General features: G+C 40.0%; 59 protein-coding genes (2 of these 59 running past the window's edge). 16 read left to right on the top strand and 43 right to left on the bottom strand.

What is annotated here, in order from left to right:
• The 3 genes from V7Q04_RS04170 to V7Q04_RS04160 form a co-directional block, all read right to left on the bottom strand.
• A protein-coding gene (locus V7Q04_RS04170; protein ID WP_333803648.1) for a TRAP transporter permease crosses the window boundary here: on the bottom strand, positions 1-386 show its 5' portion. 1,681 nt of this gene lie to the left of the window's left edge; the window shows 386 of its 2,067 coding nt (coding positions 1-386); the start codon lies at positions 384-386; its stop codon lies beyond the left edge, outside the window.
• A 52-nt stretch (positions 387-438) separates the two neighbouring features.
• The gene (locus V7Q04_RS04165) at positions 439-1,380 is read right to left on the bottom strand and encodes a TAXI family TRAP transporter solute-binding subunit (RefSeq protein WP_333803647.1); all 942 of its coding nucleotides are present in this window, start codon (positions 1,378-1,380) and stop codon (positions 439-441) included.
• 185 nt (positions 1,381-1,565) lie between these two features.
• Positions 1,566-2,162 (bottom strand): lactate utilization protein, encoded by a 597-nt coding sequence (locus V7Q04_RS04160; RefSeq protein ID WP_333803646.1) that lies wholly within the window; start codon positions 2,160-2,162, stop codon positions 1,566-1,568.
• Between the two features lie 120 nt (positions 2,163-2,282).
• Between V7Q04_RS04160 and V7Q04_RS04155 the strand changes: the two genes are divergently transcribed.
• The gene (locus tag V7Q04_RS04155; protein WP_333803645.1) at positions 2,283-2,993 is read left to right on the top strand and encodes a YebC/PmpR family DNA-binding transcriptional regulator; all 711 of its coding nucleotides are present in this window, start codon (positions 2,283-2,285) and stop codon (positions 2,991-2,993) included.
• A gap of 43 nt (positions 2,994-3,036) precedes the next feature.
• Here the strand turns inward: V7Q04_RS04155 and V7Q04_RS04150 are convergent, their stop codons facing one another.
• On the bottom strand, positions 3,037-3,282 hold the full coding sequence (locus V7Q04_RS04150; protein WP_333803644.1) for a helix-turn-helix domain-containing protein: 246 nt from the start codon (positions 3,280-3,282) through the stop codon (positions 3,037-3,039).
• Positions 3,283-3,430: 148 nt separating this feature from the next.
• Between V7Q04_RS04150 and V7Q04_RS04145 the strand changes: the two genes are divergently transcribed.
• From V7Q04_RS04145 to V7Q04_RS04115, 7 genes are all read left to right on the top strand, one after another.
• Positions 3,431-5,032 carry a methyl-accepting chemotaxis protein gene (locus V7Q04_RS04145; protein WP_333803643.1) on the top strand — a complete coding sequence of 534 codons (1,602 nt, stop codon included), beginning with the start codon at positions 3,431-3,433 and terminating at the stop codon, positions 5,030-5,032.
• A 116-nt stretch (positions 5,033-5,148) separates the two neighbouring features.
• Positions 5,149-5,574 carry a MarR family winged helix-turn-helix transcriptional regulator gene (locus V7Q04_RS04140; RefSeq protein ID WP_333803642.1) on the top strand — a complete coding sequence of 142 codons (426 nt, stop codon included), beginning with the start codon at positions 5,149-5,151 and terminating at the stop codon, positions 5,572-5,574.
• Positions 5,575-5,658: 84 nt separating this feature from the next.
• Positions 5,659-6,243, top strand: a complete 585-nt coding sequence (locus tag V7Q04_RS04135; protein WP_333803641.1) for an NAD(P)H-dependent oxidoreductase — start codon at positions 5,659-5,661, stop codon at positions 6,241-6,243.
• Positions 6,244-6,380: 137 nt separating this feature from the next.
• Positions 6,381-8,585: a response regulator gene (locus V7Q04_RS04130; RefSeq protein ID WP_333803640.1), complete on the top strand. Its 2,205-nt coding sequence runs from the start codon at positions 6,381-6,383 to the stop codon at positions 8,583-8,585.
• A gap of 41 nt (positions 8,586-8,626) precedes the next feature.
• A complete protein-coding gene (locus tag V7Q04_RS04125; protein ID WP_333803639.1) occupies positions 8,627-9,199 on the top strand; it encodes a hypothetical protein in 573 nt (190 codons plus the stop codon).
• 38 nt (positions 9,200-9,237) lie between these two features.
• Entirely contained in the window at positions 9,238-9,816 is a 579-nt protein-coding gene (locus V7Q04_RS04120) for a DUF1007 family protein (protein WP_333803638.1), read from the top strand.
• Positions 9,813-10,619: a nickel/cobalt transporter gene (locus V7Q04_RS04115; RefSeq protein WP_333803637.1), complete on the top strand. Its 807-nt coding sequence runs from the start codon at positions 9,813-9,815 to the stop codon at positions 10,617-10,619. Before V7Q04_RS04120 ends, V7Q04_RS04115 begins: the two co-directional genes overlap by 4 nt.
• A gap of 100 nt (positions 10,620-10,719) precedes the next feature.
• Here the strand turns inward: V7Q04_RS04115 and V7Q04_RS04110 are convergent, their stop codons facing one another.
• The 3 genes from V7Q04_RS04110 to V7Q04_RS04100 all read right to left on the bottom strand — a co-directional run bounded on the left by V7Q04_RS04110 (position 10,720) and on the right by V7Q04_RS04100 (position 15,626).
• Positions 10,720-12,036 carry a 2-isopropylmalate synthase gene (locus tag V7Q04_RS04110; RefSeq protein WP_333803636.1) on the bottom strand — a complete coding sequence of 439 codons (1,317 nt, stop codon included), beginning with the start codon at positions 12,034-12,036 and terminating at the stop codon, positions 10,720-10,722.
• 445 nt (positions 12,037-12,481) lie between these two features.
• Complete coding sequence (locus V7Q04_RS04105; protein WP_333803635.1) at positions 12,482-14,584, bottom strand: TonB-dependent copper receptor; 2,103 nt, start codon at positions 14,582-14,584, stop codon at positions 12,482-12,484.
• 190 nt (positions 14,585-14,774) lie between these two features.
• On the bottom strand, positions 14,775-15,626 hold the full coding sequence (locus V7Q04_RS04100; protein WP_333803634.1) for an NAD(P)-dependent oxidoreductase: 852 nt from the start codon (positions 15,624-15,626) through the stop codon (positions 14,775-14,777).
• 89 nt (positions 15,627-15,715) lie between these two features.
• Between V7Q04_RS04100 and V7Q04_RS04095 the strand changes: the two genes are divergently transcribed.
• Positions 15,716-16,327 carry a helix-turn-helix transcriptional regulator gene (locus V7Q04_RS04095; protein ID WP_333803633.1) on the top strand — a complete coding sequence of 204 codons (612 nt, stop codon included), beginning with the start codon at positions 15,716-15,718 and terminating at the stop codon, positions 16,325-16,327.
• A gap of 14 nt (positions 16,328-16,341) precedes the next feature.
• Here V7Q04_RS04095 and V7Q04_RS04090 read toward each other — a convergent pair whose 3' ends face one another.
• From V7Q04_RS04090 to V7Q04_RS04080, 3 genes are read right to left on the bottom strand one after another with little or no spacing between them, the layout of a single operon-like run.
• Positions 16,342-17,124 (bottom strand): hypothetical protein, encoded by a 783-nt coding sequence (locus V7Q04_RS04090; RefSeq protein WP_333803632.1) that lies wholly within the window; start codon positions 17,122-17,124, stop codon positions 16,342-16,344.
• Positions 17,109-18,479, bottom strand: coding sequence for an ATP-dependent RNA helicase DbpA (gene dbpA, locus V7Q04_RS04085; protein WP_333803631.1), 1,371 nt, complete (start codon positions 18,477-18,479; stop codon positions 17,109-17,111). The genes V7Q04_RS04090 and dbpA overlap by 16 nt, the downstream gene beginning before the upstream one ends.
• Before the next feature lie 11 nt (positions 18,480-18,490).
• Complete coding sequence (locus V7Q04_RS04080) at positions 18,491-20,353, bottom strand: diguanylate cyclase (protein WP_333803630.1); 1,863 nt, start codon at positions 20,351-20,353, stop codon at positions 18,491-18,493.
• A 184-nt stretch (positions 20,354-20,537) separates the two neighbouring features.
• Between V7Q04_RS04080 and V7Q04_RS04075 the strand changes: the two genes are divergently transcribed.
• Both V7Q04_RS04075 and V7Q04_RS04070 read left to right on the top strand, forming a co-directional pair.
• Positions 20,538-21,428, top strand: a complete 891-nt coding sequence (locus tag V7Q04_RS04075) for a phosphatidylserine decarboxylase (protein WP_333803629.1) — start codon at positions 20,538-20,540, stop codon at positions 21,426-21,428.
• Positions 21,364-23,352 (top strand): EAL domain-containing protein, encoded by a 1,989-nt coding sequence (locus V7Q04_RS04070; RefSeq protein ID WP_333803628.1) that lies wholly within the window; start codon positions 21,364-21,366, stop codon positions 23,350-23,352. The genes V7Q04_RS04075 and V7Q04_RS04070 overlap by 65 nt, the downstream gene beginning before the upstream one ends.
• A gap of 34 nt (positions 23,353-23,386) precedes the next feature.
• Here the strand turns inward: V7Q04_RS04070 and V7Q04_RS04065 are convergent, their stop codons facing one another.
• The 12 genes from V7Q04_RS04065 to V7Q04_RS04010 all read right to left on the bottom strand — a co-directional run bounded on the left by V7Q04_RS04065 (position 23,387) and on the right by V7Q04_RS04010 (position 35,961).
• Positions 23,387-24,586 carry an OprD family outer membrane porin gene (locus V7Q04_RS04065; RefSeq protein WP_333803627.1) on the bottom strand — a complete coding sequence of 400 codons (1,200 nt, stop codon included), beginning with the start codon at positions 24,584-24,586 and terminating at the stop codon, positions 23,387-23,389.
• A 296-nt stretch (positions 24,587-24,882) separates the two neighbouring features.
• The gene (locus V7Q04_RS04060) at positions 24,883-25,737 is read right to left on the bottom strand and encodes a c-type cytochrome (RefSeq protein WP_333803626.1); all 855 of its coding nucleotides are present in this window, start codon (positions 25,735-25,737) and stop codon (positions 24,883-24,885) included.
• On the bottom strand, positions 25,734-26,984 hold the full coding sequence (locus V7Q04_RS04055) for a cytochrome b (protein ID WP_333803625.1): 1,251 nt from the start codon (positions 26,982-26,984) through the stop codon (positions 25,734-25,736). Before V7Q04_RS04055 ends, V7Q04_RS04060 begins: the two co-directional genes overlap by 4 nt.
• Positions 26,985-26,993: 9 nt before the next feature.
• The gene (gene petA, locus V7Q04_RS04050; protein WP_333803624.1) at positions 26,994-27,500 is read right to left on the bottom strand and encodes a ubiquinol-cytochrome c reductase iron-sulfur subunit; all 507 of its coding nucleotides are present in this window, start codon (positions 27,498-27,500) and stop codon (positions 26,994-26,996) included.
• A gap of 8 nt (positions 27,501-27,508) precedes the next feature.
• Positions 27,509-27,799, bottom strand: a complete 291-nt coding sequence (locus V7Q04_RS04045) for a c-type cytochrome (protein WP_333803623.1) — start codon at positions 27,797-27,799, stop codon at positions 27,509-27,511.
• Positions 27,800-27,893: 94 nt separating this feature from the next.
• Positions 27,894-29,558: a sensor histidine kinase gene (locus V7Q04_RS04040; RefSeq protein WP_333803622.1), complete on the bottom strand. Its 1,665-nt coding sequence runs from the start codon at positions 29,556-29,558 to the stop codon at positions 27,894-27,896.
• Positions 29,551-31,221, bottom strand: a complete 1,671-nt coding sequence (locus V7Q04_RS04035; protein ID WP_333803621.1) for an ABC transporter substrate-binding protein — start codon at positions 31,219-31,221, stop codon at positions 29,551-29,553. The genes V7Q04_RS04040 and V7Q04_RS04035 overlap by 8 nt, the downstream gene beginning before the upstream one ends.
• Positions 31,208-31,900 (bottom strand): response regulator transcription factor, encoded by a 693-nt coding sequence (locus V7Q04_RS04030; protein WP_333803620.1) that lies wholly within the window; start codon positions 31,898-31,900, stop codon positions 31,208-31,210. Before V7Q04_RS04030 ends, V7Q04_RS04035 begins: the two co-directional genes overlap by 14 nt.
• Before the next feature lie 209 nt (positions 31,901-32,109).
• The gene (locus V7Q04_RS04025; protein ID WP_333803619.1) at positions 32,110-32,472 is read right to left on the bottom strand and encodes a hypothetical protein; all 363 of its coding nucleotides are present in this window, start codon (positions 32,470-32,472) and stop codon (positions 32,110-32,112) included.
• Positions 32,473-32,476: 4 nt separating this feature from the next.
• Positions 32,477-33,115 (bottom strand): 4Fe-4S dicluster domain-containing protein, encoded by a 639-nt coding sequence (locus V7Q04_RS04020; protein ID WP_333803618.1) that lies wholly within the window; start codon positions 33,113-33,115, stop codon positions 32,477-32,479.
• A gap of 12 nt (positions 33,116-33,127) precedes the next feature.
• The gene (locus tag V7Q04_RS04015; RefSeq protein ID WP_333803617.1) at positions 33,128-35,404 is read right to left on the bottom strand and encodes a molybdopterin-dependent oxidoreductase; all 2,277 of its coding nucleotides are present in this window, start codon (positions 35,402-35,404) and stop codon (positions 33,128-33,130) included.
• Complete coding sequence (locus tag V7Q04_RS04010; RefSeq protein WP_333803616.1) at positions 35,401-35,961, bottom strand: TorD/DmsD family molecular chaperone; 561 nt, start codon at positions 35,959-35,961, stop codon at positions 35,401-35,403. Before V7Q04_RS04010 ends, V7Q04_RS04015 begins: the two co-directional genes overlap by 4 nt.
• A 202-nt stretch (positions 35,962-36,163) precedes the next feature.
• On the opposite strand from V7Q04_RS04010, the gene V7Q04_RS04005 reads away from it, so the two are divergent.
• Positions 36,164-36,907: a ferredoxin-thioredoxin reductase catalytic domain-containing protein gene (locus V7Q04_RS04005; protein ID WP_333803615.1), complete on the top strand. Its 744-nt coding sequence runs from the start codon at positions 36,164-36,166 to the stop codon at positions 36,905-36,907.
• A gap of 64 nt (positions 36,908-36,971) precedes the next feature.
• On the opposite strand, the gene V7Q04_RS04000 is transcribed toward V7Q04_RS04005, so the two are convergent.
• The 7 genes from V7Q04_RS04000 to V7Q04_RS03970 form a co-directional block, all read right to left on the bottom strand.
• A complete protein-coding gene (locus V7Q04_RS04000) occupies positions 36,972-37,544 on the bottom strand; it encodes a toxin-antitoxin system YwqK family antitoxin (RefSeq protein ID WP_333803614.1) in 573 nt (190 codons plus the stop codon).
• An 80-nt stretch (positions 37,545-37,624) separates the two neighbouring features.
• The gene (gene ychF / locus V7Q04_RS03995; protein WP_333803613.1) at positions 37,625-38,725 is read right to left on the bottom strand and encodes a redox-regulated ATPase YchF; all 1,101 of its coding nucleotides are present in this window, start codon (positions 38,723-38,725) and stop codon (positions 37,625-37,627) included.
• 118 nt (positions 38,726-38,843) lie between these two features.
• Positions 38,844-38,969 (bottom strand): hypothetical protein, encoded by a 126-nt coding sequence (locus tag V7Q04_RS03990; protein WP_333803612.1) that lies wholly within the window; start codon positions 38,967-38,969, stop codon positions 38,844-38,846.
• A gap of 8 nt (positions 38,970-38,977) precedes the next feature.
• Entirely contained in the window at positions 38,978-40,105 is a 1,128-nt protein-coding gene (locus V7Q04_RS03985) for a cytochrome d ubiquinol oxidase subunit II (protein WP_333803611.1), read from the bottom strand.
• A gap of 1 nt (position 40,106) precedes the next feature.
• Positions 40,107-41,633: a cytochrome ubiquinol oxidase subunit I gene (locus V7Q04_RS03980; RefSeq protein WP_333803610.1), complete on the bottom strand. Its 1,527-nt coding sequence runs from the start codon at positions 41,631-41,633 to the stop codon at positions 40,107-40,109.
• An 11-nt stretch (positions 41,634-41,644) separates the two neighbouring features.
• The gene (locus V7Q04_RS03975; RefSeq protein WP_333803609.1) at positions 41,645-41,854 is read right to left on the bottom strand and encodes a DUF4492 domain-containing protein; all 210 of its coding nucleotides are present in this window, start codon (positions 41,852-41,854) and stop codon (positions 41,645-41,647) included.
• Between the two features lie 103 nt (positions 41,855-41,957).
• The gene (locus tag V7Q04_RS03970) at positions 41,958-42,323 is read right to left on the bottom strand and encodes a NifB/NifX family molybdenum-iron cluster-binding protein (protein WP_333803608.1); all 366 of its coding nucleotides are present in this window, start codon (positions 42,321-42,323) and stop codon (positions 41,958-41,960) included.
• Between the two features lie 115 nt (positions 42,324-42,438).
• Between V7Q04_RS03970 and V7Q04_RS03965 the strand changes: the two genes are divergently transcribed.
• Entirely contained in the window at positions 42,439-43,029 is a 591-nt protein-coding gene (locus V7Q04_RS03965) for a DUF134 domain-containing protein (protein ID WP_333803607.1), read from the top strand.
• 1 nt (position 43,030) lies between these two features.
• On the opposite strand, the gene V7Q04_RS03960 is transcribed toward V7Q04_RS03965, so the two are convergent.
• From V7Q04_RS03960 to V7Q04_RS03895, 14 genes are all read right to left on the bottom strand, one after another.
• Entirely contained in the window at positions 43,031-43,417 is a 387-nt protein-coding gene (locus tag V7Q04_RS03960; protein WP_333803606.1) for a DUF6858 family protein, read from the bottom strand.
• A gap of 24 nt (positions 43,418-43,441) precedes the next feature.
• On the bottom strand, positions 43,442-44,410 hold the full coding sequence (locus tag V7Q04_RS03955; protein ID WP_333803605.1) for an SLAC1 anion channel family protein: 969 nt from the start codon (positions 44,408-44,410) through the stop codon (positions 43,442-43,444).
• Positions 44,411-44,576: 166 nt separating this feature from the next.
• Positions 44,577-44,963, bottom strand: coding sequence for a DUF6858 family protein (locus tag V7Q04_RS03950; RefSeq protein ID WP_333803604.1), 387 nt, complete (start codon positions 44,961-44,963; stop codon positions 44,577-44,579).
• Between the two features lie 330 nt (positions 44,964-45,293).
• A complete protein-coding gene (locus V7Q04_RS03945) occupies positions 45,294-45,830 on the bottom strand; it encodes a PAS domain-containing protein (RefSeq protein WP_333803603.1) in 537 nt (178 codons plus the stop codon).
• A 9-nt stretch (positions 45,831-45,839) separates the two neighbouring features.
• Positions 45,840-46,193 (bottom strand): chaperone NapD, encoded by a 354-nt coding sequence (locus V7Q04_RS03940; RefSeq protein WP_333803602.1) that lies wholly within the window; start codon positions 46,191-46,193, stop codon positions 45,840-45,842.
• Positions 46,190-47,137, bottom strand: coding sequence for a WD40 repeat domain-containing protein (locus tag V7Q04_RS03935; protein ID WP_333803601.1), 948 nt, complete (start codon positions 47,135-47,137; stop codon positions 46,190-46,192). The genes V7Q04_RS03940 and V7Q04_RS03935 overlap by 4 nt, the downstream gene beginning before the upstream one ends.
• Positions 47,134-47,646: a ferredoxin-type protein NapF gene (locus V7Q04_RS03930; protein ID WP_333803600.1), complete on the bottom strand. Its 513-nt coding sequence runs from the start codon at positions 47,644-47,646 to the stop codon at positions 47,134-47,136. The genes V7Q04_RS03935 and V7Q04_RS03930 overlap by 4 nt, the downstream gene beginning before the upstream one ends.
• Positions 47,647-47,648: 2 nt before the next feature.
• Positions 47,649-48,173: a nitrate reductase cytochrome c-type subunit gene (locus tag V7Q04_RS03925; RefSeq protein ID WP_333803599.1), complete on the bottom strand. Its 525-nt coding sequence runs from the start codon at positions 48,171-48,173 to the stop codon at positions 47,649-47,651.
• On the bottom strand, positions 48,170-49,003 hold the full coding sequence (gene napH, locus V7Q04_RS03920; protein ID WP_333803598.1) for a quinol dehydrogenase ferredoxin subunit NapH: 834 nt from the start codon (positions 49,001-49,003) through the stop codon (positions 48,170-48,172). Before napH ends, V7Q04_RS03925 begins: the two co-directional genes overlap by 4 nt.
• The gene (gene napG, locus V7Q04_RS03915) at positions 49,000-49,815 is read right to left on the bottom strand and encodes a ferredoxin-type protein NapG (RefSeq protein WP_333803597.1); all 816 of its coding nucleotides are present in this window, start codon (positions 49,813-49,815) and stop codon (positions 49,000-49,002) included. The genes napH and napG overlap by 4 nt, the downstream gene beginning before the upstream one ends.
• A gap of 8 nt (positions 49,816-49,823) precedes the next feature.
• On the bottom strand, positions 49,824-52,610 hold the full coding sequence (gene napA, locus V7Q04_RS03910; RefSeq protein WP_333803596.1) for a nitrate reductase catalytic subunit NapA: 2,787 nt from the start codon (positions 52,608-52,610) through the stop codon (positions 49,824-49,826).
• A 187-nt stretch (positions 52,611-52,797) separates the two neighbouring features.
• Complete coding sequence (locus V7Q04_RS03905) at positions 52,798-53,856, bottom strand: hypothetical protein (protein ID WP_333803595.1); 1,059 nt, start codon at positions 53,854-53,856, stop codon at positions 52,798-52,800.
• 204 nt (positions 53,857-54,060) lie between these two features.
• A complete protein-coding gene (locus V7Q04_RS03900; RefSeq protein WP_333803594.1) occupies positions 54,061-54,396 on the bottom strand; it encodes a hypothetical protein in 336 nt (111 codons plus the stop codon).
• A 48-nt stretch (positions 54,397-54,444) separates the two neighbouring features.
• A complete protein-coding gene (locus V7Q04_RS03895; protein WP_333803593.1) occupies positions 54,445-54,621 on the bottom strand; it encodes a hypothetical protein in 177 nt (58 codons plus the stop codon).
• Between the two features lie 122 nt (positions 54,622-54,743).
• Here V7Q04_RS03895 and V7Q04_RS03890 point away from each other — a divergent pair, with 122 nt between their 5' ends.
• From V7Q04_RS03890 to V7Q04_RS03880, 3 genes are all read left to right on the top strand, one after another.
• On the top strand, positions 54,744-54,956 hold the full coding sequence (locus V7Q04_RS03890; RefSeq protein WP_333803592.1) for a 4Fe-4S dicluster domain-containing protein: 213 nt from the start codon (positions 54,744-54,746) through the stop codon (positions 54,954-54,956).
• Between the two features lie 629 nt (positions 54,957-55,585).
• Positions 55,586-55,777, top strand: a complete 192-nt coding sequence (locus tag V7Q04_RS03885) for a twin-arginine translocation signal domain-containing protein (protein ID WP_333803591.1) — start codon at positions 55,586-55,588, stop codon at positions 55,775-55,777.
• 21 nt (positions 55,778-55,798) lie between these two features.
• Positions 55,799-57,671 carry the 5' portion of a formate dehydrogenase subunit alpha gene (locus tag V7Q04_RS03880; protein ID WP_333803590.1) on the top strand. It continues 989 nt past the right edge of the window, so 1,873 of the gene's 2,862 nt are visible here — the first part of the coding sequence; it begins with the start codon at positions 55,799-55,801; its stop codon lies off the right edge, out of view.

The following is a 57,671-nucleotide window of genomic DNA, read 5'->3' as shown; positions in this document are numbered from 1 at the left end:
GCAGCAGTTGCCACAAAAAGATCCATTGTTGTCGGATCACCCGAACGCTCAATAAGATCGGCTTCAAACACAAGATGGTAAAACCCAAGAGCAAAACCAAAAAATGAGAGTAAAAAATCGTACCAAGGGATACTTTGTTGTGAACGCCCTTTTGATGTTGCGGGGTAAAGCATGAAAATCAAAAAGACTAAAAAGCTTACATGTAAAGCGCGTATAATCAAACTTGAAAATGGATGAAACGCCGCAACTGTGATTTGATAGGCAGAAAATGAAAGTGCTCCAAACATCACAAGCCGTGCCGCCCAGCCAATAAGTTGACGCTGGTGCCCGTGTTCTTCAAAATCGGAAGTATCTTCGTGAACTTCCTCGGTTACTAAGGCTGACATAACATTCCTTCAACATTTTTTGTTCTAAAAAGCCCTAAAATAGGGCTTTGTCTCATTTTAGAATTCCCATCTCTTTATAATATCTCTCAGCCCCTGGATGCAGTGGTGCTGGAGGATTTTTCGCTGCATTTGCAAGGTTAATGCCTTTAGCCGCAGCATGTGCAGCAACCATCTGATCTAAGTTCTCAAACATCGTTTTGGTCATGGTATAGACCGTTTGTTCAGATACGCCAGAGTGTGTGACAAGGAAGTTTTGAACCGAAACCGTTTTAACATCAGCGGTTTGACCTTCATAAGTATTGGCAGGAATGATGCCCACTTGGTACGCAGGATCGTCAATTTTTTTAACAATATCTTCTGAAATGCTCAAGAAAACCACTTTTTGAGAAGTTGCAAGATCACGAAGGGCTGCAACGCCTGCACCAGAGGAGAGCAGTGTTACATCAAGTTGTCTGTTTTTCATAAGCTCAACAGACTCAGCATAAGAGAGGTACTCAACTTTAGAAAAGTCTTTGTAGCTAAGTCCTGCGGCGGCAAGAATTGCTCTTGAATTGAGTTCTGTTCCAGATTTTGGTGCACCCACAGAGATGCGTTTGCCTTTAATGTCAGCAAATGACTTAATGCCAGAATCCGCAGCAGCAACAAAGTGAATGTAATTTGGATAGAGTGCACTAATGGTACGAAGTTTTGAAAGAGGTGCTTTAAAGCCTGCCTCTGTATTGCCTTTGTATGCATCAGAGAGCGAATCGCCCAAAGAAATCGCAGCTTCACCGCGTCCTGCTTGAAGAAGGTTAAGATTTTCAACACTGGCTTTGGTTGCTTGAACCGCCGTTTTAGAATCAGGAATAGCTTTAGCATACATCTGCGAAAGTGCGACACCCAAAGGATAGTAAATGCCGCTTGTTCCCCCTGTGAGAACATTGATAAACTCTGTCGCATAGACGGATGCCCCAAGACACACGACCATAGCGCCCGCTAAAAGTGATTTTCTCATCGATTTCTCCTATTAAGTAAATGATTTGCATTTGTGTAAAAACTCTTGTTGAGAGAGTGTTTTATTCTAACGTTCCCTCAACAATAAACTTCTTATGATCTCACTTTAATGCAAAATTCCTTGGAAAATCTAAAAATGTCACACATTTAAACGTTTAGCGCTAAAATGCTTCTTATAGAAACATCTTAATAGCCCAGTTCATCGTCAACTAAAATAATCGTCGTGCGCCCCTCATCATCGCCATTTATGTAAGAAAATTTTCTACCAATATTATTCATATTATGGCGTGGCTCTTTGCCCAGACTGATCGCGAGGTTATTCATACGCTCAATGTTCTTTGGACTTGCCACATCACGAATACGGTTAAAGCCCTCTTCCACATTTTCAACCAACTTGTTAATGCCAGCGATGATGAGCACTTTTTTAGGCCCAAAAATCTGTGCAGCCACTCTATTCCCGCTACCATCGGCATTCACAAGTTCCCCGTTTTTTGTCAGTGCATTGGTGCTTGTAATGTAAAGATCCGCAAGGATGCCTTTGTGTCTGCGATCGCTGTTTTCTTCCATACTAATGCCTGCTTCATATTGATTGTAAAGAGTAATATCTTTACGAGATGTAACATAATCATAAAGCCCTATTTGCTTGACCGTTGTTGAACCGCCAAAACCTATGCTCATGTTTGGTTTAATGAAACTCATCGCAACACTGAGTGCTTCTTCTTGTGTGGGAACACAAATAAGCTCAAAGCCATGTTTTTTATAGATTTTTTTGAGATTTTCCATACATTCTCCATTTTTAAGTGAACTATTGGTCTCATTATAGAAAAAACTCTTATTTTAAACAAGGTATAAACAAGCTATAATAATGCACTATTAAGAATACATACGAAGGAATTAACCCCTATGGGAAGAGCGTTTGAATACCGAAAAGCATCAAAAATGAAACGATGGGGAAATATGTCTCGCGTATTTCCAAGACTGGGCCGTACGATCATGATGGCGGCTAAAGAAGGCGGTGGAGACCCTGAGAGTAATGCAAAACTCCGAACAGCGATCCTCAACGCAAAAGCTGAGAATATGCCTAAAGACAATATTGATGCGGCGATTAAAAGAGCGCTTGGCAAAGATGCACAAACCCTGAGTGAAGTTACTTTTGAAGGCAAAGGACCACACGGTTCACTCTTTTTTGTTGAATGCGCAACAGACAATAACACAAGAACCGTAGCGAACATCAAAAGTGCATTCAAAAAAGCTGGTGGTGAGATGGTTAACAATGGCTCACTCGAATTTATGTTCTCACGCAAAGCAGTTTTTGAGTTTGCAAAGACAGCAGACATGGACATCGAAGAGTTAGAGCTTGAGCTTATTGACGCAGGATTGGAAGAGATCGAGGAAGAAGAAGGCGTCGTGCTTGTGTATGCAGACTACACCAACTTTGGTACCCTCAATGCAGCGTTTGATCGTCTAGGCATTGCCCTAACCAAAGCAAACTTAGAACGCATCGCCAATAACCCTGTCACGTTTAGTGAAGAGCAAATGGTCGAGGTGGATAAAATCATCGAAAAAATTGAAGACGACGACGACGTTCAAGCCGTTTATACCAACATCGGTTAATACTAACAGAGGAGCTTTACCTATAAAGTTCCTCTTCCTCTGTTCAATCCAAAACTAAATCTTTAAAAAACTCCCCAATATCTACTTCTAACACTTCAGCAATTTTGCATAAATGCTCAATATTAAACTTTTTTTTCTGTATACCCACTTCCGCTTTCGCATAAAAAGCAGAAGAAGAATGCCCGATGGCTAATGCCATTTCAAGTTGACTTTTATGTTTTTTTTCTCGTAAATATTTTACGTTATTTCTTATCTTTGCATGTAATTTTTCAACATTACAACTATACATGATCTTCCAAAACGCTACCTATTTAACTTTAATTTTCATGAGTTTACTCATCTAACCATTTAACTTCAACGTCCTATAGGACATTGCAATATGATACATGAAATTATATACTATGAGCTTTATGAGATTTTAGTCAAAAGGTATTACTATGTTAAGAACAATTCGGGCAAAAATGGTATTTTTATTGTTTATTTTTCTTCTCACCACAGGGAGTTTAACCTATCTACTTGTTTCAAATACAAGCGGTGCACAAAAAGTTGCAAATAAGATTGATTCTATAGGTGAAGCTCGCTCTTTAAGTGCCATGCTTGGAACGTATGCAAGGGGTTATCAGCTTTCATTTGATAGCAAGAATTTTGAAGGTTATTTCAAAACAGATAAAGGCCTTATGGAACACCTTAGCGAAATTCAAAAAACAACGACAGATGCTACACAATTAGCATTATTAGAAAACATTAAAAAAGAGGCTATTAATTATAAAACAGCAAATGAAACACGTTTTAAAATCATCAAAGAACACACCCACACAACACATGCCCCAGAGTTTTTAACGACAAAAGATGGACAAATTCTTAAAAAGCTGAGTGATGAGGGTGCAGAGCACTACTTCAAACTTCAAGAGATGATTGATCTTCTTACAACAAACGTGCAAGAATCTGAATTTGCAATTTTAGAGAAAGCAAAAACAACAGGTATCCTTACATCTTCTATCTTAGCAATCATTGTCACATTACTTTTTTTATTTATTATCAGCAAAATTCGTCTCTCTATTCAAAAAGCCTCCGATGGCTGCTTTTACATTGCTCAGAACAAAGATTTGCATTATAAAATAGAAACGAATGACAATGATGAAATCGCACAGATGATGACTATTTTTAACGATCTATTAGCACAGCTTGCCAAAGCCATTGATGAAGCAAAACAGAGTGCACATGAAAATGCGGCTGTAGCCGAAGAGCTTTCAAGCACATCCCTACACATTGGCAAGAGCACAGAAAATTCTGCGAAAGAAATCGAAGAGACCACACAAGCCACCGAAGCTGTTGTCTCTATCTTAGAACAAAGTGCTCACAGTTCTAACCAATCAGGAAATGTCATTGCTAATGTTTCAGATGAGCTTAAAAACGCTTCAGAAGAAGTGCTCTCCGTTTCAGATGAGTTGAAAAATGTTGTTATCCATCAAACAGACCTTTCGGGAAGACTTGAACACCTTGACCAAGATGTTGAACAAGTTAAACAAGTACTTTCTGTTATCTCAGATATCGCGGAACAAACCAACCTTTTAGCGCTCAATGCCGCTATTGAAGCCGCACGTGCAGGTGAACATGGTCGTGGATTTGCTGTTGTTGCAGATGAAGTACGAAAACTTGCGGAACGTACTCAAAAAAGTCTTGTTGAAAGTAATGCAACGGTTGCTGTTATCGTTCAATCTGTCAGTACGGCTTCTGAAATGATGCGTAAAAGTGCTACAGAAATACAACAACTCGGCGATAGAGCAGACACCACACAAACGCTGATGCGTACTACCGTAAAAAATATGAGTAATGCAAAAGAAGTAGCCATCAAAACAGCAACAGAAGCCAACGCAGGTCGTGAAAAAGCCATTAATGTTATTGATCGTATTCGAAATATCAGCACTATTTCGAATTCAAATGCAAGAAGTGTGGAAGAGATAGCTTCTGCCGCTGAGCATTTGGCGAAGCTTTCCGAAGGACTCAGTCTGACACTCTCTCAATTCAAAACTGCCTAAACATCCGCTCAAACTACACTTACAAACTTACATTATGGCTTTACATATAAAGCCATAATGCCTCTTTTATTTATTTCCTCTTGACTTTAGTTAGATATCTAACTATAATGCTCCTCATGAAAACAAGAATTACCATTGCACGTATCAGCAGAATTTCAGACAAAGCCCATCGCTTCATTATTCAAGAACTTGAAAAACGAGGCATCTATGGCATCGTTCCTTCACATGGGGGTATATTGTCCTTTCTTTACATCTATGAGAACATTACCATGAAAGAATTGGCTGAGAAAATTCATCGTAGTAAACCAACCGTTACGGTACTGGTCGATAAACTGGTTGCATTAGGCTATGTGCTTAAAGAGAAAAGTGATGCCGATAGTCGCGTAACCTACATACGTTTGACCGAACAAGGCAAAACATTTCAGAAGGACTTTCAAGAAATTTCGCAGAGTTTGAATGAGAGAGTTTTTCAGGGTATTTCAGAGACAGAGATAAATATGGTTGATCCAATTTTGGAAAAAATCATGCACAATTTGTCGTAGTTTTAATAAGAGTGCGATACGCCCGTGCACTTTGAATGCTTTTTCAATCATAAATAGTTAGACATCAAACTAAAAGGAGTTATTATGAATCATCTTATCGTTTATGCTCATCCCTTTGAGGATAGCTTCAATCATGCCATTTTAGAAAGTGCTGTTGCAGCACTGGAGAGCAAAGGTCACAGCGTTGTCGTAAGAGACCTCTATGCCATTGGGTTCAACCCCGTTCTTAGCCCAAAGGATTTTAAAGAATTACGCAGTGGTCATACGCCAGAAGATATTGCTACTGAGCAAGAGTACATCAAAAAAGCCGATGCCATCACCTTTATCTACCCACTTTGGTGGACAGGATTGCCTGCTATTTTACAAGGTTACATCGACCGCGTTTTTGCGTATGGTTTTGCTTACCAGTACAATAAAGAAGGCATGGTTGAAGGCTTATTGGCAAGTAAAAAAGGTGTTATGATTACCACACATGGAACGCCTAATATGTACTACGATGCTTCGGGAATGACACAAAGCTTAAAACAGACAACCGATGAAGGCATTTTTGGCTTTTGTGGTGTTGAAACACTAGAGCATCTCTTCTTGGGAGGAATTTCTTCAAGTGATGATGTAACGCGCAAAGCAATGCTTCAAACAGTGGAAACAAAAATCAAAGAGCTTTTCTAAGATCATGTGAGAGCTTTACCCCAAAAGCTCTCTTTTCTTAATGCATTATGACTTCTTCTGTTATTGACAGACATCATCAAAAAATAATTTTTAATCATGTATAATCTAACCAATTATCTATTTTATGAGGATTATTCATGGTACAAGGTCTTCAAGTTCCCAAATTAGAACTGGAAAAAGGTTCTATTTTAATTATTGAAGATTCCATGATGTTTTCGAAAGCACTTAAAAAAGGGCTTTCTGCTTTAGGCTATCACATAACCCTTGCCCACACACTTCACGATGCTATTCATACACTTATAGACCATTCTTTTGACCTCATCATCCTTGACCTTAACCTTCCCGATGGTGAGGGTGAAGAGATCTTCAAAAATCTTGATATTTTTAAAAAGTTAAAAATCATTGTCTACACCTCAGACACAGATAAAGACAGAAGAAATGAGTGGTTTCGCTATGGGGTTTTAAGGTATCTTTCCAAATCTGATCCTATGACTTTTGTATTCAAAGAAATTGACACTGTTATGAAATCACTTGTAGAAAACATTTCTTACTCCATTTTATTGGTGGATGACTCACGGTTTATTTGCCGTCAAATTAGTGAATTGCTTCAACCTCGCAACTACACTGTTTCCATTGCCAATGACGGAAAAACTGCCCGAGAACTTTTTAATGAAAAAATTTTCGATCTTATTATCTTGGATTTAGAACTCCCCGATACAACGGGTGAAGCACTCCTCATAGAACTTCGTAAACATCAGCAGAGTGCTAAGACACCCATTTTTATTTTGACAGGACAATATGATGCGAGTGGCGTAGGAAGACTGATCAAACAAGGCGCCAATGAATTTTTTCTTAAACCCTTTATTGCAGAAGAGTTGCTTTTAAAAATTGATTTTTGGATTGATTATGAGCGTACCAGTAAACAGAACCTTTATCAGCACACTATTTTGCAAGAATACAAAGATGCCGTTGATAGAAGTACGATTGTATCAAGAACCAATCAAAAAGGCTTCATTACGTATGTCAATGATAAATTTTGTCAAATTTCAGGCTATACAAAAGAAGAACTTCTTGGACAACCACATAATCTTGTGCGTCATCCTGACATGCCCAAAGCTGTTTTTCAAAATCTCTGGGAAACGATACAAGCGGGTAAATCATGGGAAGGCATTGTTAAAAACCGACGAAAAGATGGTTCACACTATTGGGTTAGTGCTGTCATAAATCCTATTATTGATCAAGATGGAACTATCGTTGAATTTATGAGTATTCGAACCGACATTACCAGCATACATAACATTCATGACTCGCTCAAAACACAACTCAAAATTTCAGAAGAGAGCTTTGAAGATGCCTACCATATGTTTAAACAATATGAAAATGCTATCAATGTCAGTACCATTCTAACGCGTACAGACTTGGATGGTAACATTACCTTTGCCAATACCAATTTTTACACGACAACAGGTTATACTGAGGCAGAAGTACTGGGTAAAAACCACAGTATTATTCGGCATAAAGATACACCAAATGATGTTTTTACTGACTTATGGGCAACACTTAAAGCAGGAAAAGTCTGGAAAGGCGTCTTTAAAAATCAAAAAAAAGATGGCACTGCTTATTGGGTTAACTCTACTATTTTGCCTATTTTAGACAAAGTGGGAAATCCACTTGAATACATGGCGATACGTAGAGAGATCACTGAGATTATAAAATTGCATGAAGAGATAGAATCTACCCAACAAGAAGTCATTTACCGTATGGGCGAAATCGCGGAGAGCAGAAGTAAAGAGACAGGAAACCACGTCAGACGTGTAGCCGAGTACTCTCGCCTCCTCGCCCTTAAATTAGGGTTTGATAAACAAGAAGCTGATCTCATAGCTACGGCTTCGCCAATGCATGATATTGGTAAAGTCGGCATTCCTGATGCTATCTTGCTGAAACCGGGTAAACTGGATGATGCAGAGTGGGAAATCATGCGTACACATGCAATGCTAGGCTACACCATTCTTCAAAACTCTTCACGCCCCCTCTTGCAAGCAGCGGCAATTATCGCAAAAGAGCACCATGAAAAATACAATGGTACAGGCTATCCTCTAAACATCTCTGGAGCAAATATTCATATTTATGCCCGTATTGTCGCTATCGCAGATGTTTTTGATGCGCTCAGCCATGACCGCTGTTATAAAAAAGCATGGGAAGATGAGGCTGTTTTTGACTTTTTTAGAAAAGAGCGAGAAGAACACTTCGACCCCAAATTAGTCGATCTCTTTTTGGATACTAAAGATGAGTTTCTTGCCATTCGAGACAGCCTAAAAGACACCATATATTTTAGTGCCTAGCCATACATACTCTAGACTCTGCAAATAAGGGTTATTGATCCATGTTCAAAATTTTATGTACGCTATTTATTTTTTTTAATTTTGCCCATGCTTGTGCATTATGCAACAATAACAAAGTCTCTTTTGTACAAGCCTCTATTAAAGCTTATGTGGCAGAAGAACAACTGCAAAAAATAGAAGTGACATGGCAATTTAGCGCTAGTACCTCTGCGGAGATTGTAAAGCTTTATCATATTGAAAAGCAGATGCAACCCTCAGATCAACTCAAAATCTATGATTCTTTAGAGCAATACCAAAAGCCCTCTTTTATGACTTCTATTCAAATCAATGGGAAAAGCACTCATGTTGAAGCCAAAAATTTTGATATATTTCTTGAAAATAAACTGGTAACGATTAGATTTGAAATTCCATTAAACTATGCACTTCAAGATAAGAACACCGTCGAAATAGTCTTTATTGATTCAGCCAGAACAATGGTTTTTTTAGAAAATATTGACCATACAAGCATCATCAACACGACCCAGTTTAAAACGCGAAAAGACAATGGCATTAAAGTCATTCCAGAAATTATGGCGACAACAAATTACATCAAACTGGATATTTCAAAATTTTAAATTTCGACTAAGACACCTCTAAAAATAAAAGGCTTAAAATGTTAAAAAGTGTATTTTGTCTCTCTTTTCTGGTTTCAGTGGCAAGTGCGTGTGCTCTGTGTGGTGGCAGTTTGGCATCGCTTATCAATGTTTCAACACATACCCTCTTTACAAACAATGCTATTCAAAAAATAGAGGTTGTTTGGAAATTTGATGAAACGCTTTCAGCACAACTGATAAGCCTTTATGACACGAACAAAAATGCACGTTTTGAAGAGGAAGAAACACATGCGATGTTTGACATTTTAGAAAAAGCAGAAAAACCGCATTTTATGAGCATCATTACACTCAATGATATACCCATGCAAGCTTTTACCGTTAAGAATTTTACCGCAGAAATAAACAACAAAATGGTGCAGTATGCTTTCGATATTGAATTAAATGCACCTATCAAGGATGCATCAAAACTTGTCTATTATTTTTTTGATTCCACCCGCTCGTTGGCTTTTTTTCACACCCCAGAGAACATCACTTTTGATAACAAAACAGATTTCACCATCAGCAAAAGTTTTGGATTTAAAATTCTTCAAAACACTATGTCTGTTGTTAACACCATATCGTATGAGATCAAAAAATGAACCTTTTATCTGGAACAAATGAACAGCAAACCAATGTTATCATTGCATACTTATCCCACCTGTTGCAGAGTCTGTCTGTTCAACTGGGTGAACTTCTTATGCAGATTAAAAATGGAGACAGTTTTTTACCTATTTTAATCCTCTTAGCAATCTCTTTTGCATATGGCTTTGTTCATGCCTCTGGACCAGGGCATGGTAAGACACTTGTAGCATCCTACTTTTTAGCCAATGACAAAAGCTATAAGAATGCTCTCTTGGTGGCTTTGCTCATTGCGGCAGTTCATACTTTTTCAGCATTTCTTGTCACGATGATTGGGTATTTTATTTTCAAAACGCTTTTTTCAGTTGCTATCATCAACATAGCAACCTTTGCGACGAAAATATCGGGGCTTATGATTCTTGGGCTGGGTTTGTACTTTTTCATCCAAAAAATGAAACATTATAAAAACCTCAAAAAACAGCCACAATGGGGCACACATCCACCGCTTTCTTCTTGTTCGTGCGCAAGCTGTAAAAATCATAACAGTAGTGAATTTGCGCTTATTCTATCCGCAGGCATTGTCCCCTGCCCTGGAACCATTACCATTTTTTTATTTTCGATCTCGTTAGAGCTTTATTTTATTGGCTTTTTAAGTGCTGTTTTTATGAGCCTTGGCATGGGATTTGTCATAGCCTTAACTGCAGTCGTAAGCACCAAAGCAAGAAATAGCTCAAAAACAAAGTTTTCAAAAGTCTTTAAATGGCTCGATTTTGGAGCTGTTGGAATTATCATCGTTTTAGGATTAGTATTGCTTCTTCTCTAACATAAAGCCCTATAGAAGGGCAGTAATACTCTGCCCTTTTAAATTTGATGCATCATCCTGTGCTTGCCATTTTTGATGCATCGTTTTTTCTTTTTAGATCTTAAAGTTTACACATCTGCCTAAAGACTTTAAAAATCTCCTCGGCATTGACCTCAATGCCTTTTTCATCACACAATTTTTGAACTTCCAACGCAATTTCGATTTGCATATTTTTGGTCGTTTCAATGCCATAAAACTCTTTTAAAACATACGCCACGCCACTTTTACCCGACTGCGAATTGATGCGCACTACATCACGATAATCCCGCTTGATATCCTTTGGGTCAATTATAAGGTACGGTACGTGCCAATAGCCATCTAACGCCGCCACCTGATACTCCATGCCCTTCTTTATTGCATCCTGATGCGTGCCCGAAAAAGCCGTGTAAATCATCGAACCTATATAAGGGTGACGGGGAGGAATGGTACTGTGTGTCAATGTGATGATCTCCTGCAAAATCGTATCGATGTTGTAAATGTCTAACATCGGGTCAATCCCTTGTGAATAAAGATTGAACGCCAACGTAATCAAATCAACATTGCCCGCTCTCTCGCCATTGCCCATCAATGTCCCCTCAACTCTTTGCGCTCCCGCTAAAATCGCCATCTCAGCACTGGCTACGGCTGTACCTCTGTCATTGTGCGGGTGAACACTCAATATTACGGCATCGCGCTCCAACATCTGTTTGCTCATCCACTCGATTCTATCGGCATAGATGTTCGGTGTACATGCCTCTAAGGTGTTCGGCAAGTTGATAACCATCGGTGCATTTCTGGTTGGCATCCACTCACTGATAACTGCATTTACCACATCGCGCGCAAACTCTAATTCCGTTTGTGAAAAGCTTTCAGGTGAATACTGAAACATCACATCACCTTTGAATTTTGCCGCCTCTTCTTTGATGATACGTGTACCTTCTAATGCTAAGGTAATGATCTCCTCTTTACTTTTATTAAAAACCACTTTACGTTGATTGTCCGCTGTGGGATTATAAAGGTGCATTGTTACTTTTCTAGCCCCTCTCATCGCTTCAAAAGTACGTTTGATGTGTTTCTCGATGGAAGGCATCAATACCGCAACACGAACATCCTCAGGAATCAAGTTTTGCTCGATCAATGTACGACAAAAGTCAAAATCCATTTGCGATGCACTAGGATACGCGATCTCAATCTCTTTGAAACCCATCTCCACCAATTTTTGAAAATATGCCAATTTTTTGGTCGCATTCATCGGCTCAATCAACGCTTGATTGCCATCGCGTAAGTCTGTACTAACCCAAATAGGGGCTCCAGTAATAATATTACTCGCCCACTCGCGGTGCGTTAAATGAACTAATGGGTATGGTTTGTATTTTTTAAAAGTTTGTGCCGTTTGCATAAAAATATCCTTATATGATTATTATAATGAGCCAAAATGCTCATATTTGCCTTGAATTAGGCATAAAATCTGGTACTTTGCCAGAAAAACAACAATGCAAAATGATGAAAATTGTGCTAATTAGGTAGAGGTATCCTCAGGGCTAAAAAGCCAATTTAAAAATCAACAATGAAAAATAAAAGGGTGAGTGTGAAGTATTAACGGAGCTTCAGGAGGAGGACGACGAGGACAGATGCGTTAGAAAATTGCGCTATTGTCTGAGGTTGGTATATGGTTTGATGGGATATAAAAGTTGCCATCGGGTCTCCTTTAAGAAAATTTGACAAAAGTATAGCACAAAATTCAAAAAGCGTATATGCAATTTGAATAATGAATAAGAATGGTTGATTTGCTATGAGAAAATTAAATTTCTCATAGCGTGTCTTGATTGGAGATACTCCCTATTTTAGAGCTTTATTTTCACTTCAAGCCAAAAATTTCTACCAGGTTCTTTAATTTTTTCTTCTCCTGTGTAGCCAACAAGTGAACTAATTGGATCCGTTCTACTTAAATGCTCCGCATAGGCTTTATCAAAAATATTATCGATACCAGCAGAGAAAATAACGTTTTTACTGTATTTATAGCTACCATTTACAGAAAAAACTGCAAAACCCGGAGTTTCACCCGTATCCATGCCCATCATTACGATATTTCCATTACCCACATCGTATCTATCTTGTTTGGTAGCAAACCTAGCAAGAACACCTGCAGCGTAGATATTGTCCTCATACATCGCCGATAGTTTTAACTCTAATGGTGGTTGTTGCGCCAATGGTTTATTTTCTGTATCATTTTGACCATGCACATACGATAAAGCACTAAGTACTTTATAATTTGGTGTGATTTTGTAGCCAAGCTCCATCTCTCCACCATAGAGTGTAGCATCAACATTGGTAACTTTTGAGTACGACGTAGTTCCCATGCCATAAGGAACAGTTAAAGGCTTACCATTGGTACCAAGCCATCTGGTTTGAATATAATCATCGACTTTGCTATAAAATGCCGACAACGATCCAAATACATTTCCACTGCTCCAATGCGTTCCTATATCAAGCTGATTTGTTTTTTCAGGTTGTGGAATAAATGCCCTTGCTGCATTTGATTCTAAATTGTAAACCGTTCTTTCCCAATAATCTGGAAATCGTTCACTATACCCAACACCCACATAGTAGGTCATATCGTTTATTTTATTTTCATAACGTGCAAAACCACTGGTAAGCGTCGCTTCATCTTTATGCAAATAGTTAGGATTGGCAATGGTTAACATACCAAAAGTGGCTCGTTTATCCGTTACTTCGTGTTTATCGACTCTTAACCCAGTAATAATTTTTTGATGATCATCTAGCTTAAAGGTACTCTCATCAAAGATACCCATTTGTTTAAAATCAAAATCCGTAACACGAGGAGATGCAAACATAGCATCATCAGCAGCACTTGCTGAAGCTCTCATCATAGCAGAACGCCCTGTATGTTCGTCTTTTTTAAAGTCGATCCCTGTAATATTTGTGGCATTGAGATTAGGAATGGTCGTTGTAAGTTTTATTTTTCCACCCTCAGTTGTTCTATCTGGATTCATTGCAGAGTATTTTTGACTTCCCATGACTACAGGCGCACTTCTTAACGTATAGTTATCCATAATATGATCGACATAGTTATGGTACGCTTGAAATTCCAATTGCTCGACATTGTCTGCCAAGTCATATTCAATCACTTTCAAACTTAAATTTTCTCTCTCCAGTTTAGATGCATCCATCGTTCTATCGGCATATTTTGCTTCGCCATCACCCTTTGATGCTGAGAGTTCTATAACAGTGTTATCATTTGGTGTAAAACCTACGGTTAAACCTGTATTCCATCGGGTATATTCGGAATTAACCGTGTCGCCATTGCCATCTTTATAATTATTGGAATGAGAACGTGTAGCGATCATTTGAGCGTAACCTTCGCTAACACCACCACTTACATCAACAAATTGATCGCTTCTACCAAAACTGCCTTGTTTGAAGGATGAATACAGATTGTAGTCTGGATCAGTATAGTGTTTTACTTTTTTCTCAAATTGAACCGTTCCTGCTGAAAAGCCTGAACCATTGAGTACCGTTTGAGGTCCTTTGATGACGGTTACTTGATCATAAGCTTCGGGGAAAATATACGCTGTTGGTGGATCCATTCTGCCGCCACAGCCACCATAAATTTCTTGCCCATCTATCAAAATACCAACGCGTGATCCTGACATACCCCTTAAAACTGGGTCACCATCGGTGCCACCTTTTCGGATGACAGAAAATCCTGGTATATTTTTTAAATAATCCGCACCATCACTCGCAGGAATGGGTTGTATTGGATTTTTTGGATCCGTGATCACTTTTAAAGGCTCTTGCGATTCAGCAATGCCCACAACGCTAATTTGTTCTAATTCGATTACTGTTTGATTGTGCCCAACAACCTCATCAGCATACAGCAAATTTGAACAAAGTACTATTGATAAAAATACTTTGTTTTTATTCATTAACTACCCCCTTTAAGAATATATTTAATATATAAAGCAACTGTTAATTTTGTATTAAATGAAGTAAACGAAGTGCTCTAGTCTGACGAAAAAAGCAATGATTTTTACAAAGAGAAACGTGGATAGGATAAGACTTTACGAGAGAGTATGGGGAGAGTAGGCGTTTTTACATGTAAAACGCCCGTATATGTCACACTTTAAAAAGTTGGTAAATGGAACTAAAGTCCTCATCGCCTTTTCCCATCATTTTCATTTTGGAAAAGAGCTCTTTGGTGACACTTGCGGTGTAAAGTGGGCGGTTGAGGCTGTACGCCAAGTCTTGCAGACAATGCAAATCTTTGGTGATCGCCGCCGTGCTAAAATGTGGACTAAAGTCTTCATCAATGAGCTTTTGTGTTTTAGCAGCCAGCACCAGTGACTTTCCGCCACCTGCTCCTAAAATCTCTAAAAGCTCTTTTTTATCGATGCCACATGCTTCACCTAGTGCCGTACACTCCGCAATGGTCGCCATAAATGAACCCAAACAAAGGTTGTTAATCAGCTTCATTTTTGCCGCAAATCCAGCCTCTTTGAGATGGAAAATCGTTGAAGCAAATTTCTCAAGAAGTGGTTTACATGTAAGAAAGACACTCTCACGGCCTGCACAAACGGCGGTCAATTCACCTTTGCTCGCAGGTACGACACTGCCTAAAACAGGTGACTCGAGGTAATTGCCACCCTGTTTTTCAACCATAGCGTGAAACTCAATCACATCGTTGAAGTGGTTGGTCGTAAGGTCGATGATGGTTTTGCCTTTGAGGTTTGCACTTAAAAGTCCATTTTCCATCGTTAAAACATTTCGTACACCATCAGAGTCAAACAGACACATAAGCACAGTATCACACTTCTCCATCAAAACTTTGGGTGAGCTTTCACACACAAACCCTTTGGCTTCTGCTTTGGTACGTGTTCGATTCCAAACGATGACCTCTTCACCCATACTCGTTAAGCGTTTTGCAATGGCTGAGCCTAAATTTCCTAGTCCGATAAAACCTATTGCCATGTTCATTCCTTGTGGTAATTTTTAGAATTATAGTCTAATTTAGACACTTTATCAATATAATTTTTCAAAAGTTGTGTTATGATTTCCACATGAAAAAAGAACTTAAACCTTATGTCGCCTTGTGCGATGCCATCGGCAAACTGTTTTACCCCAATGTTGAAGTCGTCATGCACGACTTGGAAGCTAAAAAACTCGTTCACATTGTCAATGCTTTCTCCAAACGTCGCGTGGGTGATGCGATGATTAGCGAACTCAAAGACCTAAACAGCATCAAAGAGAACTGGGTCGGACCATATGATAAAACCAGCAGTGAAGGCAAACGCCTAAAAGCTGTGAGCATCATCGTGCGAGACGTGGAAGAAAAACCCATCGGGATGATTTGCATTAATTACAATACGGAACCGATAGAAACGCTCTTTGAGTCGCTCAAAGGCTTTTTACATGTCAACGACTCTGCGCCTAAACCATCGGTACTTTTTTCCCAAAGCTGGAGAGAACATACGGATGAAACGATAGAAAAATACTTAAGCAGTAAAAACATTGCCCTCTCAGGTCTTTCAAATGACGATAAAAAAGAGTTGGTCATCTTCTTGGAAAGTGAAGGCATTTTCGCCATTCGCAATGTTGTTGGGTATATTTGCTCGGTTTTAAATGTTTCGAAGGCTACGATTTATAATTGGTTGAAGACGGTGAGAGGGTAAGCTCTCTTCCGCTTTTATTTTGTTATATTAAGGTCTACAATTATTTTTCCATCTGTTGGAAATGTAATAATTTGACTTCCTTTATCATTAAAAAATGCGATTTTATCGTTATCATAAGCTATCAGAACACCTTTTGCTACTTCTTGACTATCTTTGTCCAAAATTTGTATACAAATATTTGCTTGACTATTTTTTGGTATATAGCAACCGTGTTCATGATATTCATTTATTGTTTTGGCAGCAATTTTTTCACCTACTGACTGTGGTCCCATATACAAATACAATACAAACATTAAGAACAGTGTTAAGACATATATAAACAACGTAAAAAGGTAGACTCCAGCAAATGTTGTCGTCAGTAGTTGTGTAAAGAATTTCACTTTAGTAGATGAAAATATTTTGTCTAAAAATGGAAAATTGACCAATATAGATTTTTCATTTTTAGGACGTAATGCAAAGAAAACCATTATTCCTATGACGAGTGCTGCACTTATAACAATAGACAACATATTGCGTTGTACAATCTCATTTAGCCCTGAAAATCCATGTAAAGCAGCGATATAGGAATAAAAATAAATGTCTTGAATTGATAGAGGAAAGAAATTGCTATTCAACCCAAAGTATCTCATATAAGAATCATAATAAGCTTTTCCAATAATATATGCAATGATTGTTAAGCCAAGCCCAACAATCGTTAAAATTGTTTGTAAAGAAGGCTTATTTTGATTTGATCTGAAATTTAGGATTTTTTCGTTTTTTACTTCTTTCTCTTCCATGCTTTTTACCCCAACTTCCATATCTTAAACCGTCTGTTTTTAATCGTCGTGGCATTGAGTCCATCAAACGCTTTATCGGCATATTCGCGCGCTATAGCGACGTAAGAAAACTTCTCTAAGATGTCGATTTTACCGATGAATTTCGCTTCGAGGCCTAAGTCTTTGGTCAGCGTTCCGAGGATGTCACCTGCACGCATTTTATGCTTTTTGCCTGCGTCAATGCAGAGCGTGATGTAAAGGGCTTTTTTAGGCTTGAAAAGTTTTGTGTCTAAGTCGCCTATGGATTTACATGTAAAGGCAAAATTTGCCTCTGTGAGCTCTTCAAAGAAGCCCTCTTCTCGTGGTGTGACAAAGCTGACTGCCATGCCTTCTTTTTCCATGCGTCCTGTTCGACCAATTCTGTGGGTGTAGATTTCCATCGTTTGAGGCAGTTCGTAGTTGATGACCATCTCCACATCTTTGACATCCAGCCCACGAGAGGCAAGATCGGTCGCTACGAGGATTTGGGCACTGCCGTTGGCAAAGAGAAGCAGGTGTTCATCACGATCGATCTGCTCAAGATCACCATGTAATGAGAGCGCATCAAAACCCTCATCTAAAAGATAGCCTTGAAGTTCGGCAACCCCGATTTTCGTTTTGCAAAAGATGATGACCGACTTGGCATCGCTTTCCAGTAAAACGCCTTTGAGTGCCACTTCTTTTTCGCGTGGCTCTACGGTATAACATACTTGCGTAATGTTCGGTGAAGTGTGTGCTTCTTCTTCGATGCTGATGCGAATGGCATCGGTTTGCACTTCGTTGCACATACGCTCGATCTCTTTGGGGAAAGTTGCCGAAAACAGCAAAGTTTGACGTTTACTTGGCATTTTAGAGATGATCTTCTCAATGTCCTCGTAAAAGCCCATGTCGAGCATGCGGTCGGCTTCATCGAGAACGAGCGTTTTGATATGTTCAAAGTTGATGGTTTTTTCTTGTAAATGTTGCAATATACGCCCCGGTGTTCCAACCACAATGTGCGCACCATGCTCTAGGTTGATGCACTGTGGCACAAAACGAGCACCGCCACATAGGGTGACGATTTTGATGTTATGAGCAAATCTAGCCAAACGTCTTAGCTCTGCACTCACTTGTTCGGCAAGCTCACGCGTGGGGCAAAGTACGACTGATTGGATGCGCATAGAGTTAACATTCAATGCCATCAAAAGCGGCAATCCAAACGCAGCAGTCTTTCCACTACCCGTTTTAGCTTTGGCAACAAGGTCACGACCCGCAAGGGCTAAAGGAATACACTCTTTTTGAATCGGTGTCATAGAAACATAGCCCAAATCATTGAGGTTTTGGAGCATTTTAGGCTCGGTGATAAACTCGTTAAACATAAATACCTTTTTTAAAAATTTGCTTTTTGATCCCAAAGCTCTTTTGTGAAACGTAAACAACGGTTACGTCCACTCTCTTTGGCTTTATAGAGCGCTACATCAGCGAATTTAATCGCCTGCCAGAAGCCATCTGTATCGTGAGGGAAGTCGCTAATGCCCATACTGATGGTCTTTTTAAGAATACCATCGGTTGTTTTGAAGTTAAACTCTTCCACCGCTAGGCGAATCTTCTCAGCGACTTTTACACCGTAATCAACCTCGGTGTCGATGAGCAAAATTAAGAACTCTTCACCGCCAAAACGAATCACAATGTCTGACTCTCTCACACACTTTTTCAAGATGTGCGATGTCTCTTTTAAAACGCTGTCACCAACGTCATGACCATATTTATCATTAACTTGCTTAAAGTAGTCCATGTCACACATTAAAAGACTGATCTGTTTTTTACGTCTGAGCGTGCTTGCGATGATTTGATTGCTGTGATCTTGCAAGAAGCGACGGTTGTAAAGTCCTGTGAGACCATCGACCAGTGAAGATTCACGAAGCGTGTTCATCAACCGCTTTGTCTCAATAACGGAAAGTGAATGTTTGATGTAACTCTCCGCTTTAAATATCTTTTCATTGACGCGGTCAACTTCTTCTTTATCGAACACAAACTGCACAACAGCGCCCGCATGACCTGAGACAATGAGTGGAACACACACATGTTTTTTGCCACCTTCATGTATAAACTCTCTACACACACCCTCATATTCAAAAGAGGAGACTTTATGCCCCGTTTTTTGAGCACGACATAGGGTGCAGTTGTGTTGTATCTCTTCATTACAGACTAAAAACTCTTTTTCATCACTCATATGCGGATACACAACACTCATTGTACCTTTGGCAGCATTGACATCAAAAATGCGGTAATTTCGTATGCCTGCCTCTTTTTCAAAAACTTCACCCAGCCTTGTGTAAACTACTTCAAGTGAGCTGTCCTCTTCAATGACTTTTTTGAAAACGGTAACGCCATAGACGGTATCGACCAGTTTGTTGAACTCTTTGGAGAGTGTGCCTATCTCATCTTTGGATCTGATTTTGAGTTTTTTACTCAAATCTACCTCGCCCGTACCGATGGAGTGTATTTGATGGATCATCGACTCGATGGGGCGGGAAAATGCCTCTCTAAGCCATCTTGTAAAAAGCATCAATAAAATAATAGCAAATACAATCACCACAGCCATGGTATTGATAGAAAATCGGATGGTGTTGCTCACTTGCTGGCTGTACCCTTGATAAAGCCCATTGATGCGGTTGGAAAGCTCTTGTGTTATCTCTTGAGTTGTCTCTACATGTAAAGCCAAAAATTCTTTCATTTTTTCAATATCAGAGGCAACCACCGTACCTCGTTTTTTTTGTACAGAGAGTACCATCTCATCCATGGCATTGATCTCATTCGAAATGGCTTGAAGGGCACGCACACTTTCCGTGTCATCTTTGGATAAAGATTGGATAATCATCTCAAAAACATTGCCCGTAATGTTACTTTTTTGACCATTCATCAACGACTCGGAAAGCCTATTTTTCATTTGAGTAATGGGCCCTTTTACAATCAAAAAATTGTTATCGACCTCTTTGCCATTGATCATACGCTCCAAAGAAGAAAGCTCTGGTTGAATAGTAAAAACGACTTTCATATAAGGAAGTGTGGTTTGCGTAATTTGAGAGTAACGATAGTGTATAAAACTAAGCGATGCGACAGCAACACAGCCAATAATCATAAACCAAAAAAATGTTCCTAGTTCAAAAAGAAGAAATTTCTTACGAATCGGAAGATTCACAAAGGTAATAAACTGTACAAAACGCTGCCAAAAACCTGTCACTTTTTCCATCGCTCATTTGTCCTTTTTTTAAAAAAATCTAAATAATAAAAGATAAAATCCTAGCATAATTTTAACCTGTATGCTCTTTGAACAACAAAAAACTTATTTCATTTGGTATAATCTATTCTTTATAAAATCCCATGACTTTTTTCATCCTCTTTAAAGCACGAAAAAAGTTAAACAAAAGAGTCCTATGCAACGCTACCCTAACTTTAAAAGTTCTATTGCGTCTCGTCTTTTTGGTGCTTTTGCATCTAAAGAGTTTCCAAGCACAATACAACGCACCATCAATCAAACCTACACATCAATGATGAAAGTTGATTTGATGGAATTTGAAGAAGCGAGTTCTTACAAAAGCCTTAACGCGCTTTTTACCAGACGTTTTAAGAGTCGCCGCCTTTTTAACATTAATGAAAAAACCGTTATTTCTCCGTGTGATAGCCTCATCAGTGCTTATGGAAAAATTGAGAATAGTCTTGCACTGCAAATTAAAGGATTTTCGTACGATGTCAGAAGCCTTTTGGGTGATTACATTTCCAAAGCAGAAAAAGATCGTTTGGATGAAGGTGATTTTGTAAATTTTTACCTCTCTCCTCGTGACTACCATCGTTACCATACGCCTATTGATATGCGGGTCACTAAAGCCGTCCATATTCCCGGTAAGCTCTATCCTGTTAACGTGAAATGGTTAAAAAAGGTTCAAGGTCTTTTTGTTGAAAATGAACGTGTTGTGTTAGAATGCTATACAAAAGACAATAAACTTTTTTATATGATTTTCGTAGGTGCACTTAACGTCGGAAAAATGGCATTTACGTTTGATAAAACCATCCAAACCAATGCCAAAGCAAGCCTCCAACAATGTTATTTTTACAACAACCTTCACCTCTCAAAAGGAGAGGAACTTGGACATTTTGAAATGGGATCTACCATCGTTATGCTTTTTGAAAAAGAGTCCATTAATCTTGAAGTTGATGGAATTTCACATGTAAAATTTGGACAACCTATAGGGGGACTACGCAATGTCGAGCACGCAGATAGCATCACTCAAACAAATGAGCAAGGGGATGACGCTTCTTTACATTGAAGATGATCCGCTCGCAAGAGATGCTGCCAATAGCCTTTTTTCAGAATTTTTTAATGATGTCATCGTAGGCTTTGATGGTGAAGATGGCGCACGTTTGTATGCGTCACACCATCAAAAAATCGATCTTGTCATTACAGACATTACGATGCCACGCGTAAACGGCATTGAGATGATTGAAAAAATACGTGCCATCAACCCAGAAGTCGCCATCATTGTGATCTCAGCGCATAACGAATCACAGTACCTCACGCAAACCATTGAAGCAGGAGTCGATGGATACTTGCTTAAACCTTTGGGTGTTGAACAGTTGGTTAAAACACTGGGAAAAGTTCTTGAAAAACTGCACCTTCGTTACGAAAATGCAAAAAATGCGCTCTTGCTCAAACAGTATGAGAACATTACCAATACCAGCTCCATTATCTCCAAAACGGATCCTAAAGGTGTCATAACATTTGTCAATGAGAAGTTTTGCCAAATTTCGGGCTTTAAAAAAGAGGAACTCATTGGCAAATCACACAATATTATTCGTCATCCAGATATGCCCAAATCTGCTTTTCGTGATCTTTGGAAGACTATCAAAGAAGATAAAACGACATGGCAAGGCATTGTAAAAAACCGCGCCAAAAATGGTGATACATACTATGTGAAAACCACCGTTCAGCCCATTTTAAATCCTTTGGGAAATGTTGAAGAATATATCTCTTTGCGACATGACATTACTGCCATTATGAGCGATAAAAAGCAACTTTTTGATTTTTTAGAAGCAAACCGTCTTTCAGTACTTATCTTAGTTCAGATCGAAGACTACACCATCTTGGAAAAGTTTTACGATAAAGCGAGTGTTGAAAAAATCGAAGATGCTTTTGGAAAGAACATGCTTTATTTGATGCCCAATCGATGGGGTTTTCAAAGAGTGTATCATCTTGAAAATGGTCTTTATGCTTTTGCGATTGATCGGCGAAATTGTCGCGCAAGCAAAGAGGAAATTCACGCCGTACTGGAGCAGTTTTTAGCTAATGTCAAAGAGTATATTGTCAAAATTGACGCCATTGAGTATGACATCTCTGCGATTTGTAGCTTTACCTATGGCATTTATAAAATTTTTGAAGATGCAAAAATCGGTATTGAAAATGCTATACAAAACAAACAATCTATCGTCTATGCCGATGGGCTTTCTGGCATTGAGTATGACAATGCTCTCAAAAATATCGAGACGATTCATATGATCAAAACAGCGATTGACAATCGCAAAATTATCTCGTATTTTCAGCCAATCGTAAACAATATAACCCAAAAAATCGAAAAATATGAATCCTTAGTGCGTCTTGTAACTGAGGATGGGCACCTTTTAACACCATTCTATTTTTTAGAAACGGCAAAAAAAGGGCGTTATTATTCCAAAATCACCAAAATTGTTTTGGAAAACTCATTTGCTACACTTGCTAAAATTCCTGAAGCTTCCATCTCTATTAACCTCTCTGTTCACGATATTGAGCGTGATGAGATTACAGATTACATTGACAGCTTGTTGACCCAGCATGAAGATGAAGCGCATCGCATCATTTTTGAACTGTTAGAGAGTGAAGACATCAAAGATTTTTTAATGGTCAAGCAATTTATCAAAAAGGTCAAAAGCAAAGGCGTTAAAATTGCTATTGACGATTTTGGAACAGGCTACTCCAACTTTGAACGACTGCTTTCGTATGAGCCTGATATTCTTAAAATTGATGGCAGTTTGATTAAAAATATTCAAAATAACCAAGTCAACCAGCATATTGTCGAGACAATGATACTTTTTGCTAAAAAACAGCGCTTAACCACCGTTGCCGAGTTTGTTGAGAATGAAGCAATTTATAAAATAGTGCGCGATATGGGAATTGATTATTCTCAAGGCTATTTTTTCGGAAGGCCAGAACTGTTTTAGAAGGCTCTTTTAGCTGTAAAAGAGCCTTATTATTCTAGAACTTATAACTTGCGCTAAATCTAAACTCGTCTTTATCTTTAGCCCCAGCTTTATCGCGATTTTCTTTATCGTACATTACTAAGAAATTCAGCCCTTTAAGAGCACCAGCAAAAGCGTAATTACCAGTCAAGGAAACATAAGAAGCCTTACCATATGAAAGGTCGTCATCATCCGTTACGGTATACGCAACATTAAGCGTTGTGGTTGGCGTAAACGCATAACCTAAGCCAATTGCGTACGCATCAGTATTGGCAGGGTAACTGCTAGAGAGAATGATGGTTCCTGTATAGGCAAGGTCTGCACCCCAACCGATACCTGGTGTCACTGTCGCGTCTTTACTCACCGTACTATAGGCAACATATCCACTAAGAGCACCGTAACCCACACTGGCTTTTAAGCCTAAAAGATCAGAGCTTTTACTTCCTGTAATGTCTTTGTCATTATAATAGTATTGTGCGGCAAAACCGTAATTTAGGGCATTGATACTAAAGGCATACGCAGCTTCAGCATACGCCATTGCCCCTTTGGTATTGATGTCTTCTGCATATGCTGCTGTTAACGTCAATCCCGTGATCGATTTGTTGACCGCGACTAAGGTATAAGCGCCATCTTCTAGGAGTGGTGAAGTGCCATAAGGATTACTGTAGTTTGTAAACTCGCCAATGTGTCCAGCGCCATTGGTTTGTGCTTGAAACTTTTGTACATAAGCTGCTGTGAGTGTGGTATTTGGTAGGTCTGTATTGACAACGCTTGCACCCTCAAACGACTCTTTGACGATACGATTGCCCAACGAGGCGATAAGCGGTGTGTTGAGAAACATACGTCCGACTTGAACGGTTGTTTTACCTGCACTGTACGCAAGATAGGCTTCGGAGAGTTGTGCACCTGAACCGTATTCATCCCAGCCAAACTGTGTTTTGGCATTGGAAGTTGCAAAAGGAGCACTGTTTGATTGACCTGTGAGACCTACACTAAATCCACCCAGAGAGCCTGTGACGTAGCCCAGAGTCACACCTGTATTGAAAATAGAAGCACTTGGAATTGCGGGATTTCGATCACGATCCCAGTAAAACGCTTTTAATTCACCGCTGATTTTTCCTTCTTTGAACGCATCTGCTAAAGTATCTGCGCCAAAAGAACAGGTACTAAGTCCTGCAACACAAAGAACTGCCAAGCTAAGATTTGCTAATTTCATACGTTTCTCCTTCGTAGTAAAACACTTTATATAAAATGTTTTTGACGTTAATTTATGCCAAAAAATGATGTGTCGATCGCTCAGCTAAACACATCATGACAGATGCATAAACCCATCTGCCTTATTCTTGAATATACCCGTTAATAAGACAATTAATTTGAAGCTTCAAGAAAATTTTAAATAAAAAAAAGAGCAAAATAATCGAAGAATAAAAGCGTTTTTTTGACGAAAAAAATAGGAGAAATAAAGAATATAAAGAATATAAAGAGAGGTAATAGACGTATAAAAGAGGCGGCTTACGCCACCTCTTTCCAAATTCGAACTTTCCACATATACGCTATTAGGGTAAAAATAGCCATAAATCCAATGAGATTAAGACCTAGATCTTCACGTTCAGCCTTTTTGCGATCACCGACATGTTCCATATATGCGATCACTTGTGCTTGAGATGCTTCTGTAAGCCCTACACGAGGCATTGCAATGCCTTCAACCATTTTCAGCGGTTCATTAATGAATGTTGTGAGATATTCCGCTTTTTTGGAGCGAATCATCATCGACACATCAGGTGCTTCAGCGCCTAAGTAGTTTTTCATAAACACGCTTGATGTCTGTGCTTTTGTGCCATCGTATTTCATACTATGACATCTGCCACACGCCTCTTCAAAGACCATTTTATCAGTAGGTTTTGTGGCGACAATGTTTTTAAGATATGCCACGATATCAGCAACCTCTTGATTACTTAAAAAACTGTAACTTGGCATTGCATAGGGCTTGGCATCACCAAATTTATGCGAAAGTTTGGTCGCACTTACAGGGTCTTTTAAAAAGCCAGAAAGGTAGTTGTTATCGTAAATAACTCCCGCATGGCTTAAGTCTGGTGGAACAACGCCGTACGCACTTGCCGCATCGTCATTGCTCATCGGTGCTTCAAAGCCTAAACTTTTAATACTATGGCATGCAATGCAATTCGCTTCAACCAAGGTTTTACCATTTTCACTGTTTCCATTAAGCGCCAAGGGTTGTATATCTTTAAAACTAAAATCTGCTGGTGCAACGTGTGGGTGCATTTGCGAATGCGCATAGGGCTCAACACCCCAATACGTCAATGCCGTAAAAAAAATCACAATGGCTAAAATTTTAAGCTCTCTCATTGCACCTCTCCTTTTGCTTCATGTTTGGTGATGAACGGTAGGGCAATGAAAAGCCCTAAAAAGATAATGGCTGCAAAGAAGCCTACCCACGCATTCACCCCTGTTGGAGGCAGTTTGCCATAGACCGTAAGGACGATCATGTCGACAACCAAGATCCAGAACCAATACTTAAACAAAGGACGTTTGTGAGCAGGTGCTGTATTCATCGTATTGCGATCCAAGAATGGTAAGACCATGAAAACAATGTTAGCAATCACAAATGCGATCAAGCCAATATCCATCGCGGCAATGCCTGCAATGTCAAAAAAGAAACCACGAAGCACTTCATAATTCCACAAGAAATACCACTCAGGGTAGATATGTGCAGGCGTCTTCATCGAATTTGCAGGCTCAAAATTGATCGGGTCCATCGCAAAATCAAAGTGATAACAGCAAAGGACAAAGAAAAATGTCATAAAGGCACCTACAACAAAGAAATCTTTGGAGAGGAACACAGGCCAGAAAGGTACCACTTTAGACTCTTTTTTGCGTCCTTCTAAAAACTTTTTCGCTTCTACATCAAAGTTAAGCTCTTCGGAGTCTTGATTATTGACGTGTGGAAAACGAAGCGAATAAAAATGCACCGCAATCACTACTATAATGACTAAGGGTAAAAGCACCACATGAAGCATGAAGAAACGTGTTAAAGTAGCATCCGCAACCACGTAATCACCACGGATCCAAATAACCACATCATCACCAATGACAGGAATACCACTAAAGAGATTGGTAATAACCTGCGCTGCCCAGTAACTCATCTGACCCCATGGAAGCATATAACCGCTAAATGCTTCTGCGGAGAAAGCGATGAAAAGCACCATACCCGTTATCCAGATCATCTCTCTACCTTTTTTATAAGAGCCATAATAAATGCCCGTAAAAAGGTGAATGTATATAATGAGAAACGTCGCAGACGCTGCAACACCGTGCATATGACGCCACAACCAGCCATACTCTACTTCTTGCATAATGGTGTAATTGACACTGTCAAACGCTAAGTTAATGTCGGGTTTATAGTACATCAATAACAAGAGCCCCGTTACCAATAGCACACCAAAAAGCACCACTAAAACCACACCCATTGCCCAAAGGAAATTGATGTTTTTAGGTATCCAGTATTCGGTCATCATCACACGCATAAACGCTTTCACCGCTAGACGTTGGTCGAGCCAGTCTATCAAGCCTTCGCTTTTTCGAATTTCAGCCATGCCTTACTCCTACGCTTTTTTTGCGATTAATTTTTTGTACTCTTCGCCTTCTTCACCGAGGACCAAAGACTCGCCTGCAATTTTAAAGGGAGGAATATCAAGAGGACGAGGAGGTGGACCAAAGGTGTTGATACCGCTTGCATCAAACACACCGCCATGACAGGCGCAGATAAAGCTTTTTTGTTTCGCATCATACGATGGAATGCAGCCAAGGTGCGTACACAGTCCGATGACAAGTGTAAAGACTTTTTCGCCAATGACCACATCGCGTTTCGCATTTTTTGCAGTGTCGGCACTTTTACGTAACACAAATATAGGCTTTCCTCGCCATTGAAAACTACGCGCTTCGCCCTCTTGTATGGTTGAGACATCCACCGTTACAAAGCCAGCCGATTGGACACTTGGGAGTGGATCCCAACTCTTTTTCATTGCACCAAGCGCACAGACACCACCCACAGCCGTAACGCCTGTGAGTGCCATGCCAATAAAATCACGCCTTTTTTGACAGGTTTCCATATAAAAGCCTACTTCTTAACGATAAAAGAGGCAAGCTCTTCAATCTGTGCATCACTAAGCGTGGTGACTTGTGCTTTCATAAGGGCTTTTTGATCTTTACCGTATGAGCCATCTTTATAGCCTTTCATCGCTGCAATAAAATCTGCCTTAGGCATATCTTTGATGATCAAACTTTTGTTTAAAGCGGCTTTTTCACCTGAAGTTCCATGACAGGCAACACACTTGGTATAAAGTGGTGTTGCTTGTGCGCTGATCGCCAATGAGGTGGCAATAATAAGTGATTTTGTGATGATTTTCATCTACTCTCCTTTTTAATTTTAGGAAATAGTAGTGAAATAAAGTGGCAAAAAAATGTGGAGGCATGAAATAATAAATCTAATTTTATTCTTTAAGCTAATGGTGTTTAATTTTAATCGTAAAGAGCGCACCTTCTCCGGTATTTTTAACAGTGACAATGCCATTCATATTATTTTCTATAATCATCTTCGTCATATAAAGCCCAATGCCTGTGCCTTGTTTAGCGTGTTTTGTTGTAAAGTAAGGCTCAAAAATGCGCTCTATATACTCCTGTGCAATGCCACCACCATTATCCTCAATCTTGATGAGCGTGTATTTTTCACCATTTTTGACACTCATACGAATAAAAGGATTTTCAATATTGCGATCCGTCAATACATCTTTGGCATTTGAGAGAATGTTCAAAAGCGCTTGAGCAAACTCATTGGGGTAGCCAAGGACTTTGATCTCATCTGCCGAATTAAACGAAAACTCAATAGAATGGTAGCGAAGAGAGGCTTGAATGATGGAGCTTGCCCGCTCACACGCATTGTTGATCTCAAAAATCTCTTTATCTTTGGAAGGCTTGAAAAAGTTTTGAAAGTCGCTGATGGTGTTGGACATATACGCGGTGATGCGGTTACACTCCTCGATCTTCTCCGTTAGAAACGCTTCATTAAAGTCATCAAAATGCTGTCTTACTTGAATGATCATCAAAAGGGCATTGATTTCACCTAAAGGCTGTCTCCATTGATGGGCGATATTGCCGATCATATTACCCATGGCGGCGAGTTTGCTCTGTTGGATCAAGAGCTGTTCTTGGCGTGTGCGCTCATCGATCTCTTGCTGAATGCGAAGCTCTAGGTTGTCGAGCATTTCATTCATTACGGCTTTAAGCAAATTGAGTTGGTCAGAGTTTCCAGATGCGACAAGTCTACGATTAAGATTGCCTAGTTTTAGGTCTTCCACAACATTGGTCGCATCTTCGATGAGTTTGCTATCTTGCTCTAAGTTAGATTGAATGATCTCAATATTTTGGTTGATTTGTCGTGCCATATCGCCTAGTTCGTCTTTATTGGCAAGGGGGATGTGAATGCGTGTAGCCTCTTCTGTTGAAGGTGACTTCAAGTAATCGAAAAACTCTCTAAGCCCTCGACGTACAAGTAAAATAGAATCTACAATATTTTTTGCAATAAAAAAGCCCACCAAAAATGTTAAAAGAACGATAATAATCAACCAAACCGCGATAAAATAGCGCGAATTAACCGCTTCTTTATTGGCTTTCGCATACGTTTCTGACGAATGGGTCAACTCGTTTTGCTGTAACACTTCAAGCGAATCCATGAGTGCGTAAAACTGGTCACGCTCAACCGTATTGGCATTGATAAACGCCCCCTCTTCAAAGTCATCTTTGAGATAGACTTGATTGGCTAAGATGAGCGCTACATAATTTTTCCATTGGTAATACACCGTAGAAGGAAGCTTGCTAAAAGGCTCTTCCATTTGAGTGTGCATCTCATTGATTTTGTTAAGAATATCCTTACGCAAGTCTTCGTTGGGCGCCATAATGAGGGAAAGCGATTGTTCCCTGAGTTTAAAGAGTGGCAAAATGTAGCTCTGCTGAATGGTTTGCACCCGCTTAGAGCCTTCAAATACATTGTTGACATTGACAACACCTTTGTTAGTAATGTCAAACGCCAAAAAAGAGAGCGTGACAATCGCACAAATACCCAAAGACGCCATCAGAAAAAATTTATACCGCATGGAAAGATACTTAATCATAATCAAACCTTAATGGAAGCATCGGTGCTTCACGCTCTTTAGGATACTGTGCGTTATTGCGAATCGACCAATGGTACTTCGTCAGCTTTGCCTTCCATAAAGGCATCATCAAAACCGATGAAGGCTCATAGCGCACCTCTTTATTGACCGCTAAAACGATGTTTGGAGATGGTACAAACAGCATATATGCCTTTTCATAGGCTCTTTTAACGATTTTTGAAACCACCTCATCAAACGCCTCACTTTGAAACTCGACATCAAAGAAACGCTCAATGTACTCTTGCATCACATCGTCTTTATCAATGGCCGACCATTTATCAGAGATACGATATGCAAAAAAGGCTGTCCAAGGGTTGTTACTACTCCAGTCATCATTGCCCCACGTTAAGATGTCCCATGTTTTAGGCGATGCTCTGTTGGTTAAAAGTTGCTCGTAAATCTCTTTTTCATTGGGCGTGGTCGTATAGCGAAGCGTTACGCCGTATGTTTTAAGCTGATGCTCAATACCTCTCCACAAAAACATAAAGCGATCCATCGTAATGACATCCAGCTCCAACCCATTCAAAATCTTTTTGAGTTTTCTCTCTTCTTCAGGATTTTCACGAGTGCTCTCTCCCCATGTCGGAAGATACTTGGTTGCTCGTTTGACGGAGCGATAATTCACCGAAGCTTCTGTAGGTGCTAGTTCACCCTCTTTTTTATAGACAAAATTGAGCAGATTGGCTTGGTTGAGTGCCTTGTTTAACGCTATACGAATGTTTTGATCTTTGAGTTTACTATTTGGCTTTAGTAGGTTAAAGTAGATCGAAATACTGTGCGTTGAAGGCTTAGTATAGAGCCTTGCATACTTTGAAAGTACGGTTTCAACTTTTTTATTGAAAGGGATGGGCGTTATATCTAAACGCTCCTCTTCCAATGTCATACTGACCGATTGTTTTGATGTAAGCTCTGTATAAATGGTAATGTTTTCAATGTACGGCAATCCCACTTCATAATAGTTTGGATTGGCTTTAAGCTCTAAAATAGGCGTTTGAACCCGTCCCGTCGCATAGCCTTCTTTTAGTATGTAAGGTCCAAGTCCATAAGGACCTGGACCTTGCATACTGTTACATGTAGAACCCTCTTTCGTGCTCCAACCATAGCGCTTAAGATAAGCAGATGTATAAAGATTGATGGAGGTAAGGTCGCTAAAAAGAAGCCCATAAGGCTTGTGCAAATGAATACGAATGGTATGTGCATCGACTTTGGTTACGCCCTTGAGTCGTTTATGAATGTCTGAATAAACAACAGGATCTTGCATAAAATAGGTAAAATTTTCTACCACAGAATCCGCATTAAAGGGTGTTCCATCTTGAAAGAGTACACCTTTACGTAAGGAAAATTCATAAGTGAGATCATCTATTTTTGTATACGATGTTGCCATCATATACTCCCAGCCTTGACGATTTCCACTGGAGCGTACCAGTGTGCCATTCACCAATTTGGAGACATACAGATAGGGCATAGTGGGTAAAAAAACTTTGATGTGAGAGCCAGAAACACGTTCGTTAATGAGGATAGATGCGGTGTCATCACTGCGGTAATAAAAGGGATTTTTCCATTCTTGCGCACATCCAATGCTCACAAAAAACAACAGCAAAAGAGAGAATCTAGCACATCTCAAATCGATACCCCACTCCCGATAAATTGGTAATAAAATCTTTCGGCAACTTCTTGCGCAAATTTCGCACCAAGGAGCGAAGCGCACTATCGGTCATCACATCATCTTGCCATACATGGGCTTGGAGTTCAGCATAGGTGACAATACGTTGTTTATTATGAAGCAGTAACTCTAAAAATCCCGATTCTTTTTTATTGAGATGAATGATCTCACCCTCATAGGTTAAATGCTTATGGTCAACATCATACAAGTAGCCACATGGAAGTTCATACACAATGGTATGCGTTTGAACGATGCGCTTTAAGCAGCGAGAGAGCGCTTCTAGTAACCCATTGAGCGTAACAGGCTTGATGATGTACTGCTCTAAATGCAGATCAACCACTTTGAGCAAATACTCTCTATCGGTATGCGCAGAGATGATAACAAGCGGTGTCATTTCATCGGTTTTACGAATCTCTCTTACAAGATCCACACCGTTCATAACAGGCATTAAAATATCGGTAATCACAATGTCTGGATTTTCAGTTTTATAAAGTTCTAAAGCAATTTTGCCGTTCTCCGCTTCGATGACTTCTTTGGTATAGTAGCGAAGCGATGCGGCAATGTTTTTACGGATGCCCTCTTCATCTTCGACATAGAGAATAGTGAGCGTCTTCAATCGTTCCAAAAAAAGTTTATCCACGTTTGATGCTCCTTATTTAAAGCAGAGTTCTTACAGAACTCTTTTATCACGTTTTTTAGGCAAAGCCCAAAAACCTACGCTACGCCGCTGTGGCGCTAAGCTTGCCTCTAACGAGGCAGAAAAGTTTTGGTAATCTCATTTATTCATTTTGGCTTCTTAGCAGTAAAACGAATCTTTGTATTTGCAAGACTTGCAACCAAAATACCGCCTCAGCTCCCTTTATACATCAGGTTCACACGAACCGACATCTCATAAATGCCCTCAACCAAAGGCTTAATGCTCGTTTTAGGGTACCAGCCTTGCACTTCAGGCTCACTCTTGGGTGATTTTAGGGTATCCACAAAAACACTTACCATATAGCCGGAGGGGAGTTCAGGCTTTTCGAGCTGTATTATAACGAAGTTTTCTTCGCCTACTACGTAGTTTTTAGGCTCTATAAGCGTAACGTTTTGATGAGACAATGCCTCAAAAAGAGGGTCACCAAAACTACAAGTACTCGGGGGAGGATTCCCCCAAGCGTAAGAAAACACAACACTACAAGCGAACACTAAAGTAAGAAGTGTTGCTCTCATGAGATTATCCTTTTGGAAGTCTATAGACCTCTTTTGGCATCGAAGGGTGGATAAACCGCGTCGTCGGTTTCGTCTCAGCGTTGATCGCATAGTCAATGCCAATCGGTGCAGCATTTGCATACTCTTTATACTTTGGATCGTGAAGATCAATAATTGCGATTGCGCCTACAGGGCAGGACTGAACACACGCCGTTGTTTTTCCATCGGCTTGTCTCTCCCAACACATACTGCATTTCTCGGCTTGTCCCATCTTTTCATTGAACTTTGAAGCGCCAAACGGACACGCTTTCACACAACCACCACACCCAATACAGATGGTTTGGTCATGTTTACAAATGCCTGTTTCAGGGTCTTTCGTATGCGCGCCCACAGGACAAATCGCCACACACGCTGGATTTTCACAATGGTTACATGCCAGTGAAAAATAAAAGCGCTCCATAGGCATCTGTGCGTTTGGTGCTTTTTGATATGAAACTAAGGTAGGTAAGATATTGTTATTATCCATATGATACTCCTCCGCTCCGATCTCACGCACTTTTCGCCACAAAATCCCTTTATCTTGATGATACTGATTTTTACAGGCCATTGCACACGTATTACATCCTAGACAGATACTGCCATCGACTAAAAAAGCTTTTTGCATCACAATCTCCTGTTATAGTTTTCTAAAGTTGACAAAGGTATCGTGCAGTGCAACGCCAGGCGCACCTGTCTTAAACGCACCCATGTCAGAGCTGGTGTCATCGACAAGCTCATTGACGTTATAAATGTTGTTGTTATACCACTGCTCATACATCAAAACCGTACCTGCTTGAACATTGTCCGTGAGTTTGGCTTTGAGTCTTAAGAGTCCTTGTTTATTAAAGACCGCTACGGTGTCGCCCTCTTTGACCATTTTCGCTTCGGCATCATCAGGATTGATGTACACGTAAGGTTCAGGATGCACATCTTCCATCCACTCTAAGTTTTGGAATTGTGAGTGCAAACTCCATCTGCTGTGAGGTGAGGTCATACGGAATTTATCGTACGGTTTACGCACTTCAAGATACGTTGGCAAGGCGCTTCCAAAAAGCTCCAATGCTTTGTCCGAGTAAAACTCAAATTTACCACTTGGTGTTTTAAACTTGCCATCGGCATAAGGGATTACCGCTTTGGCTTTGACCGGTCCATTTTTAAGCTCTTCCCATGATTTGATGCCAAATTGCTCGTAAATACCAGGGTTAAACTCTTTGACCATCATCGCTTTGGTATCAACACTTTGAGGGAAGGTACAAGAGCCCGCTTGAAGTTGATTCATACGTTTTGAGAGCATCGCTGCGATTTCAAGGTCTGATTTGACTTCAAAGAGTGGTTTGATCGCTTGCTCATTGAGTGTCAACCAATAGTGCCAGTAAGAGACGTTCACATCATACTCTTCAAATTGCGTCGCAACGGGGAGAACGATGTCTGCCCATTTAGCGGTTTCATTGAAGAACTGGTCTGCAACCACAACAAGGTCAAGTTGTTGGAAAGCACGGATGAGTTGATTGCGGTCAAAATCTTGTGCAAAAACGTTTTTACATGCAACCCAAAGGAGTCTTACTTTTGGCTCTTTCGCATTGATCAGCTCGCGCGCGGTTTTGTTGATGTTCAAGAAACGATCGGTATAGTTTGATTTTGCATCTTTTCCTTGGGCAACATCACCTTTTGCCGCTTCAGGACCTGTGTAACCCACACTACCTTCTGGTTTTGGCATGCTGAGCGCTGCGTAGTTAAAGCCCCATGTATTGAGGTGTCCATAACGAGCCCCTCCTGCGTATTTTCCGATGTTTCCAGATACGGCAACGAATGCGTCAATCGCACGGATCATCGAACCGCCATTAGTGTGGCGTTGCATGCCATAACCCATCCAAATCGTCGCAGGTTTCGCTTTGGCAAACGATAAAGCCAACTCTTTGATCATCGCTAAAGGAATGCCTGTGATTTTGGAAACGTTGTCTAATTTGATCTCTTTATCAAGATACGCTTTGTACTCTTTGTACCCTTTTGAGTTCGCATCAAGCCATTTTTGATCGTGCAAATTGGCGTCAATAATAATCTTCGCCATTCCAAGGGCTAAAAGACCATCGGTGCCCGCTTTGATCTGAATGTATTGACTCGCTTTGGAAGCGGCTTCGGTAAAAACAGGGTCAATGACAACAACTTTTGCCCCTTTTTTCTTGGCTTCATAGATGTATTTCATCGAGTGAATTGAGTTACTCGCAGGATTCACACCCCACAAAATAATAAATTTACTGTCTTTCATCTCTTCAGGATCGTTACACCACATATCGCCCATATCGAGGTTTTGCGCATCAATTCCTGCTGGCCAACATGGCGTTCCCGCAAGTCTGGTGGTATAACCAATCGAGTTAAACATACCCTCAATACCATAATGCGTAATACCAAAGTTACCAGAGTATTTTGTAAGTGCTGCACCTAAAAGCGTGCCGTCCTCTTTTTTCATCTCCAACAGTTTCTTCGCGATAATGTCCATCGCTTGATCCCAAGAGATGCGTTTCCAGTTACCTGAACCTTTACCACCCACTTGCATCATCGGGTATTTCAAACGTCTGGCAGAGTAAACTCTCTTAACATATGAATTGCCCTTGACACAACAGCCACCTCTGGTGTACGTCGATTCAGTCGCACCCTCAATAAACTGCATCACGCCATCTTTAACGTAGGTTTTAATGCTACAGGTGTCGTAACAGTTTCTAGGACAGGCGTTGCGGAAGGTTTGATAGCTCTTCTCACCTAAATACGGTATTTTAGTATTAAGATCTTCATTGGCTTGGAGAATGCCTCCGGGGAATGAAGACAACACACCACTGGCGGCAAGCCCTTTTAAAAAACTTCTTCGGCTGATACCATTGTTCACAATGGACTCAACGTTTTCCTTTGAGTAACTCATGCGGTAACTCCTTGTGTAGTAGTTTCTCTTATCAATAACGATTTGAGCTGTGATAAAATAAAGGTCATGGCTTTAGAGTCATGCTCACTCTCCTTTAAGGCTCTCTCGATAAAACGAGGTACCCAAAGATTCATGTGTTCATGTAAAAAATAGTGACGAAGTTCACTTAAGTAGGTTATCCCTTTAGCCTCTTCAAGATAGAGTAGTTGGTAATAAGCATCCAGCTCAACGCCTAAATAATCATCGGGAATGATGTTTTTAAGCGGATTCGTAAAGCCCATCGTTTCGTACAATTCCCTTACATGTAACGTACTTTTTGACATCACCACATCAGGATCATCAATGTAAATGGAAGCAAACGGATCGGCAATAGGCTCCATGGGACCTATAAAATAACGATTGAACTGTACCTCAAGATCCTCTTCAGAGATTTCAATGCATGAGTGAAGTGCATCAAATGCTCTCTTTAGCTCTTGAGAGTTTTGAGCATTAAAGATGTCACGAAGGTGTTTAACGTCATCCAGTCTTAAAGTATTTTGCGATTGAATCGTTTGCATCTTAAACTCTTTTTTTAATTTATTTTTTAACCAACTAAAGAAATGGTAAAGCAAAAAAAGAGCAAAAAAATCGCAAAATGGTTTACATTTAAAATCAATCTACTCTTTTTCTTGATGCTTTACATGTAAAGCGTTCTTTTAATTTTCTTCCAATGCAAATTCTCTATAATACGGCATATAAAAATAAATCAAGGAAATACATTTGATAACTAAAATAGATATGAACTCACCCGAATTTATGGCAGAATTTGAAAAAACAGAGGTATTTACCGACAAGGTATGCGAGCAATTTGGCTTTGCTTATACCCCACTCACTGAAGTCAAAGAGTCCATACAACAAGGCTTAACGCGCAATAAACTCATCTACGGTAAGCGTTACTGCCCCTGTTTTATGGTCATTGGAGCCACACCTGAAGAGCAAGCAAAAGCCGACAACCGCTTGTGTCCTTGCACCCCTGCCCTCACTGTAGAAATTCCAGAAAAAGGCAAATGTCACTGTACGATCTTTTGCACCCCAGAGCATGCACAAGAACTCGCTCAAACGGAAACCATGGAAGAAGTAGCGCATACGCACACGAGGGGTCTTAGCAAAGAAGAGTGTGAAGGCTTGATGAAAAAAGAGCAACTCGATGGCAATGAGCTTGAAGCACTCCTCGAAGCCAGAGAAGATGGCAAGGTAGAGTTTAACCTTGTCGATACCCGCGAATGGATGGAGTGGATAGGCAACCGCATCGTAGGTACAGACTTCTTGATCCCCACAACCAGTTTTCACACAGCGCTAGAACAACTCAGTGGCAAAGAGAACACACCTGTTATCTTGTACTGCTACAGCGGAAGCAGGAGTGCATATTGTCAACGCATTTTAAAACACATGGGTTTTAAAATGGTACTTAACCTAGAATACGGCATTATGGCATATGATGGGGAAACTGAGAGCGGAGAGTAAATAAAAGACTTCATACGCACTCAAAGAGTCAATTTAACTTTTTGAGTGCGTTATAATTTTGAACTTACTGTTCTTTCGTAGCTTCTATCAACTCATCACGGTTAAGTTCTATTTTATTCCCTTGATCGTTATAGTCAAAGCCTTTGACTATTTTTCCCTCTTTAAATTCGATGGTGCGGATCAACTGACCTGTTGGGCTGTAAAGCTTTGTGATGCCCTCTGGTTGGTTCTTTTTAAACGGGGTTTCGCCTTGGAGTTTGCTCGTTGGGTAGTAAAACTTTCCGACACCGTCTGCTTCGTCATTGACAAAAAAGACTTCTGTTTGCAATACACCTGATTCGTAGTACTCTTTTTTGAGCCCTTCGATTTTATCATTTTTAAAAGGCGTTTCACTTCTCAGTCTTCCAGATTCGTAATAGAGTTTTCCAAGACCATCACGCAGACCATTTTTAAAAGGAGTTTCACTTTTGAGTTGTCCTGATTCGTAGAAAAACTGTCCAACGCCATTGGCAGGTTTGAGCGTTTTAACCTCGATTAAAACACCATCTTCGCGAACATCCAACTCTTCGAATGTGTAATTTCGCTCAGCCGCAAAAAGTACCAATGCAGAACACACTAAAGCAACCCATAATTTCATGAATAACTCCCTAAAAAAATTTGAAATAAAAATGAAGAATGTTTACATGCAATGCGTTACATGTAAACATTTGAAGCGGTTTATACGTTAAATCTAAAGTGCATGACATCGCCATCTTGAACGATATACTCTTTACCTTCTAGGCGCATTTTACCCGCCTCTTTTGAACCAGCTTCGCCGTTGAACGCAATAAAATCATTGTACCCAATGACTTCAGCGCGGATAAATCCTTTTTCAAAATCGTTGTGAATAACAGCCGCAGCCTTAGGGGCTTTCCAGCCTTTTTCAATTGTCCAAGCACGAACTTCTTTGACACCTGCGGTGAAGTATGAAGCAAGACCCAGTTTATCGAATGCTAAACGAATGATCTGTTTAAGACCTGATTCTTCGATGCCAAGCTCTTTTAAGAATTCTTCGGCTTCTTCTTCCTCGAGTGCTATCATCTCTTCTTCAACTTTGGCACACAGAACAACAACGTCCGCACCGACTTCTTTTGCGTGTGCTTTAACAATTTTAACAAAACTATTTTCTTCTAAAAGACCTGCTTCATCGACGTTTGCACCGTAAATGATGGTTTTGTTGGAAAGAAAACGTAGCTCTTTATCAAGTGCTTGGAAGTTTTCATCCTCACGGCGTGCAAAGGTGCTAACAGGTTTGATGTCATCAAGGTGTGCTCGAAGCTCCGTGGCGATCTCAGCCATTGCTTGCGCACCCTTTTCAAGTTTGGCTTGACGTTTCAGACGGTCTAGTTTTTTATCGAGTTGTTGAACATCAGCAAAAATAAGCTCACTCTCGATAATTTCGATGTCACGAAGCGGGTTGATGCTGTTTTCAACGTGGGTGATGTTCTCATCTTCAAAACAACGCACCATGTGTAAAATGACTTCTACTTCACGAATGTTTGATAAAAACTGATTGCCAAGACCTTCACCCGCACTCGCACCTTTAACCAAACCAGCGATGTCCACAAAGTCCACCGTTGAGTGCTGAATGCGCTCAGGATTGACGATCTTGGCAAGCTCTTCAAGACGAGGGTCTGGTACTGGAACGACAGCCTTATTTGGCTCAATTGTACAAAAAGGATAGTTTGCAGATTCTGCATTTTGCGCTTTAGTGAGCGCATTAAACGTGGTTGATTTTCCGACATTGGGGAGTCCTACGATACCGACACCTAAACCCATAGATTGACCTTTATAATTAACTTTGAATGCTCAAGTTTACCTTAAATCGTCTTAAAAACTGACATCCTCGCGCAAAAGCGCTTCTATGGAGATAGGTGTTAGGCTTTACATATACAGATTATTTCTCTTTCAAATAGGCTTCAAAATGGTCAATATTGAGCATGATGAAGCAGTACGAGACGTAAATCGTAATAGGCCAGACACAGAGCCACAAAACCCCTGAGGTGTAATTAATTACTTCCATGATGACTCCTAGTAATGATGTGAATCAGCTTCAATTTCAGCCGATGTAATTTTTGTTTTATCCATAGCTCGCCATACAAAATAGATGTAACCAAGGACAAACGGAACACCCAATGAGACATAACTCATTGCGGTAAGCGTGTAGTGTGAAGAGGAGCTGTTTTCGATGCTCAAGGAGCTTGCTAAATGTGAAAGCGAAGGATAAATAGGCGTTGCGTTAAAGCCTAACAAACAAAGAAGACTTGTCACGACTAAAATCGTACCAAGTCCACTCAGAAAAACACCTTGTCTACTTTGTTTAAATAATGTGTTAACGATGGCGTACACAACTAAGAGCGTACCGCTGAGAAAGGTGACTATCAACACAGGGGTTGCTAAAAAGTTTTTCAAAAATTTAAACGTTACAATAGAGACATCTCCATTGGTTGTGTACTCAAAACCACTCATCACTAAAAGCATCACAATGACTGCCACAAAAAACCCTAGAAATAATAATGCATCTTTGACAAGTTGATGTTTTGTATTGATTAAAATATCTTCATCATTAATGTTATTGATAAAATAAAGCTCCGCTTGTACACGCGCTAAAAAGAACAAAGTCAGTCCAAAAGCAACATTGAAAGGATGAAGTGCCGCTTCTAACCCATAACTAGGAAGTGTCCAAGCAGAGAAATTCATCGTATCTCGTACAAAATTCCCTCCTGTAAACAGGCTTCCAAGCGCTATGCCGATTAAAATAATTCCCACACTTCCATTGATGTATAAGAAGGTTTCATAGGTACGTTTGCCTAAAAAATTGTTGGGTTTCACGCGGTACTCATAGGAAACCGCTTGAATGATAAAACAGAACAAAATCGCCATCCAAACATAATACGCTCCGCCAAAGCTCACCGCATAAAACAGAGGAAATGCCGCAAAAAGAGCTCCGCCAAAAAGGACCAGTGCGGTAAAGGAGAGTTCCCATTTACGCCCTAAAGAGGCAACTAACATGTTGCGTTGGTGTTCATCTTTAGCAACGATATGCAAAAGCGTCTGCCCACCTTGCACAAAGGTAATAAAAACAAACAGTGCCCCAATAAGGCTCACCAAAAACCACCAGTACTGTTGTAGACTTAAAAGAGATAAACTTCCAAACATCTTATGCCTCCTCAGGTCCAATTGTAATTTGTTTAAGCATGATTTTCACTTCCGCAATTAAAAGTGCGGTAAAGATAATCGCAAAAAGCCCTAATGTAATCATGACAGAGATCGTATCAATGTGCGAACTTGCCATACCCACAGGAAGCATGCCTTGAATCGCCCACGGTTGTCTGCCTACTTCGGCGACAATCCAACCAGCTTCGCCTGCAATGTAACCCAAAGGAATCGAGAAAAGCCCGGCATAAAGTAGTAATTTTTTCGTCTCAATCTTTCCGATCATACTAAAGTAGAGTACAAAGAAAAAGAGTGCCAAAAACCAACTCCCTAAGCCCACCATGATGTGAAAGCTGTAAAAAGTCAAAGCAATAGGTGGAATGATTTTTTCGGGTTTATCTAAGTAGCCGTACCCCAAATAAGCTTCGTTGGTCCGAAAAAGCGCTAAAGCATCTTCTTTTCGTTGGCTATCGCTTAAAAGTTGCGCCTCTTTATAGTCACGCAAAGCACCTAGGGCAATTTTGCCTTTATCCAGTTTGCTTTGAGCGGGTTCAATGGAGAGTTTTTCATTTCCAAGTACAAGGTCATCAATGCCGGGAACAAACGCATTAATATTGTGAAATCCTAAAAATGAGAGTGCGTAGGGAATTTCTATCGACCAGATAAATTCATCTTGAGTGTCACCAATCTTTTTGTTCATGTTTAACTGCCCGATCGCCACAATGCCTGCACGATGTTTACCATCGTAAAGCCCTTCCATGGCGGCAAGTTTGGTTGGTTGACTTTGTGCTATTTGATGGGCGGACTCATCACCCGAGACAAGCAAAAAGATTGATGCTAAAAATCCAAAAGAAGCACCTACGATGATGCTGCGTTTGGCAAAAAGTTTATGGCTATTCTTGAGTAAAAACCAACTGCTTACCCCTACCACAAAGAGGGAACCCATCACGTAGCCACTGCCAATCGTGTGTAAAAATTTGGAAACCGCGTTGGGATTGAACAGAACATCTGCAAAGCTTTTCATCTCAAACCTCGCACTTTTAAGGTTAAACTCCATCCCCACGGGGTGTTGCATCCAACCGTTCGCTACAAGAATCCAAAGGGCTGAGAGGTTTGAGCCAATCGCGACAAGCCACGTAGAGAGCAGGTGCATTTTAGGTGAAACCTTCTCCCAACCAAAGAACATCACGGCAAAAAAGGTCGATTCTAAGAAGAACGCCATAATGCCCTCAATCGCTAAAGGTGCGCCAAAAAGATCACCTACAATCCATGAATAATTCGACCAATTCGTACCAAATTCAAACTCAAGTATAATGCCTGTAGCTAGGCCTATCGCAAAATTGATTGCAAAGAGTGTCATCCAAAATTTAGTTAATTTTTTCCACTCAGGATTTTTCGTCTTGACATAGATACTCTCCATGATAGCAATCAAGAAAGAAAGCCCCAACGTCAGTGGAACAAAAAGCCAGTGATACAAAGCAGTGAGCGCAAATTGCGCGCGTGATAACTCAACAAGAAGGGTGTGATCCATCGGAATGCCTTTTATTTTTGCATCAAATGTTCAAGAACAGACTCTGCTCTTTGCGTGTCATTTGAAAAGTGTATATGAAGAATATTGGGGAAGAAAAAGAGTTTTAAAACAACAAAAAAAAGGAAGAATTTAATGGCAATAATCGCCCAGAGCTGTTTTCCAACACGCATCTGTTTAAATCCATCGCGATAGAAAAAAATGATCTGTCTAAACCAGTCCATTTTTATAACCTTTTTTTCTTATTATAATAAGTAATAGCTAATATTAATTAAACGAAACGCCCCAATATCACTATTGAGGCGAAAAAGTAGATGTATTTCAGCCTTAATGATGTGCGCAAGTATGATTTGGGTCAATCTTAACCGTTTTGCCCGCTAAAAAATCTCTTAACGCATCTTCAACTGTTTCGTTTTTGTCATCAAAATAAACAGCAACATTAACAGCCAAAAACTTTTTCAAAGGCTCTCCACCAATGCCCGAAACCACAAGCGTATCAGCCCCTAAAGCTTGTATGTTTGCCACAGCATTCGCACATCCACCCGTTACATGACCAGGGTTTTTATGTACTTTGACCTCTTTTACCACACCCTCTTCTACAGTCACTGCTGTGTAAAACGTTGCTTTACCAAAGTGTGCGCCTCTTTTTGCTCCAAGCCCTTCGTCTTTCATCGTTGGAAATACAATAACCATCTTCGATCCTTTAGTATAATTTTGAACATATGACCAAAATGATACTCTCATAGTGAGCATATGTCAAGTATTTTAAATCATGTTATAATGTGTCATTAAAATATAAAGGACAATTATGGCACGCCACAAAAGTAAACGATCCATTTCGTTTCGCCCACCTTGTAGCCATTTTGTTCCATATGAACGTACCTCGCACGAAGAATCCATTTCCCTTTTAGCCGAAGAGGTTGAAGCACTTTATTTGATGGATTTATTGGAGTTGTATCAAGAAGAGGCTGCGCTAAAGATGGAGGTTTCTCGCCCTACATTTGCTCGCATCATTAAATCAGCACGCAATAAAGTAGCTTTAGCACTACTTGGAGGTCATGCTTTGCATCTTGAAAGCTCGAAAGAGCGTTATACGGTTGCCTTGTGCAGTGAAAGCGAAACCTCGCCCTACACAGCTTTAAACCCTAAAGGCAGATACATTCATTTTTTCACGCTTGAAAACCATCAGATCTGTGAGCACCGGATAATTTCTAACCCTCTGCTTATCAATCAGACAAAGCCTTCTTCCGTCTTAAGTGAACTTTTTGTCAAGCAGCGGGTGAATGTGTTTATTACAGGAAATATTGGGCAAGGGTTTAAAAGCACTCTCTCTACAAAAGGAATCCCTGTGCTTTTAAATGAGACAATAACAAACGAAGCAATTACAGCACTTTGGTAGATTAATCTACCAAAGCTTTCGTCCACAATTGCATAATCGCATGAATCTCCTCTTTAGGCGCTTCCATAAATTCAATCACAAAACGGTCTTCAAACTCGCAAATACCAATGCTTCTTGGTCGTACCGCAACTATTTTGGTATTCGGTATGGCACTTCCAAAACAAAAAATAACATTTTGAACATCTTTTAACCCTTCCATGATTTCACCGTTAAGGGATTTGGTGTGGGCATAGTGATCAAAAATGGCGATAAACTGCGCCACGGGATGCGCATTGATCTTCTCTTTAAAGTAGTCAACGATTTGAACCATCGTTTTATGGCGAGCGTCTTCTTTCATCAACGTGAGCGAATGAATAGGATACTGATCTAAAAATAGTGTTTTTTTCATAGAGTTTTCCTTATAAATAGGTGGTTATTCTTGGACACACACTTCACCTTTGAGCATATGCGTGACCGTTTGGTAAAGAACAATAGAAATCACCACGGTTGTGACACCCACCATCACATAAGAGAGGGCTAAAAGCATCGCATCTTTGCTTTCATGGTACATCAGCATAGCGCTTATGCTCATAGCAGCCAGAGGGAAAACAAATGCCCACCATGAAATGAAAAATTTTATTTTGACAAAATTTTTATACATGAAAGCCACCAAAAGTGTAAAGAAAAGTGCTAGATTAAAGAGCATGGTTGCGAAAAAATCGATTACACCAAACATTTTATAATACGCAATAAAGCCAACCGCAGGAGGAGCGATGAGGATAAAAAGTGTGGGCATAAACTTCACCGCTAGTTGATGATGAAAAATAATACGATTGAGCAAAATGGCAAAGAGAATCACCCAAAAAAAGATGCCACAACTAAAAAAGTACATGAGCACGCCTTGGCTCGCAAACCCAATGCCACCAACGGGAACAAGGACATTGCCAACGACAGGGATAAACCATGCAGGATTTGAGTGGTCTAACTCCTGATTGTGATTGATCCAAAAAGAGATGGTGTGCATGGTTAGGTAGAAATGAAGGGCTGTTCCTGCATACCAAAAAAGAGCCGAAATATTGACATTGACCTCTTTGTAAATAATCGCTAACATTAACATCGAAATGGAAATTGCTGCAAAAAAATTAAGCCTAATGGGATGAGAAAATTCTTTTTTCACAACAGGTGTGTATTTGATGTATTTTCCAAGATAGATGAAGGAAATTACTGCAAAAAGTGTGGTTGACAGCACCATTAAAACTGTTCCTATCATCTCGCTAAACCCTAACCATAATGCCGCCTTTTGGTACATCATCGTTAAGCCACACATACCCATGACCATTGCATACATCATGATGGGGAAAAATTTTACTCTGCTATTTTCGCACGCAAGTACTTCGTCCATTGAGACTCCTTATTATAACTTTTAATAAATATAATTATAAGAATATAGTTTTATTAATTATAAAATCATAAATAAAAATGGCTAGGTATTGGTGTTAATAAAGTCAAGAGATTATGCAATAAAAAATAAAGGATGACAGATGAAGAGGTCACGGCACTTTGGTAGACTAATCTACCAACTCTTTTGCCCACACTTCTATCTCAGCATAAAATGCCTCGTTAGCGGTATCTGAAAATTCTATCACAAAGCGATCTTCAAACTCACAGATACCGATGCTGAGTTGGCGTACTGCTGCCATTGTGGTGCTTGGGATAGCATTTTTAAAACAAAAAACAATATTTTTAGCATTTTCAAGCCCTTTCATCATTATGCCATCAAGCGCTTTCTTCTTCGTATAATGGTCAAAAGCTGCTATAAAATGTGCCATAGGATAAGTGGTTATTTTCTCTTTAAAATACTCAACCATTTGAGCCATACTCTTGTAACGAAGCTCTTTTTTTACTAATGTGAGCGAATGAATTGGATTTTGCTCCAAATGAAGTGCTGTTTCCATACAAATTTCCTTTAAAATATACTATGTAGTGGCGAATATCTTTCACGTAAAATGCGTTTACTGAAAGGACGATAGGGTCTGATTAAAGAGTACGAGAGTAAACAATCGCCTGCATAAAATTCACCTTGATTAATGAAAACAATGCGATTGCGCAAAGTAGCAAATGCTAGAATCTAACGAAAGGTAGCACACCTAGTGATCTAGTTTGTCAAAAAGAAGCGTGGTATTGTTACATAAAAATACAATATCCTACAGCATAGCAGAAAATTACTTCGATCTTAACATGGCTTTTATACTACGTAAAAGTTAAAATCAACACACTGTGTTTGATTAAAAGAGTGTGTCGTTTAAAATGTCATTCATAATTTGATCGCTTGAACACGCTTTTTCACGTGCAAGTGCCTCAACTTTATGCACAATATCACTTTGCAAATAAAGGACAACTCTTTGCGTGTTTTCTTCGTGATTTTTAAGCGCATCATACTCACGTTGCATCTGTACTTTTAAGGCATCTTCCATAGGCGCACGTAAGGATTTGTACTCGATGAGTACGCCATCTTTGTAAACGCCCGAAACTTCGGCATACACCCAGTAATAACCGCCATCTTTACGACGATTTTTGATATATCCTTTCCACATTTCGCCTCTTTGTAAAGTTTCCCAGAGGGATTTAAAGATGGAGTGAGGCATGTCGGGATGACGTACGATGTTATGAGGTTTGCCGATGAGTTCGTCGATTTCATAACCTGAAATGAAAGCAAACATTTCATTGGCATAGGTTATTTTGCCACTTAAATCGGTACGTGAAACGATGAGTTCATCGCTAGGAACAAACGTTTCTACAAACATTTGATACGTCGTTTGCATGAGGAGTCCTTAATGAATTTTTTTCTTCAAATCGCCTTTATAGACGATGTCTTTAAGCGCAATATTTTCATCATTTAAGATAGGAGGGACGACCTCTGATAACTCTAGTTTTGCTCTCTCAGCATCCAGTTCATCTTCACTGTACGCCATCATCATATCGGCGCAGATGACGTGAGGAATCTGCTCGATCTTTTTCATCTTAGACATCTCTTCATCGATGTTCTCACCTTCGATGGTTACAACAATTTTTCCCTTTTCCACATCGTGAAAATGGTAGTCACAAAAATCGCTCGCCTCGCAAATCGCGATAATACCTTCAACGAATTCTGGCTTTGCTTGTATCACTATACTTGATATATTCATGGGAGTCTCCAAATCATAATAAATTGATCGTCACTTGCACTTACAAGCTCTCGCTCACTTGCAAAAACGATGGTGTTGAGCGTACTTTTTTGCCCTTTGAGCGTATGAACTTTACTTTTAGTTGCAAGATCAAAAAGGACAATATCATTTTGTTCATTAAAGGCAAATGCACCCCATTTTAGGCTTGGGCTAAGCGCACCTGCATAGATAAGAAAAGAGCCATCAAAACGCTCATACGCACCATTGCTAAGGTCATAAACAATGCCTCGCCTGTCTTGTCCTGCACAGAGCACTTTCTCTTTTTTAAAGTCAACTTTGTAGACGTTGTCGACATTGCCACCTTTGAGCACTTTGATGATTTTGCCACTCTGTGCATCAAAAATGGTGATTTCGCCTGACTCACACGAGCTAGCAACCATACTCTTCGTCTCGTTCAAAGTAAAATCGCTAAAGTGCGAAGAGGAAGGCTGAATGCGGTAAATCTCTTTTTTATTTTTAATATCCCACAACAGAAGTTCATTGCTCAAAAGTGCGACTAAAATGCGGTTCTTGTCAACAAATTTTGCTTTAGAAATAAACAGATTGGCATGTGCGTCAATAAGTATTTTAGATTTTCCCTCTTCAACAAGGTAAAGTTCACGTGCCCCACTACTGGCCTGAACCACCGCTAGAAGCGTATTATCTAACATATCGACCGAGAAGATTTTGGGAGCAACTTCATCGCCTGTAAAGTCTTTAATTTTAGGAAATTGTGTAGAAGAGAGTTTTGTGGCATCGCTTAGTTTATACATCTCAAGCGTTCCCACACTGGTTCCAGCAATAATTTTACCCTCATAAAGTGCTATTTGCTGTACGTTTCCAGCTGCTTCAATGACACTGCGAGGACTGAGTTCTGCACTCGTAAGCAGACTGGTAAGAACACTTAAGAGTAGAAAATACTTCATGCTTTCTCCTCACATTTGATAGTAATAGCACTGCTCGGACAAATCCCGACACACATGCCACAGCCATTGCACACATCCATTTCTATATGGGGGCGAAAAAGCCCTAAAAAAAGAATGGCTCGAGGTTCACACGCATCCAAACAACTGTTGCACAAGCTTTGGTGCCATGCCATACATGTCATTATATCAATTTCAGCTTTTACAGGTATCTCTTTTTTGAAAGCAATGTCTAAAACACTGCTAGGACACGCATTTGCACAGGCGTCACAAAACGTACACCCTCGTTTTGTAAAGTCTAAGCAAGGGGTATGAGCAGCATCGAGGAAGATAATATTTTCTTCGCATGCGTTTATGCAAGGTGACGCTTCACATGTAACGCATATCTCAGAAAATTCATACCCCACTTGATGGTAAGGTGGGCGCACAACACACAACTCATTTTGAATTTTTTGTGCGCTTTTTTTACCAAAAAGAGAGGTAAGAACCCCTCTTCTGCTGCCATTTGTCATGGTTATCTCACGCCTTCATTGAGTTTGTCAAGAAGATTTGAGCGACTTTTCTCACTCTCGCCACGATACTCTGGTTTAAAATTATTTTGAACCAAAGGCTCGTTCGCAGATTGAGGCACATGACATGCTGAACAGTTATAACGAGCTTGACTCATCTCCGTCAACACTTTTTGAGTTCTCATATCAAAAAAGTGTGACTTTGGAATCGGAGTCGCTTTCACTGCCTCAGCAACTTCAGGCAAGTGACACCCCGTACATGCATTGCTCTCTTTCGTCATATCCAGCATTCCCTCTACGTCATGTGGAATCAACGGAGGTGCGTTTTCAAACGATCTTTGAATCACTTTAGATTCACCTGCAGAGACGGTAGAATATGATGTTGGCTCTCCTACAACAGTTTTTTCGCTGTAGAGATCCACCTTTCTAAGCCCCAACTCTTCTTCATTGTACGATTGGGTCACAGCACATCCTGTGGCAACAATAATACTAAATAAAGAACCCATTATTAACGTTTTTGTACTAATCATTCTTTTTCTCCTACATTTGTGTTAATGTAATTCCTCACACCAAAAGAGAGTGCATCACTCTCACACACCTCAACGCACCTGCCGCAGTTGGTACATTCTCCAGAAACGATGGCACCACTACGTTTAGAAATAATGCCAAGGACTTGTTTCTCAGGACAAATATCTTTACACGCCATGCACAAAGTACATTTTGTGTGGTTGTGTTTAACACGTACCAGACTTAAGCGCCCAACAAGGGAGTAAAACCCGCCTAAAGGACAGATGTGCCCGCACCAGCCATTTTTTACAGCAAAAAGATCAAACAAATAAATACAGAGTATAGGAGCAACGCTCATGCCCATACCAAAGATGATGCCTCTGCTTAATAACCCAATAGGACTAACCATCTCAAATGCTGCAACACCCGTGATAAACGACAAGATGAGGCTAAGGGCTAAGACCCAGTACCTTACATTCTTGCTCAACCAGAGCTTTTTCTCAATGGATTTATCCAAAAGTAAAACTCTGCGTGTCCAGGTTGCTGCATCTGTGACAATGTTAAGCGGGCAGACCCATGAACAAAAAGCACGACCACCGACAACGATGTAAAAAAGCAAAACCAAAGCACCACCGACAAGAACATCCAGTCCTAAAAGCGCCCCTGCTGAAAACATTTGCAAAAGTGCAAATGGATCGGCTAAAGGAAGCTTTTTCATGACCAAAGAGGAGCTTAGGTTACCGCTTAAAAGCATAAAGCCGTACACATTGGCACTCACATACAACCCAAGGATACCCAACTGAGACAAACGTCGTGCCATCATAAAACGGTGGCTTCTTATCCATTCTCTCATTTGAACATCTCCTCATTCGTGTTGAGATAGTCTGTCGCAGATTTCTCGCTACGTTTGGTATGTGTCGTGACATCACTGCTCGCTTTTTCTAAGCGCTTCTCATCGCCCTTCTCCCAGCCCTTGATGTAGTGTGACCCGATAGCCCCTTTGGCAATGTCCAAAGGCAACACATGAATCGCTGCTTTTTCGGTGACACACGCCCTCTCGCACAAACCACATCCCGTACAGGTAAGGCTGTTAACGATAGGGGTCAAGTAAGCATGTTTGCCCGTTCGCTCATTTCGTCTATACTCTAACTTTATCGCACTATCCATGATTGGACATGCTCGGTAACATGCGTCACACTGAATACCCCAAAATGCGATGCACGACTCAACATCAACGACGGCAAGTCCCATACGTGCTTTGGTGATGTCAAACTCTTTGACACCCTCAGTGATTTTAGAGACACTCTTCGCATCCAGTGCTCCTGTAGGACATACAGGCACACACGGAATGTCGGTGCACATATAACACGGTACCTCTCGTGGGTTGAAAAAAGGCGTTCCCATAGGCTTAGTGTCACCCGGTTTGGCTAAATGCAATGTGTGGTACGGACAGGCTTCAACACACTGTCCACACTTAATACACAAACGCATAAAGTCAATCTCAGCAACTGCCCCAGGAGGTCTTAAAATCAGCGGAGCTGATTTTGCCTCTTCCAAATACCCTGTCCAAACCATACCACCAAGTGCTGCAAGACCACTTCCTTGAGCTATCAAGGTAAGAAATCTTCTGCGCTCCGTGATTGCGATTTTATTTGTTTTTTCCATGTTTTTGATTACGCTTTATAAAGTTTAACCGCACATTTTTTATAGTCTGTCTGTTTAGAGATCGGACATGTTGCATCTAGGCACACTTTGTTGATGAAAACTTTCTCATCAAACCAAGGAACATACACCAAACCTCTTGGTGTTCTGTTACGTCCACGAGTCTCAACACGTGCTTTACATGAACCTCTACGACTCTCGATCCAGATAAGCTCACCTTGTTTAAAGCCTTTGACTTTGGCATCTTCTGGGTGCATATAACAAAGTGCCTCAGGAACAGCACGGTAAAGCTCAGGTACACGCATTGTCATTGTACCACTGTGCCAGTGCTCTAACACACGACCCGTACTTAACCACATGTCATATTGAGCGTCAGGCATTTCACATGGATCCATGTAAGGTCTAAAGAAGATTTTCGCTTTATTTTTAAGAGAGAATGTCTCTTCGGTTGTTGGTTTTAAAAGATCGCCACGTTTGAGTGCTTTTGCAGCATCACCGTAGAATGCGAACTCACCGTTGTTTGCTTTAGCAGCATACGGATCGTACTTCGCATTAAAACGCCATTGTGTCTCTTTACCATCAACAACTGGCCATTTAAGTCCTCTTACTTTGTGGTAAGTGTCAAAGTCAGCCAAGTCATGTCCATGACCTGTACCAAACTGGCGGTACTCTTCCCAAATTGCTTTTTGTAAGAAGAAGCCATAGCCTTTCCACTCTTTACCATCACTACCCATAACGCCACGTTTGTCACCAAAGACTTCCGTGTTGTCAAAACCTTCACCGATAGGGTCTTTTGCTTTAAATGATTTAAAATAGTCATTGGCAAAAAGAACATCGTAAAGGGTATCGGTCTCTTTATAACCCATAGCTTTCGCCGCTTCGATAACGTTTGGTAATTTACCATCTTTAATCGGTTGCTCGCCCCATACATCAGCGATGGTAAAGCGTTTTGAAAGCTCAACCCATTGCCATGTATCGCTCATTGCGTCACCTACTGGGAGAACTTGTTGTTTCCATTGTTGTGTACGACGCTCTGCATTACCGTAACCGCCCCATTTCTCATAAATCATTGCTGAAGGCAAGATAAGGTCAGAAACTTTAGCTGAAATTCCAGGATACGCATCTGAACAGACGATGAAGTTACCCTCTTTACGTGCTGCTTTGATCCAGTGTTCAGCATTGGCTGTATCTTGGTATGGATTACAGACGTTAACCCATGCAAATTTAATTTTTCCACTCTCGATTTGTCTGTGGATAGCCATAATATGTTGGTAACCCATTGGGTTTAGTGTGCCCGCAGGTAGTTTCCAAACTTTTTCAGTTACTTCTCTGTGTTTAGGAATAGAAACGTCCATGTCGGCTGGAAGTCTGTGTGTGAATGTTCCCACTTCACGAGCCGTTCCACATGCACTTGGTTGTCCTGTTAGAGAGAACGCGCCATCACCTGGTTTTGCTTGTTTGCCAAGAAGGAAGTGCACCATGTACGCTTGTTCATTGACCCACGTACCGCGTTGGTGTTGGTTCATACCCATTGTCCAGAAACTGACTACTTTTCTACTTTTTTCGATGTAAAGGTTTGCAAGTGTTTGAAGTTTTGCTTTGAAATCTGCAAGGCTCTCATCTGGATTACCTTTTGCAATTTTCGCAACATAGTCAAGTGTATAAGGAGCAAGTCCTTTTTTGAAATCTTCAAAAGAAATTTCCCAGTGAACGCCTGCAGCTGCAGCTTTGTCCATTTTCATGGTATCGCCCGCTTTAACACCTAAGTGTGCAAGACCTGGAGCTTCTTTCTCAGAAATAACTTTTGCATCTTCTTTTTTGATAATTTCGATTTCTTTTTCAGAGTAGCCATTTTTACGAGCATCTGCTTCGGTTCTCATACCGTAACCGATGTTTGCAAAACCTGTTGCAAAGATGGTGTTTTTCTTAACAAAATCCCAATCAATTGCTTCTGGGTGATTGTAAACAATCTCACGAGCGATGTAGTTCCAAATCGCAAGATCCGTACTTGGAGAGAAGATAATCTCAGTATCCGCAAGGTCAGAACTTCTGTGCGTGTAGGTTGAAAGGTTAACCACTTTTACATTCGCATTGGAGAGTTTACGATCACTGACGCGTGACCACAAAATTGGGTGCATCTCAGCCATGTTCGCGCCCCATGTCACAATCGTGTCAGTGAGTTCGATGTCATCGTAACAGCCTGATGGCTCATCGATACCAAACGTTTGCATAAAGCCAGCAACCGCTGAAGCCATACAATGACGTGCATTTGGATCGATTGCATTCGATCTAAAACCTGCTTTCATAAGCTTAGATGCAACATAGCCTTCATGAATGGTGTATTGACCTGAACCAAAGACACCAATGGCTTCAGGACCACCCGCTTTCATCGCAGCTTTCATGTGTTTTTCCATCTCATCAAACGCACGTTTCCATGAAACAGGTTTGAATTGACCTTTTTTGTCAAACTCACCTTTGTCGTTCATACGTAAAAGTGGTTCTTTGAGACGGTCAGCACCGTACATAATTTTGGCATTGAAATAGCCCTTGATACAGTTAAGTCCACGATTTACTGGAGCTGCTGGATCACCTTTGACTGCGACAATTTTACCCTCTTTGGTCGCAACCATAATACCACAACCGGTACCACAGAAACGGCAAACGGATTTGTCCCAACGCCAACCGGCTTCTGCTTGCTCACCCGCAGCTTTTAGCTCGGCAGGTACGCTAATACCCACAGCAGCAGCAGCGCTCGCAGCGGCAGTTGTTTTTAGAAAGTCTCTTCTTGAAAGCGACATATTGATACCTCCTGATTTGAGTTACGAGGTCATTCTATCACTTAGCAAAAATCCAATCTATGACTTAAGTCAATACTTTAGTTTTATAAATTTAATTTTGTGGGGATTTTGGGTTTACATGTAAAATGCGATTGATTGATTTGTATGGGTTTAGGACAGAGAAAATACTATCTCTTTAATCTTATCTCTATAATTTATTAATGAATGCTCTTCCAAGCTGGCTACCTATAGCAATTACAGAAATTGTTTGATCAATATTTTCAACAAAGTCCTTGAGTTCAGATACCATAAATACGTTTGCTCTATCAAAGCTTTGTTCAATTTTTGGTAAACTACCCATCGTATCAATAAGAGATATAAATCCTTGGCGACCCTGCAAAGCAGATTTTTCTACCTCTGCTAAGGCATCAAGAAATTCTTCTAACTGTACTTTTGCATCACCTTCAACCTCTATATTACCACTAAGCATATACTCAAGGCTATTTTCAACATTTTTAAGTAGATATCTATATTTTTCATTATTAGGTTTTATGAATGAACTATATTTTTCCAAGTGTGTTGATAATTCTCTCACAATATCTCGTTTTTGTTTCGTTGTATAATTACCTGAAGTTATTTTTTTTGTAGTTTTCTCAATTTCTGGAGTTACCTCATCAGATAATTTGAATCCAACTTCTGCAATAATCTTACTTAAATCTGCAAATCCATCTTCAAGATTAACCCTATGGTCAAGTAAACCCATTTCACCATCAAGATTTTCAGGCATAACCTCATTTGATGTTATTGATAGTTCATTTGATTGACGATTAATATTTCCAAAATCTTTTACAGGATTACCAAAAGGAAGGTTACTTTTAAATGCTTCAGTAGCAAATTCAAATAACTCTTTTTTTGCTTTAGCCATTTTTACGAAATTTAGGCCATATCCAACCACTCTATATGAGCGTAAATCGAAAGGAAGTTCATTTATTGCTTGCGTTATCAAAATAACTTTTTTATCGAGAGCATGTGCAATACCTAATTCATAATAAACATTTGGATTTGAACCAGTGAGATCGGCAATAATCAAATCACTTGTTATAATCCCTTTAACAACATCACTCATTATATTGTTTTGGCTTTTTATATCATCTGCTCTTATAACAATATACCCAGCACGTTCTAATTCTTCAAAAATTAGATGTTTATAAACATCTTTAAATTCTTCAGCAAAGGGCATAAGAACAAACGCATTCAATTTTTTCAATGTAATCTCCGAGTATAGAGGTCAGGACTAATTTTTCAACTTTTACATGTAAAGCTAAGTCTATTGATAATTCTATCAAAATATTAAAGCAATCATTAAAGCAATTTAGGAAAATATAAAGATTAAGCAGTTACAAGAAGAACCAGTGGCATCTTTGTCACTGGTTTAAAAGGAAGCGTTAGAAAAGATTAAAACCTATACAAATTAGAATTTGTAGTTCGCTCTAAATCTCATTTCACTTGTATTTTTTGTAGATGCTGTTTCTACTTTACCATCTTCATACTCTAAAGAGAGTGTTAAACCTTTAACAGATGGAAGGTCGTAAGAAACTTGTGCTTCTAAATACGTAGACTCTGTATCAACACTTACACTATTCAATACTGTTACTAAAGCGCCAGCAGTATGTGTATTATGTGTATCTTGATTGATTTTGACATATTTACCTAAAGCTTTAAGTCCTGTAACACCCACTTTTGAGAAGTCATAGCCCACTTCGACTTTGTAGGCATCTGTATTTTCACCAGACGTTGCATCAAGCACCTTTGATCAGTGGAGCAGTCCATTTTCTGCTCCTGAAGAACAGATTAGTCACTCGATACGGTACTGTACTAGTTCACTAAAGCCAATACGCCCTTGGTATATAATTATGCCACCTTCAACATGGAAATTATCGAACGTCGTCGCATCTGTGTTCATAAGAACTGCTGCTTGGAACGCTTCTTTAATCATACGTGAATCAGAGCTATTAACCAATTGAACTTGCAATAAATTGACGACCCACTTTTGCCGTTTTGCAAAGCTATTTTCACGCTATGAACTTATTATAAAATTTTTCCGATAAAAGGTTTTGATATCTTTTACAAAAAAACACCAACTAAGGGGATGTTATGGCAGTAAAGATTACAGATATTTGTATCGCATGTGGAGCCTGTATTGATGAGTGTCCTGTGGAGGCTATTGTAGATGATAGCGATAACCCAACAGGGGCTGATGTGTATTATGTGTATGCAGACAAATGTGTTGAATGTGTAGGTCATCATGCATCACCTGCATGTATGGAAGCTTGTCCAACAGAAGGATGTATCGTTTTAGATGCATAATTCGTTGTGTTGTTAGTTTGACTTTCAGCGCAAACGATCTTCATCTCATAGGCACTTTTCTACGTGCTCATGCTAAGGCAGTTGAAACTGCCTTTTCGTTTACTTTAAAGTAACTCAAATGGTCATTTCTCTTTTTGTACACTAAAGAAGAATTTTCAATCTTTTAATAGGTGAAAAACATAGACTTCTTTCTAAATTTCTTGCCCTCTTCTCTCTCAGTTCATCTAAGAAAAAAGCATGTTTTTCACCCCACAAATATGCTAATTTTGCATAATAAATATGCTGAATTTGCACAATAAAAACCTCTTCGAAACTGAATTTACCATTAATATAACATGCCAATATTACTCACTTTGTGTGACATTTTATGACTTTATATTAATTTAAATTTAAATTTTGTAGTCTTATGTGTTTATAAAGATTAGTCTAAAAAATGTGATAAAAATTGTTCTTTTGAAGAGAATTTTTTCACCAGTCTGCTATTTGTTTTTCTGCATCATGCGACTCAATAAGACTCTATTGGTATAAATTTATTATTGATTATCATGCAAGTGATTGCCACAGAAAAGGGTATGTTTTGTAGCAATCACTTAATGGTTAAGCGATTGAAATTTTTAAGGAGGTGCTATATGAATGAGAGTAGACGTGGCTTTGTTAAAAAAGCTGCTCTTGTGAGTGCTGTCGCGACAGTGGGTGTTGTTGGCGTACACGCAAGTTCTTCTAAGAGTACAAACGGCGTTGTAAAAGGAAAGTCTCCTAAAAAAGAGATGACCTATACTAAAACACAGGCATGGGAAGATTATTATAAATCTGCTATGTAATTCAAAGAGGGGATATCGCGTATGGAAAGTACAACAGCGCGTGCTCTAACAACGACCGTAGGTCGTAGGTCTTTTCTCAAAATGGCAGCAGTTGCTGGTGCATTTGGCGCCACTTCGGGCTTTGCTAGTGAGAATGTGACAAGAGCCGCAACAGAGGAAGAGGTTAAAAACCCATTTCCTGGAAGTAAGAAAGTAAAAACCATCTGTACATCATGTTCAGTTGGGTGTGGTGTGATCGCAGAAGTTCACAACGGTGTATGGGTTCGTCAAGAAGTTGCTCAAGACCACCCAATTAGCCTTGGAGGACACTGCTGTAAGGGTGCAGATATGATCGATATGGTCAGATCAGAAGTACGTCTTAAGTACCCAATGGAAAAAGTAAACGGTCAATGGAAACGTCTCTCTTGGGATGAAGCCTTTAATCGCATTGCAACAAAACTAGCAGAAATTAAGAAAAAAGATGGTCCTGATGCAGCTCAATTCTTAGGCTCAGCAAAAATGAGCAATGAGCAAGCATACTACTTTAGAAAGTTTGCCGCGTTTTTTGGAACAAACAATATAGATCACCAAGCTAGAATCTGACACAGCTCCTCAGTCGCCGGTGTGGCGAATACATTAGGATATGGGTCTATGACAAACTCGTTTGGAGACATCCAAAATGCAAAATCTATCTTTATTATCGGTTGTAACCCTGCGGTTAACCACCCTGTAGGTTTTGGTCATATACTAAAAGCAAAAGAACGCAATAACGCAAAAATCATCGTTATCGATCCACGCTTCACCAAAAGTGCCGCAAAAGCAGACTACTTTGCACAAATTCGCCCAGGAACTGACATTCCGTTTGTATACGGTATGCTTAACATCATTTTCAAAAATGGTTGGGAAGATAAAAAATACATCGATGACCGTGTTTACGGTATGGATGAGATCCGAGCAGAAGCTGCTAAATGGACACCGGAAATTGTTGCGGATGTCACAGGCGTTTCAGCTGAAACTTTAATCGAAATTACAACCATTTACGCGAAAAACTCTCCGGGTACACTGCTATGGGCAATGGGTCTTACTCAGCACACCGTGGGTACTGGCAATACACGTATTGCTCCAATTCTTCAAATGGCACTGGGTTACATGGGTAAATCAGGTGGCGGTACGAACATTTTAAGAGGTCACGACAACGTTCAAGGTGCGACCGATATGGGATGTTTATCTGACACACTCCCGGGTTATTATGGTCTGGTTGAAGGCTCATGGAAATACTACGCACGTATGTGGGGCGTAGAGTACGACTATATCAAATCACAATTTAAAAATGTCGATTGGATGGGCAAACCAGGCTTTACCTTAGCCAGATGGTGGGCTGGTGTACTTGCTGGCAAACCAGGCGAAGATGCGATTGAAAATGCAGGTACAAATCTAAAAGCGCTTGTCGTTATGGGTTGTGGTATTACCTCAACGTCACAAAACCTCAAAATTCAACAAGGTCTTGATAATTTAGAGCTTTTGGTTATTGCCGATCCTTTCGTAAATGAAGCGGCTATTTTGACCAATCGAAAAGACAATCTTTTCATTTTGCCAAGTGCGACACAATTTGAGAGCAGTGGTACGGTTTCTGCAACCAACAGAAGTGCACAATGGCGTTATAAAGTGGTCGAGCCTCTGTATGAGAGCAAGCCCGATCAAGAAATTATGTTTGAACTTGCCAAGCGATTAGGTTTCTATGAAGAGTATACCCGCTCGATGATGATGCACCTTAAAAGTGATGGTTATCTTGAAATGACACCGGATAAAAAAACCTTCCAATGGCCTGAAGATGCGACCATTGAGATTTCTCGCACCCTTAGAACCATCGGTATGATGGGCTGGACACCTGAGAGAATTCAAAAACATACCGATA

The sequence above is a fragment of the Sulfurospirillum sp. genome (assembly GCF_036802865.1).
Classification (GTDB): domain Bacteria; phylum Campylobacterota; class Campylobacteria; order Campylobacterales; family Sulfurospirillaceae; genus Sulfurospirillum.
Note: the sequence above shows the minus strand (reverse complement) of the source record. Positions and strands in the feature narration are given on the sequence as shown.

Excerpts from the sequence above, each read along its gene's own strand:
- V7Q04_RS04165 (WP_333803647.1), bottom strand. The coding sequence starts at position 1,380 with ATGAGAAAATCACTTTTAGCGGGCGCTATGGTCGTGTGTCTTGGGGCA.
- V7Q04_RS04160 (WP_333803646.1), bottom strand. The coding sequence starts at position 2,162 with ATGGAAAATCTCAAAAAAATCTATAAAAAACATGGCTTTGAGCTTATT.
- V7Q04_RS04155 (WP_333803645.1), top strand. The coding sequence starts at position 2,283 with ATGGGAAGAGCGTTTGAATACCGAAAAGCATCAAAAATGAAACGATGG.
- V7Q04_RS04150 (WP_333803644.1), bottom strand. The coding sequence starts at position 3,282 with ATGTATAGTTGTAATGTTGAAAAATTACATGCAAAGATAAGAAATAAC.
- V7Q04_RS04145 (WP_333803643.1), top strand. The coding sequence starts at position 3,431 with ATGTTAAGAACAATTCGGGCAAAAATGGTATTTTTATTGTTTATTTTT.
- V7Q04_RS04140 (WP_333803642.1), top strand. The coding sequence starts at position 5,149 with ATGAAAACAAGAATTACCATTGCACGTATCAGCAGAATTTCAGACAAA.
- V7Q04_RS04135 (WP_333803641.1), top strand. The coding sequence starts at position 5,659 with ATGAATCATCTTATCGTTTATGCTCATCCCTTTGAGGATAGCTTCAAT.
- V7Q04_RS04130 (WP_333803640.1), top strand. The coding sequence starts at position 6,381 with ATGGTACAAGGTCTTCAAGTTCCCAAATTAGAACTGGAAAAAGGTTCT.
- V7Q04_RS04125 (WP_333803639.1), top strand. The coding sequence starts at position 8,627 with ATGTTCAAAATTTTATGTACGCTATTTATTTTTTTTAATTTTGCCCAT.
- V7Q04_RS04120 (WP_333803638.1), top strand. The coding sequence starts at position 9,238 with ATGTTAAAAAGTGTATTTTGTCTCTCTTTTCTGGTTTCAGTGGCAAGT.
- V7Q04_RS04115 (WP_333803637.1), top strand. The coding sequence starts at position 9,813 with ATGAACCTTTTATCTGGAACAAATGAACAGCAAACCAATGTTATCATT.
- V7Q04_RS04110 (WP_333803636.1), bottom strand. The coding sequence starts at position 12,036 with ATGCAAACGGCACAAACTTTTAAAAAATACAAACCATACCCATTAGTT.
- V7Q04_RS04105 (WP_333803635.1), bottom strand. The coding sequence starts at position 14,584 with ATGAATAAAAACAAAGTATTTTTATCAATAGTACTTTGTTCAAATTTG.
- V7Q04_RS04100 (WP_333803634.1), bottom strand. The coding sequence starts at position 15,626 with ATGGCAATAGGTTTTATCGGACTAGGAAATTTAGGCTCAGCCATTGCA.
- V7Q04_RS04095 (WP_333803633.1), top strand. The coding sequence starts at position 15,716 with ATGAAAAAAGAACTTAAACCTTATGTCGCCTTGTGCGATGCCATCGGC.
- V7Q04_RS04090 (WP_333803632.1), bottom strand. The coding sequence starts at position 17,124 with ATGGAAGTTGGGGTAAAAAGCATGGAAGAGAAAGAAGTAAAAAACGAA.
- dbpA (WP_333803631.1), bottom strand. The coding sequence starts at position 18,479 with ATGTTTAACGAGTTTATCACCGAGCCTAAAATGCTCCAAAACCTCAAT.
- V7Q04_RS04080 (WP_333803630.1), bottom strand. The coding sequence starts at position 20,353 with ATGGAAAAAGTGACAGGTTTTTGGCAGCGTTTTGTACAGTTTATTACC.
- V7Q04_RS04075 (WP_333803629.1), top strand. The coding sequence starts at position 20,538 with ATGCAACGCTACCCTAACTTTAAAAGTTCTATTGCGTCTCGTCTTTTT.
- V7Q04_RS04070 (WP_333803628.1), top strand. The coding sequence starts at position 21,364 with ATGTCGAGCACGCAGATAGCATCACTCAAACAAATGAGCAAGGGGATG.
- V7Q04_RS04065 (WP_333803627.1), bottom strand. The coding sequence starts at position 24,586 with ATGAAATTAGCAAATCTTAGCTTGGCAGTTCTTTGTGTTGCAGGACTT.
- V7Q04_RS04060 (WP_333803626.1), bottom strand. The coding sequence starts at position 25,737 with ATGAGAGAGCTTAAAATTTTAGCCATTGTGATTTTTTTTACGGCATTG.
- V7Q04_RS04055 (WP_333803625.1), bottom strand. The coding sequence starts at position 26,984 with ATGGCTGAAATTCGAAAAAGCGAAGGCTTGATAGACTGGCTCGACCAA.
- petA (WP_333803624.1), bottom strand. The coding sequence starts at position 27,500 with ATGGAAACCTGTCAAAAAAGGCGTGATTTTATTGGCATGGCACTCACA.
- V7Q04_RS04045 (WP_333803623.1), bottom strand. The coding sequence starts at position 27,799 with ATGAAAATCATCACAAAATCACTTATTATTGCCACCTCATTGGCGATC.
- V7Q04_RS04040 (WP_333803622.1), bottom strand. The coding sequence starts at position 29,558 with ATGATTAAGTATCTTTCCATGCGGTATAAATTTTTTCTGATGGCGTCT.
- V7Q04_RS04025 (WP_333803619.1), bottom strand. The coding sequence starts at position 32,472 with ATGAGAGCAACACTTCTTACTTTAGTGTTCGCTTGTAGTGTTGTGTTT.
- V7Q04_RS04020 (WP_333803618.1), bottom strand. The coding sequence starts at position 33,115 with ATGCAAAAAGCTTTTTTAGTCGATGGCAGTATCTGTCTAGGATGTAAT.
- V7Q04_RS04015 (WP_333803617.1), bottom strand. The coding sequence starts at position 35,404 with ATGAGTTACTCAAAGGAAAACGTTGAGTCCATTGTGAACAATGGTATC.
- V7Q04_RS04010 (WP_333803616.1), bottom strand. The coding sequence starts at position 35,961 with ATGCAAACGATTCAATCGCAAAATACTTTAAGACTGGATGACGTTAAA.
- V7Q04_RS04000 (WP_333803614.1), bottom strand. The coding sequence starts at position 37,544 with ATGAAATTATGGGTTGCTTTAGTGTGTTCTGCATTGGTACTTTTTGCG.
- ychF (WP_333803613.1), bottom strand. The coding sequence starts at position 38,725 with ATGGGTTTAGGTGTCGGTATCGTAGGACTCCCCAATGTCGGAAAATCA.
- V7Q04_RS03990 (WP_333803612.1), bottom strand. The coding sequence starts at position 38,969 with ATGGAAGTAATTAATTACACCTCAGGGGTTTTGTGGCTCTGTGTCTGG.
- V7Q04_RS03985 (WP_333803611.1), bottom strand. The coding sequence starts at position 40,105 with ATGTTTGGAAGTTTATCTCTTTTAAGTCTACAACAGTACTGGTGGTTT.
- V7Q04_RS03980 (WP_333803610.1), bottom strand. The coding sequence starts at position 41,633 with ATGGATCACACCCTTCTTGTTGAGTTATCACGCGCGCAATTTGCGCTC.
- V7Q04_RS03975 (WP_333803609.1), bottom strand. The coding sequence starts at position 41,854 with ATGGACTGGTTTAGACAGATCATTTTTTTCTATCGCGATGGATTTAAA.
- V7Q04_RS03970 (WP_333803608.1), bottom strand. The coding sequence starts at position 42,323 with ATGGTTATTGTATTTCCAACGATGAAAGACGAAGGGCTTGGAGCAAAA.
- V7Q04_RS03965 (WP_333803607.1), top strand. The coding sequence starts at position 42,439 with ATGGCACGCCACAAAAGTAAACGATCCATTTCGTTTCGCCCACCTTGT.
- V7Q04_RS03960 (WP_333803606.1), bottom strand. The coding sequence starts at position 43,417 with ATGAAAAAAACACTATTTTTAGATCAGTATCCTATTCATTCGCTCACG.
- V7Q04_RS03955 (WP_333803605.1), bottom strand. The coding sequence starts at position 44,410 with ATGGACGAAGTACTTGCGTGCGAAAATAGCAGAGTAAAATTTTTCCCC.
- V7Q04_RS03950 (WP_333803604.1), bottom strand. The coding sequence starts at position 44,963 with ATGGAAACAGCACTTCATTTGGAGCAAAATCCAATTCATTCGCTCACA.
- V7Q04_RS03945 (WP_333803603.1), bottom strand. The coding sequence starts at position 45,830 with ATGCAAACGACGTATCAAATGTTTGTAGAAACGTTTGTTCCTAGCGAT.
- V7Q04_RS03940 (WP_333803602.1), bottom strand. The coding sequence starts at position 46,193 with ATGAATATATCAAGTATAGTGATACAAGCAAAGCCAGAATTCGTTGAA.
- V7Q04_RS03935 (WP_333803601.1), bottom strand. The coding sequence starts at position 47,137 with ATGAAGTATTTTCTACTCTTAAGTGTTCTTACCAGTCTGCTTACGAGT.
- V7Q04_RS03930 (WP_333803600.1), bottom strand. The coding sequence starts at position 47,646 with ATGACAAATGGCAGCAGAAGAGGGGTTCTTACCTCTCTTTTTGGTAAA.
- V7Q04_RS03925 (WP_333803599.1), bottom strand. The coding sequence starts at position 48,173 with ATGATTAGTACAAAAACGTTAATAATGGGTTCTTTATTTAGTATTATT.
- napH (WP_333803598.1), bottom strand. The coding sequence starts at position 49,003 with ATGAGAGAATGGATAAGAAGCCACCGTTTTATGATGGCACGACGTTTG.
- napG (WP_333803597.1), bottom strand. The coding sequence starts at position 49,815 with ATGGAAAAAACAAATAAAATCGCAATCACGGAGCGCAGAAGATTTCTT.
- napA (WP_333803596.1), bottom strand. The coding sequence starts at position 52,610 with ATGTCGCTTTCAAGAAGAGACTTTCTAAAAACAACTGCCGCTGCGAGC.
- V7Q04_RS03890 (WP_333803592.1), top strand. The coding sequence starts at position 54,744 with ATGGCAGTAAAGATTACAGATATTTGTATCGCATGTGGAGCCTGTATT.
- V7Q04_RS03885 (WP_333803591.1), top strand. The coding sequence starts at position 55,586 with ATGAATGAGAGTAGACGTGGCTTTGTTAAAAAAGCTGCTCTTGTGAGT.